The following is a 55,282-nucleotide window of genomic DNA, read 5'->3' on the forward strand; positions in this document are numbered from 1 at the left end:
TGCCTTGGAACCAAACATTTACCGGTACCGCCCAATCGACCGTCGCTTAAAGCAAAGAGGTCCGCTTCCCTGAATCTGGGAACGGGCCTCTATTGATTTTCAAGACGGTCTGTTATTGGGTGCTTACAAAGTAAACACCTGCAATCAAAAAACCGACCAAAACCCAGCGCGTGGTTTTGGTCGGTTTTATGTTGGATCGCCTTGGCCTGCAGTTCACGAATCGCACAAGCTGAAATTTAGTCGACTTCGTCATAGCCTTCCAGCTGATCCAAGTTGATGTATAAAGTGTGTTTGACGCTTTGGACCTGCCCATCGCTTAAGCAATATTGCTCCAAATAATAAGGATGGTCCGTTTGGCCGATGTGCATCGGCAGCGGAAAGCCTGCTTTCTCAAGGCGTTCCAGGCCTTTCATATAAGTGGTTTCCACTGGCAGCATGCTTAACACATCCTTAGCCGCTTCGCTGACAGTGCCAACTGTTCCACTAGGCAAAGGCAGCTTCTCTAAGCCGGCTGGGGCTTTGGCGTCTTGCGGCAAGACGCTGCCGATCCAGTATTGAAATGCCCCATAAGGTGAGAAAATCAGCAAATACGTGCGGTTAGGCGCATCGGTTTGGGCGTCTAAGGCCTTGAAATAACCAGCATCTTCAAAAGCTTGCCAGCAGTTGTTAAACGTCCCCATTTGGTCGCTGTCTTCTGGCATATACACATGCCCGACGAAACTTTGCGCCGGTTGATCGATCAATTCAGTCATCTGTTTGTCCTTTCATCATGCAATTGAAAAGCCAGGCTAGGCCTGGCTTTTCGGGTATCGGGTCTACACCCGGTGGGAGAGTTGCAAGTACCGGTTGTACCACAAGTCGATGTATGCTTGAGAAAACGGGCCCTTGCCATGGTTGATCCAGTCAACTAAGACCTTCACGTTATCTTTAAGGATCCGGTCAGTGGTGGCCGGGTACTGCCATTTGCGGCGATGCGCCTCATACTCGTCGACATCTAACAGGCGCTTTTCCCCATCAGGGAACACCTTGACATCAAGGTCGTAATCGATGTATTTCACCGCTTCAAGATCCATGGTGAAGGGCGTGGCCAAGTTGCAATAGTACGACACACCGCCTTCTCTGATCATCGCAATGACGTTAAACCAATAATGCTTGTGAAAATAGATAATCGCCGGCTCGCGAGTCAACCACCGCCGGCCATCGCTTTCGGTCACTAAAGTGTGATCGTTACAACCGATCAATGCATCTTCGCTGGTTTTGAGGACCATCGTGTCTCGCCACGTGCGGTGCAGGCTACCATCGTGTTTGTAGCTCTGGATGGCGACAGAATCGCCTTCTTTGGGTATCCGCATATAAAACCAGCTTCCTATTGATCTGTACTCGCCCATTATACCAAAAGTCATCAGTCAGGCCAACTCGCGATTAACTGGCGGCGATCACCCGCAATTGATCACTCCTCAAACTCAGCCAACACCGCATCGATGGCATCCAGCTGGTAGCCTTTGCGATATAGGGCTTGCTTGACGCGATTGCGCCGTTCATAGCCTGAATATTGCCGCTTTTGGCGCCATTGTTTGGCGGCTTCTTGGCGCAGGCGGTCATTTTCTTGTTCGACGTCGGGAACAAGTGCAAGGCTTTCGACGACGGTATCGGCCACTGCAGGATCAAAGCCTTTTTGCATGACACTTTGTTTGATTTTCTGGATCAAGGTGAAGTATGGCTTGCGTTGATTCTGATTCGCCGCTTTCTTACCGGCACGCATCGCCGCGTCAAGCCATGCTTGGGCATCAACTTCAGCCAACGCCGCATCGATCAAGGCTTGGTTGACGCCTTTTTGGCGCAGTTTGGCTGCCACGACTGCTGGGCCTTTGTCAGACAAGGCCAAGTCATCGGCGACGAAACTCTGTGCGTATTGGGCATCATTGAGATAATGCAGGCGCTGCATCTGCGCAACAGCCGCTTGCACCACCGCTTCGGGAAACTGTTCACCGCGCAGCTTCTGCGCCACTTCATATTCAGTGTGTTGGGCGCGCGCCAGGTAATTCAAGGCCATGGTGTTGGCTGCGGCTTGCACCTCGGCGGCTTTGAGCGCGGCGACTTGTTGGGCATCCAGCGCCATGTCTTTGGTCAAGCGGAACTTAACGAGGGTGCTTTCGCTGATGGGAAAGGCATATTTTCCATCAAGAAACAAATTGAATCTTCCGGCGCGCTGTTGCGCCGTGATTTTCGTAATGATCGGCATCTGATGTTGTGCTATGCGCCGCAAAAGCTGCCGCCTAAAAGGCGTGAAGGCGCATATTTTTCCTTTCGTTGGTTTACGGCGTGTTGGTAGTGGCGCCGGCGAATATTCCAGCTTGTGTCTATTTCACAAAACAGCGCTGAGTCGCGAATTCACGACTGTGACGCTTTGCTCAGGCGGATTTTATCTCCGGCTATTCGTTTAAGTCCAAAGCTTTGGTGTGGTATACTAATTGCAATAAGCACAAGGGAGATCCGGGGATGTTTGAAGCTTACTTCTTTGACAAGCGAACCACCATGAATTACCGCGTGTATCGCGTTTTAAAAGCATTAGAAGCCAGCACGTTCACCGTCAACCGGCTCAGCCAAGAAGCACAATTGAGCTACTCACAGGCTTACAATGCGTTTCAAGATATTATGGCAGATCTGCAAGTCTTGCAACATACCCAAGTCGAAATCGCCGATGAAGACGCTTACCGCAAGTTGTCGCAAAACGTGACCGTCGATCAATACCGCTACCACTTGTTAACGCAAAGCATGTCATTTGCCTTCTTTGACTACTTATTCAAAGCTTGCGATCCGGATGTTCACACTTTCTGCAGCGAACATGACATCAGTATCTCTACTCTACGCCGGCGCGTGGATGCGTTCAAGAATTACCTGCAAACCAAAGGGGTCAGCTTAAACACCAGTTCTTGGGCCTTGGAAGGCAGCGAATTGCGGATCCGCATGGTGATCTTGAATTTCTTCATTCTCGGCTACCGCGGCGCCGGTTGGCCGCTGGATGACACCAACTATCAAGCCACCTTGTCTGAATACGGCCGCATCGCCAAGAAATATCCAGATCAATGGTTCACCATTCAACATCAATCCAAACAAGATCTCTTGGCGATTTGTGTGCAGCAGTTACGCATGCACCAAGGTCACTACCTGCCTCAAGAACAAGCCTTCACCCGCTTGACCCAAGCGCCTGGCATGCCGACTTTGCCGCCGGTGGTGCAAGCGCCGACGCCGCGGGATGCGGTGAACGAAAGCGGCTACTTCTATTTCTTGCGGATGCATTATTTGTCCTTAAGCACGGAACTGACGGCCACCGATCACTGGCTAATCACCCATTTTCAACAGCGTAATGACGAGATCACCGCTTTTGCTGACGGGTTATTAAACACCTTGTTGCAAGCCGCGCCAGCAGATGCTGCAGAAAGCGATCCGACTGCGCATGAATTGCTGCGCGCCAACTTGTACCGCATGAGCTATTCTTACTGGTTGTTCGGCGGTGATTTCTCACGGCGCATCGATTTCTATGATGACGATAAGCATGCCAGCACCTTTGGCAGGCTGCCTGCGCTCATCGATCAATATTTCGACCAGCTGCAAGGGCCAGTAGCAGTATTCATGCCTTATCGCACGATCATGAAGCGCGTGATCTATAGCGTCTTGCGCAGCGACTTTCCGGTGTTAGACGCGGATCATCAGCTGGCAGTGGCAGTGTTGATTGAACCAGGCACCTTCGCCTTGCGCGATGTCTTGCATTTCTTGGACGGGATCTCTTTTGTCCGCTTGACCACAGCCCATGAGCAAGCAGCCGTCGACGTCATCTTAACGACGCTCACGAGTCCTGAGTTGATCAATGAATATTATGGGCCAAGCCACCCGCCTGTCATCCAGTGGCAAGCCATGGCGGCAGAAGAAGATTATTACCGCTTGTATGCCCAACTGCTGCACCGTCATCAAGCCAAAATGGCTGCGGCAACCAAAGTTGACCATCCAGCATCATAACAACAAGGCCTGCTTTAACCACCGACGATCAGGTGGTTAAAGCAGGCCTTGTTGTTAATGAATCGGTTTGGCAATGTAGCCGCGGTAGTAACTAACCACTTCATAACCGCACACCGCAGCGATTAATAGGATCGTGACCCACAAGCTGTTGCTTTGCTTGACATACCACAACACCAAGATCAGCGCCACTAAGGCCATCATATAGATCCCTTGCAGCTTCTTATCGGTTTCGATCGAGAATGCGGCTTCAGGCGATTGAAACTTGATCGGCTTGGTTGCACATAAGCGGCCGACTTTATAAGTGACTTTGTCGTCACGCGTCACTTTCAAATCAAGATGCGAGCCTGGCAGCATATCATATTGCTTGCCGTTGACCCATACATTAGCCTTCATCCTGCGCGACGTGGCGTTTTGGTAATAGATCTTCATTGATATTTTCTCCTAATCTGTATTAGACCAAATCATTATACCATGTTTGCCCCACTCACCGTGCGACGTGTTATAGTTAGTACTGACAATTTGACAATGCCTCAGGAGGCCTCATGGAAGAAATCACTATCGGTCAGCGGTTCCCGCTGACGATCAAACGCCAAGATATCAACGGCAACGGAATCGGTTATTATAAGCGCAAGATCACCTTCGTTGTCGGCGCCTTGCCTGGCGAAGTCGTGGTGGCAGAAGTCACCGCAATTCATGAACGTTATTTAGAAGCGATCTGCCACCGCGTCAAGCAGCCATCCTCGCATCGCATCGACCCAGTTGATCCCAATTGGGGGATCGTTGGCGGGGTGGAGTTAGGCCATATGGATTATGGTGCGCAGTTGGTTTTCAAGCGCGACGTGATCAGCCAAGCCTTGGCCAAATACAAGCCCGCCGGCTGGCAACATTACAATGTCCGCGCCACAATCGGCGCCAAGCATCCCTTGCACTACCGCAACAAGGCCAGCTTTCAAGTGCGCATGCTGGATGGTCACGTCAAAGCTGGTTTATATGCGCCAAACTCGCATCGCTTGGTGCCGTTAACCGATTTTGCCACGCAGCGGCCGTTGACCATGCAAGTGATCAATCAACTGTGTACGATCTTAGAACAGGCGCAAGTGCCGATTTATGACGAAGCCGCCAATTCTGGGATCGTCAAAACGCTGGTCGTGCGCGAAACTTCGACTGGTGAGGTGCAAGTCACCTTCGTCACCCACACGCCGAAGTTCGTGCATGAAGCGGCTGTGCTGCGCGCCATTGCCAGCGACTTGCCTTGTGTTGTATCGGTTTCTCAAAACATCAACCCTGGCACCACCAGCATGATTTGGGGACCTGAAACCAAACTGTTAGCCGGCTCGCCTTATGTCACAGAAACCTTGTTGGGCCGCCAATTTCGCCTTTCACCTGAAGCCTTCTTACAACTTAATCCAGAACAAACCACGCGTTTGTACCAATTGGCCATCGACGCCTTGGCTTTGCAGCCGCATGAAACCTTGGTCGATGCTTATGCTGGGGTCGGAACGATCGGCTTAAGCTTGGCGCATTTGGCGCAAAGCGTGCGCGGCATGGAAACCATTCCCGCAGCCGTCGCAGACGCCAACGCCAACGCCGCGTTGAACCATATCAACAACGCCCGGTATGAAGTCGGCAGTGCCGAAACCGTTTTCCCTAAGTGGTTGGCGGAAGGCTTCAAACCCGATGCCGTCATTGTCGATCCGCCGCGCGCCGGCTTAGATCCCGCCTTCATCCAAGCGCTGCATGACGCGCGTCCCAAGCGCTTCGTGTATATCTCATGTAATCCGTCGACTTTGGCACGGGACTTGGTCGCCCTCAGCCGCGATTGGCGCGTTGATTATATCCAATCCATTGACATGTTCCCGCAAACGGCGCGCTGTGAAGCCGTCGTGAAATTCACCCGTAAATAATTGGAGGCAGCTGATGCATTTATATTTTGCCAATGCGTTGTTTTCTCGTGCTGATTACGACTTCAACGCCCGCTTAGTCCACCGCCTGCGCGCAGCGATTCCAACCTTAGACATCTACTTGCCTCAAGAAAATGCTGCGATCAACGACAAACACGCCTACGCGGATTCCACCATGATCGCCCAAGCCGATACCGCTGAAGTCTTGCGCTCGGATCTGATGATCGCCATCCTTGACGGTCCAGTGATCGACGCCGGCGTTGCGAGCGAAATCGGTGTCGCTTATGCCAAACACATCCCAGTGTTTGGGCTTTACACCGACAGCCGCCAACAAGGCGCAACCAACCCGCAAAAGCTCACCGCGCTGCAAACTGTGGCGGAGAATCAATTTCATTACCTCAATTTATATACTACCGGCTTGATCAAGCTTAACGGCGCCATTTACACCACCGAAGAAGCCTTGATCCAAGCGGTACAAAACCGCGTCGCTCAAGCGAAACAATGACGCAAAAGGCTGAGACATAAAGCGCTTTTAGCCAAACGCACAAGCGCCCAGATACCACGATTCTGCACTTTGAATCGCGGTATCTGGGCGTTTGTGTGACTTGGCGTTGCTTGATGTCTCGCGACTATGGGAATTATGTCTCATCCCCTTTTTTGCACATTATTTCTGGCGCGAATCATATGCGCGCTTGGACTTATAGCCGGCTTCAAACACCGTCACCATGGTCGCAATGTGTTTGCGCTTGGTGGCTTCTGAGGCGACGCCAAAGATAAAGCGTGCCCATTCCCGCTGATAGCCTGGGGTCAAATCGTTAAAGAATGCCTGCATGGCCGGTTGATCAACCAACAATTCGCTAACTGCCGGAATGTCTTTGGCATATTCTGCCAGCGGACGCATAGCCATCCCCTCCACCTCCTTTTGGCCCAGTATAACAAAAGCGCCTGGCGTAAACACCAGACGCTTGTGTCTATTTTATTGTTCACCGGCGTCTTCTAGCAATTGACGCAGCGGGATCAAACTTTGTGCAGAATACTTTGTCACGAATGCATCAACTGCAGCCGGGTCTTGGGTTTGCTTATCCAGTACCAATTGTTCCACCGGCAGCGGCCGCAAGTCGGAGATCTTCACATCGATCACTACCGGTCCGTCAGCCTTCAATGCCGCGGCAAAAGCATGCTTCAATTCTGCCAGGTTATGCACTTCAAAGCCTTGCGCGCCTAAAGCCGTGGCGGCGTCGCCATAATTGGCATCGATCAAGTCCACCCCTGAATGCGGCTGCTTGGTGTCGTCTTGTTCCGCTTCGATGAAGCCCAAGCTTTCATTGGTCAAGATGACATTGATGATCGGCATGTGGTATTTCACCTGAGTCAGAATGTCTTGCATCACCATGGCATAACCGCCGTCACCAGAAATCGACCATACCTGCCGGCTTGGATAAGCGGACTTGGCCCCGATCGCTGCTGGCAAGGCGTAACCCATTGTCGCATACCAGCCAGACGTGGTGAACTTCTGCTCTTGATCGGCCAACAAGTAGCGCATGCCGTTGATCGTCACATTCCCCACATCCACTTGGAAAATGGCGTTTGGCAAGGCAGCATCATTGATCGCCTTAAACACCGGCTCAACCCGCATTGGCGTCGAGTTGTCTTCGGCAAAACTGTTGATCCAATCCACCCAATTGGCTTTGTTGGCTAACGCAGCGCGATACCAAGGCGTTTCTGGCAGCTGATTGCCGCGCTGCAGCATCGCGTTGATCGTCTTTTTGGCATCGGCTAAAATCGCCACGTCCACATGATGGCGCCGGCCGAACTTGCTGGAGTCGATGTCGACTTGGATATATTTAGCCCCTGGCGCGATGAAATACGGCTGGAATGGGAAATCCGAGCCTAAGAACAATACCGCATCTGCTGCTCGCGCTGTTTCAACGCCAGGCTTTGATGCCACCCGCCCGGCTGAGCCCATGTTGCCTTTATAAGAATCCGGCACGATGCCTTTGGCCAAAGCCGTGACCACGATCGGCGCATGCAATTGTTCAGACAGCGCAATGACTTCATCTCGCGCCCCGCGTGCCCCTTGGCCAACGTACAAAATCGGATGCTTAGCCGCTTGCATAATGGCAATGGCCTTGTCCACCAATGCCAAGTCAGGTTCTGGCAGCAATGGCTTCTGATAAAGATCCGCGCTGGAAACATAATTATCTTCGATTTCCTGCCAGCCGAGGTCTTTAGGAATCGTGATCACCGCCACGCCTTTGTGCGCATATGCTTGACGGATCGCTTCGTCAACCACTGCCGGTAATTGCTCGGCAGTCATGGCCGTGCGGTTATATACTGAAACATCGGCGAACATCGGATTCTCGTTCATTTCTTGGAAATACGCGGTGTTCATTGCCGCAGTCGGCACTTGCCCCACCAAAGCCAATACCGGCACATGATCGTATTGGGCGTCATACAAGCCGTTAAGCAAATGCACTGCGCCAGGTCCAGCAGAACCGAACGTCACCCCGATGCGGCCGGTTGTTTTGGCTTCACCCACTGCCGCCAGCGCCCCGACTTCTTCATGGCGGACTTGAATATAATTCAACGTATCGCGCCGATTATACAGCGCGTTCATCGTCGAATCAAAGCTGCCCCCAGGCAACCCATAAATATTCTTCACGCCCCAACTTTCGATGACCTTCAACATTGCGTCTGCTGCATTGATCTTTGTCATGCTGTCGCCTCCATAACTTACTTAATATAAGTATCAACAACATTATTATAGCCTTTTACTTACAAAAAACAAGCGCTCAGCGATAAAAATTTTACCGCTTACATTGAGTTTACCACGCAATGCCCTAAACCGTTAGCCAAACCAAAAAGCTGCCCAACCAGCAGGGCCCACCGCCGCCAGACATTTCTGCAGCGTGAAGTCACAAAAACGGCGCTGCACCAGATGTGCAGCACCGTTTGAGTGCGCTTAACGCTTATTTAGCAGCTTGTAATTCTTTGATCCGCTCGTTAACGGCAAGCAGCTTAGCTTGGGCGTCTTGGAGCTTGGCTTTTTGTTCGTCAACAACGGCTTGTGGGGCCTTGGCTAAGAAGCCTTGGTTGCCTAATTTCTTCTCAAAGCGCGTGATTTCTTGATCGAGCTTCTTGCCGTCTTTATTCAGCTTGGCAATTTCTTCATCCAAGTCGATCAACTCAGCCAGCGGCACATAAATCGTCGCCCCATTGATCACCGCTGAAGCGGCTAAAGCAGGTGCGTCAAGTTCAGTGGCCACTTCATAATGCTTGGCATGCACGAAGCGATCGATGAATTCGAAGTTATCGGTGAACACCGGCTTCAAATCAGCATCTTGCAGCTTCACTTGAATGTCGATTGGGCTGGATAACGGTGCATTCACATCAGTGCGGATCCCGCGCACGGCCCGGATCAATTCAATGATCGCCTGCATCTGAGTGATTGCAGCATCGTTATCGTAGGCGGTGTCAACGGTTGGATAACTGGCCGTGACGATCGACTCGCCAATATGCGGCATCGTCAACCAGATCTTCTCAGTGACAAAAGGCATGATCGGATGCAACAAGCGCAACACGTTGTCTAAAACGAAGCGCAAGTTGACGCGCTTGGCTGCCTTGGCTGCTTCGTCGTCACCATACAGCACTTCCTTGGACATTTCGATGTACCAGTCAGCCAATTCGTTCCAGATGAAGTTGTACAAATCACGTTCAGCTTCCCCGAATTCGAACTTATCAAACTTCGCTGTCACACTGGCAATGGTTTGGTTCAACCGAGCAAAGATCCACTGATCAGACAAATCAAAAGTCTTTGGATCCGGCTTGGCATCGGCTTTGGTGTCGGCTAAATTCATCAACACAAACCGTGACATGTTCCAGATCTTATTGATGAAGTTCCAAGAAGCCCCAATCGCCTTCCAAGAAAAGCGCGTATCTTGACCAGGCGTTGAGCCATTGACCAAGAACCACCGCAGCGCATCGGCACCATACTTTTCAATGACATCCATGGGATCGATCCCATTGCCAAGGGACTTGGACATTTTGCGGCCTTGTTCGTCACGGATCAAGCCGTGGATCAAGGTATTCTTAAACGGCCGCTGGCCAGTGAATTCCAGGCCTTGGAAAATCATCCGCGCAACCCAGAATGGAATGATGTCATAACCGGTAACCAGCGTGTCAGTTGGATAATAGCGCTTGTAATCGGCAGCATCAGTGTCAGGCCAGCCCATGGTGGAGAATGGCCACAAAGCACTGGAGAACCAAGTGTCTAAGACATCAGGATCTTGTTCCCAGTTCTGTGCGTCTTCAGGCGCTTCCATGCCAACATACATTTCGCCGGTAGTCTTGTTATACCAAGCAGGGATGCGATGGCCCCACCACAGCTGACGGGAAATGACCCAGTCATGGATATTATTCATCCAGTTTAAGAACGTGTGCTCGAAGCGCTCTGGCACGAAGTTGACCTTGTTGTCAGTTGCTTGGTTTTTGATCGAAGCTTCAGCTAATGGCTTCATCTTCACGAACCATTGCGTGGACAAACGGGCTTCAACTTGGACGCCGGTACGTTCAGAGTGGCCAACTGAGTGGACGATCGGGTCGATTTTGATCAAGTCCCCGCTGGCTTGCAGATCCTTGACTAAGTTGTCGCGGCATTCAAAGCGATCTTGGCCTTGATACTTGCCGGCATTCTCATTCATGGTACCGTCGTCGTTCATGCAGTTGATGCGCGCCAAATTGTGGCGGTTGCCGACTTGGAAGTCGTTAGGGTCATGCGCTGGCGTGATCTTAACGGCCCCAGTCCCAAATTTAGGATCAGCGTGTTCATCAGCGATGATCGGGATCTCGCGCCCAACGCCTGGCACGATGACGGTTTTGCCAATGACGTCTTGATAACGCGGGTCATGGGCGTTAACCGCAACCGCAGTATCACCAAACATGGTTTCTGGCCGCGTGGTGGCAATTTCAATGCCGCCTGGGGTCCCGTCAGCGTATTTATAGATTAAGTGATAGAACGCACCTTTGTCATCTTCGTGAATGACTTCGATATCAGATAACGCCGTGCGCGCTTGCGGATCCCAGTTGACAATATATTCGCCACGATAGATCAAGCCCTTGTTGTATAAATCAACGAAGACTTTGCGCACCGCTTTGGATAAGCCGTCATCTAAGGTAAAGCGTTCCCGAGAATAGTCCAAAGACAAGCCCATCTTGCCCCATTGGGTCTTGATGGTAGACGCAAATTCGTCTTTCCATTCCCAGACTTTCTCCACAAACTTCTCGCGGCCTAAGTCATAGCGCGTGATGCCTTCTTTGCGCAGCTTGGCTTCGACTTTAGCTTGAGTGGCGATCCCAGCGTGATCCATCCCTGGCAGCCACAAGGTATCAAAGCCTTGCATCCGCTTTTGACGAATGATCATATCTTGCAGCGTCGTGTCCCAGGCGTGGCCTAAATGCAGCTTGCCAGTGACATTCGGCGGCGGGATAACGATACTATACGGTTTGGCGGATTTGTCGCCAGAAGGCTTGAATACGCCTTGTTCCAGCCACTTATCATAGCGGCCGGCTTCGACTTCTTTCGGGTCGAATTTAGGGGCTAATTCTTCTGTCATAGTTGATCTCCTTAATCGATTTGCTCGGTCAAACAAAAAAAACTCGCCCTAAATAATTAGGACGAGTTGACTCGCGGTACCACCTAAATTGAGGCATTGCCTCCACTTAAATGCAGATAACGGACTGGATCCGGCCGCCTCTACTGATTTCAAGGTGACAGCTCGCAAGCTACACGCATAAGTTGATCACCGGCTCACACCTGCCGCCGGCTCGCTGAAGATCGTCCTTATACGCCTCTTGTTCAACGCGTTACCCGCATTATAGCCGACGCTTCGCGATTCGTCAACGTCAGCGGCGCTCTTTTTGATGGGCCACATATAAGAGGCTTTGCAGCTCTGAGGTCAAGTCGATGTAGCGGATCGTTGTGGTTGGCTTGCAAGCCACCGGCATCGGCGCAAAAGTCATGATCGCATTGATCCCTGCGTCTTCCAACACCGGTACTACCGCCTTTTGTGACGCACTTGGGACAGCCACAATAGCAGTGCGCACCCCGTGAGGCAAATGCTTGGTTAAATCGGCAAAAGGATACACCGGCACGCCTGCGACCATCGTATCGACCTTGGCAGGATCTTGATCAAAGGCCATGACAATGTTGAGATCCGGGTTGCGCCGGAAATTATTCTGTACCAATGCCGCGCCTAAACCGCCAACGCCGACTAGAATGATATCTTCAGGCGATTCCACTTGCAGCAATTGTCCGAATTCCTCAACCAGCGTGGCCACGCTGTAGCCGTAACCGCTTTTGCCGAGTTCTCCGAAGCTTGAGAAATCTCTTCTGATCGTTGCCGACGGAATATGGATCATTTCACCGAGTTTATCAGAGCGGACTCGTCTGATCCCTTGTTCTTGCATCTGCTGCGCTGCCCGGTAATAAAGCGGGATGCGTCTGATCGTCGCTTTAGAAACCTTCGTTCTTGCGTCGAGCATGTTCGCCACCTCCAAGTGCGTTCACTGATTCACATAACCAGTTTAGCACTGGTTTTGTGAATATTCAAACATAAAATCGCTTACACCTCAACGCTGACGCGATGCGTAAAAATTGGTAAGGGACCTTATCGTGTTCACAATTGAAACGTTGCGCAATAACAGCACAGCCGTCTATGATTGGGCGCTGTTGCCAGCCCTTAAATCGACCATATTCCGTGCCTTGCTTGGTCATGTGCCGAATCCGTCAATCGCCAAATCAGATCATGTTTGCTTAGCGGTCAATCAGTGCTTGACAGGCCTCGTCATGATCCAGTTTGGTACTTGTTGAATTTATTTGTGTATCAAATCACACCAAATTGTCGAAGCAACCCCAAGCGCAAATACTGGTACCGAGCTGCTCTTATTAGCGCAAGTCAGAATCGGCTGTTGCACTGTCAAACAGGCATTCTCCAGTAGCTGCGGCACGAGATCTGACAATCACGACGTAAATGCGTGGCGTTTTCTTTCCTCTACCAGCATCGAAATCAAGAAAAATCAAACATAATGCTTGCTTATTCGCACACTGTTTAGTATGATTTGTAACGGTTTTGCCATAATAATTTTTATCAGTGAGGATCGCAGAATCGTTCCTCCTGATTATATCAATGGTGGAGGAAAATCTGGATGGGACAATCAACAATTAAACAACTGGGCACGCTGCTGGCAGCCGCCGGTATGGTGCTGGCTTTAGCTGCGTGTGGCACCGATAACGCCAAAGACAGTACCAGCGCGTCAACCACAAGCGCCAAGGCAGCATCAAAAAAAGCGCAAGCCCAGGCGGAATCAAAACGTCAGGCCAAGCAACAGGCTAAAGCAGCCGCCAGTTCTAAAGCTGCGGCAAGTTCTAAGGCCGCTGCTAGTTCCAAGGCGGCTGCCAGTTCCCAAGCCGCTGCTAGTTCCAGTGCTGCGGCAAGCTCACGTGCCGCAGCACTCAAGCCATTGACCACAGCTGCCGCGGTGGCGATCTTTAACGCTCACGCTAAGGAATTAATGGATGGTGAAGCGATCGCTTATGCCACGGCCAAAGAAGCGCAAAATGCCACCGGCAAGCCTGGTGAGCGTGGTTGGCTGGTACTTTACGTCATTGGCGCAGAAGATGGCGATGGCAATCGCGCTGTTGATAAATATGCCCAGCCCAAGCAACAAGGCAACAGCATCAACTTGAGCTTCTTCGCCAGTTCTGGCGGCTCTCGTTTCTCTGTAGACTTCAATCCACTGCCGAACAATCAGGTGCAGGTGGTGACTGCGATGGGCGATGCGTTCACCCCACCTGACCAATGGGAGCATGACAGCTATACCTATTCGCGATAGCATCTGCTTGTTTGGTGCGTGGCGATGCAGCATACATTTAATATCAGATATCATACATCCAGGCCGCTAATTTTCTGAATGTCGCACCTTGCAGTTCTGCCAAGGTGGCATTTCCTCCAAAAATAAATAAGCGTTGTCACTGCAATAACAGTGCCAACGCTTATTTAGATTACCCAAAGCGGTATTGCGTTCCCAGCGCACTCTTATCATAGCACTACTTCGCGTTTGCATCGGGTACATTCTCGATCGTCCACGTTACCTTGCTGCTATACGCCTGCTTTGGCGCTAATTGGCTCAGCTCATCTGTTGGTATACGTAAACGTGCACTTTCAAGACTACTGGATAAGGTCAAAGCCGTGGTGCTTGAATTGCTGATAACCGTTATCGCCGGATCGCCTGCAATGATGGCGAGCTGCTTGGCGCCTTGCATAAATGACAACGTCGGTCGCAGCTCGTAGCTGCCGCTGACCCAAGTACTCATGCTAACCTGCAAGCGCTGTCCTGCTGGAATCAGGCCACTGAGGGAGACGATATCATCGGATTTGATGTTGGTACTGTCGGCGCCCAGTGTATAATCGAATGTCCAGTTGCCATTGACGGAAAGACTTGCTGGATCAGCCACAGTGCCGCCGCCTTCGTGCTTATCGGCGAGCTTGTCCACGTTAGTCTTATCGACAACGTTTAACAAGCTGTCAAATGTCTTGCTGTCCAAGTCTTGCAAAGTGGAAGCAGGTAAAGCAGCGACATCAAGTGCTGGATCTTTAAAAATATTCGCCGCTTTAGAATATTCGTTTTTCGCTGCCACTTGAACTAAGGTTGCCAACGTCTCTGGCGAAAGTTGCGGAAGTACTTGGTTCAATGCCGCAACAGTGAGCTCGTAATTATCTGTCACAAACGCAGCCGTAATGACAGAATTTGCGACCTCTTCAGGTAAGACCGTTGATCCACCGTTGCCGAGTAATTTCATCAACACAGTCAGCGTCGTACTATCTTGGGAATCGATTTCTGTATTTGCGTCAAGATTTAAAACACCGTCATTACTAGCACTTTTCAGAAATCCGCTGTTATTCCAATCCATCTTGTTCAGTGAGTTAGACGCTAAGTTCACGTTCTTTGTCTGACTGCCAATATGCTGCAGCAAGACTGAATCCAGTCCAGTTAGGCCTTCAAACGAGAGATCCCACGTTTCTACGGAGTTGGATGACAATGTCGTGAGTTGAAAAACGTTATACGACCAACCAGAGCCGCCAATCCCAGCACCAAAGTTGTTTGAACCCAAGTCCAACTCGGTCAAGTGCGCCATATCGCACGTCCGAAACATTGCCAACATCTTGACTCGAGCCGAAGCATCGCTGACCCGGGAAACCAAACCAGTAATATCAATGGTTTTAGCGCTAGTGGCACTCATCAACACCGCCATCAGCTTATTGTAGATTGGTACTTGGGTTGCTGTATAACTGGCCGGACGACCATAGCCCATGGGAATTTCTGTGGTCAATATTGCATTAGCGGAATAATTTCCACCATTGTTGAGGGCAACATCTTGATACAAAATCATATCTTTAGTTTCGACATAATTACTGTCGTTGGTTACTAGTGATCCAATCCACCCAGCAACGGTGCTGTTAGTGCTGCTTTGATAGTCCCCACCTTTGGCCACGCGATTGGCCAAGGATACCGTTTGCCAAGTGCTAATGTCTTTGACTGTCACAGCATCCGCACTGACTGTGGGGGTATGCCCCGACGCATCTAGTGAGTTATCCAGCATCACCTGCACCACGTCTTTGGGTAAACCAATATCCCCTACCAGCGTCAAATCATCTGCACCGGCGGCAACGGTTGGTGTGTTTTGCGCAAACCAAAAGCCCCCACTCAACACGAGCAGCAACGAGGTGATGATAATCAGTATTCGTTGGCGCAGTGCCGTCATGAGAGCCTCCTTTTGGTTAATCTTGTTTCGTTGACTTGCTTTGCAATTCCGACACTTGGGCTTGTAAGGCCGCAACTTGGGCTTGGCGAAGACGGCGATGTCTGATCAACAGAATCGCCACGATTATCAATAAGATAATGATTGCGATGCCAATGCCGATCAAGAGCTTGTAGATCATCGGCATCCCGCCTTTATCCTGTTTGGCTTGAGCGCTTAACGCCCGCGCTTTGGCCGCGGTGATCGTCACCGTCTTGGTGGTCGCAGTGGTGTATTGATAGTGTTCACCACCAGAAACATAGCGGCCATCTGCTGCCTTGCCCCAATATAACACAGTGTGCACACGATAGTCGCCTGCCGCCACGTGATCGCCGAGCAATGTGGTTTGATGCAGCAATGAATTTGGTGCAAGTTGCGCATCTTTAGCTGTTAAGGTGACCGTTTTGCCTTTTGGCTTCTTGATCGTCGTTACGGCCCGCACATGATTGGCAAAAGCCGCCGTTTGGTTATGCAGCGTTACCGACACGCGGTTGGCGTGTTCGATACGCCCTGCTTTGATACTTCCGGCAGTCAGCTTCGGGGTCAAGAGCTTGGCGGAATTACGCGCCAAAACCGCCACTGTGTACGCGTACTCGTTGACAATGCCCATTCTACCACTGGTGCGGTTCTGCGCTTGACCACTGGGCTTGAACACCAAACTGCCAGCTAACACCCCTTGAAAAGGCGCCGTCGGCATGGTCAGCTTGGCCGCATAAGTCGCGCTGCCGTGAGCTGGCACGGTGATCGTGTCAGCCCCTGTGATCAAACTAGACAGCCTGGTGGTCATGCTGGAATCAGTCGGGTTGGACTTGCCAGTGTAATCCACGATCCCGGCATCAGAACTGGTGGCCGTCGCAGGCTTTACGGCAACTTTCATGGCCTGATCAGTACTGTTGGTGAGCTTGACTTGCAGCGTGTCCGTTTGCCCAGCACCCAGCAGTAAGTCAAAATATGTCACCGACTTATCGCGCTGATGCGCAGCCGGTAACGGTTGGACACCAAGCGATGCAGTTGTGGCCGCATGGGTCAGATGAATTGGACTACAAATGAGCAAAAAGAGCAGCGCCATCAGGAGCTGCCCCGCTCGCCAAGTGAATCGACGATGTGTTGTTTGCATGTGAAAAGTTAACTCCTACTTAGTTGTGGCACCGGTCGTAGTAGTACCCGCATCAGTGCCTGGGACGTTATTGATGCTCCAAGTGAGCGTGTTCGTATAAGTGCCGGCTTTCAACGATACCGCTTTGTCAGCAGGAATAGACAGGTCATAGCTCAAGTCATAGTCCTTAGTCCCTTCACCACCAGAAACGATTGGTTGGGCATCATTCTTGCCTGCACCAAACGTTGCGGTTTGGCTCTTTTCGTCTGTCGACTTAACAGTCAACTTCGCAGCATTTTCCATGACGGTTGTTTCAGTGCCATTGGCCCAACCACCCGCACTGACAGACAAAGTCCAAGTTCCGGCATCCCCTAAGAAATCAGAAACAGTGGTCGTGCCAGTCGTTTTATCGTCGCTATATCCATCAGTGTAGACAGCTTTCACAGTGGTATCTGTGAATTTCACATCATCAGGCTTCGTGAAAGTTAAATCCCCGCCTTCGACGTGCAAGGTCGCATTATTTGAAACATCGGGTCCTACTTTGCCGGTAGTAGCGGGAGTAACAGGATTCGTACCATCCGCGTGCACATTCAAGGCAGTCGTGGTCGCTGCGGCCAAGCCGAGCATCGCAACAGATAATAATAAGGCGCGTAATTTCTTCAAAAGGTAATCTCCATTCTTTTATAAGTATCTATCGGCTAAATCTTCGTTACCCTGAATATACCGGTGTAATATACATTATGCAAGTCATTTGCAGAAAAAAATTCTCTCATAAAACTCAAAAAATCCCCATAATATGGGGATTTTGAATGGCTCGGTTGTGTTTATGCAAGATGCCAGAATTATATACATTGAGCACAATTAATATGCACAAAACTGTATACTAACTTTTTTATAGTAATTCTGAAATTACTGTTTGTTCTGGGTTCATGAACTCATCGGAACTGCGGATATCGGTAATGGTCACGCCGCTCATCGCACGTTCGAGCAAGCCGTCAACATCAAGCTTTGATTCATAATACCGGGTTTTCTCCAAGTTGGGCTTGGTCTTCGGACGCGGCGGTGCGAAAATCGTGCAGCAGTCTTCAAATGGCATGATGGACAAATCATAGGTGTTGATGTCTTCTGCAATCTTGATGATCTCATTCTTATCCATTGTCGCCACTGGCCGAATGATCGGCATGGTGGTCACGTCATTGATCGCCACCATCGACTCCAAGGTCTGGCTGGCCACTTGACCAACGGATTCGCCATTAAAGATCGCCAAAGCGTTTTGCTTGTGGGCGATTTGTTCGGCTAAACGCAGCATGAAGCGCCGCTGGATGGTCATTAAATACCCTTCTGGCACGCCGGCTTTGACGGTTTCTTGGATCTCGGTGAACGGCACTTGAATGAAGCGGATACTGCCGACATAAGGTGTCAGTTGGGCGGTGAGCTGCTTGGCTTTGGCCAAAGCATTATCAGAAGTGTAAGGCGGGCTGAAGAAATGAACCATTTCGATATCCACGCCGCGCTTCAAGGCCAAGTAGCCGGCCACTGGCGAATCGATCCCGCCAGACAGCATCAACACCGCTTTACCTGCGGTGCCGACTGGCAAGCCGCCGGCGCCTTGAACCGTCGTCGTTGATAAATAGATAGCTTCGCGGCGCACTTCGACGCGCAAAGTGATATCCGGGTGCTTCATTTGTACCTTCAGATCTGGCCGCGCATCGGTTAAGAAGTCGCCGATATTGAGGTTCATGCCATTGGTATCCAGTTCAAAAGTATGGTCGCTGCGCTTGGTGGCGACTTTGTAACTGGCCCCTTGTGGCGCAGTTTCGGCCATCAGTTCCAGCACTTTGGCGTGGACTTGCGCCATATCTTTGGCGACAGCCACAGATGGCGAGAAGCTTTGGATGCCGAAGACTTGGGATAAGCGCTGCATCACCCCAGTTGAGTCTTCGCCATTTAATTCAATGTGCAAACGGTCACGCTTGGGGCGGATCGTTAAGTTTGGGTATTCGTGTAAAGCTTTGGTAATGTTGCCGTTCAAGCGGCCGATGAAGGCGCTGCGGTTTTTGCCCTTGGTAGACAATTCGCCATAGCGCACCATGATCATGTCGTATTGCATTAATTTCTCCTTAATTCTCTGCTGGCATCAACTTGGCAAACTTCTGATAAATATCGTCGAAAGCCGCGTTGAATGCATCTGCTTCTGCAAGCGTGTTGTATTCATCTAAACTGACGCGAATGGCAGAAGTGGCCAAATGCGGGTCGGCATGCATCGCCTGTAAGGTACTGGATTCAGTCCCTTTCTTCGACGAGCAAGCACTAGTGGTCGAAATGTAGATCTCATGTTGTTCAAACGCATGGACGATGGTTTCCCCACGCACGCCGCGAATGGCAAAGCATAAGATATGCGGGGCAAAGTCTGGCGTCAATTGTGAATACATATGCACGTTGGCCCGCTTTTGCACATGTTCGGCGATGCGCGAGCGGATCGCGGCTTGGCGTTGGACTTTCTTAGGTTCATCCGTCAATAAGATCCGCAAGGCCTTGGCCATGGCGGCAATGGCCGGCGTGTTTTCAGTGCCAGAGCGCAAGTTGTGTTCTTGGCCGCCGCCAGTCAGCAGCGGTGCGATATGCTTGCCGCTTTTGGCATAAATGAAGCCGGTGCCGCGCGGGGCGTGGAACTTGTGGCCAGAGAAGGTAATGAAGTCGATGCGCGGATTGCGCAATGACTTCATTAACCCTTTGCCAATGGCTTGCACCGCATCCACGTGGTAATGGACGTTGGGATAGTCCACCAAGATATCAGCCACCGCATCGATAGGCTGCATGGCGCCGATTTCGTTGTTCACTGCCATAATCGACACCAAGATCGTGTCTGAGCGCAAGGCCGCTTTCAAATCGGCGGGATCAATGAAACCGCGATGATCCACCGGCAAATAAGTCACTTCATAACCTAGTGCTTCCAGTTGTTTCATTGAGTTGATGATCGCCGGATGTTCCACTGCAGTGGTGATCAAGTGCTTGCCAAAAGGCCGCTTCTCAATGGCGGTGCCTTTAACGACCCAATTGTCGCCTTCTGTGCCGCCTGAAGTGAAGAAGATCTCTTCAGGGTGGGCTTGGATCAAGTCTGCGATTTGCTTGCGCGCACCTTCCAGCATCGCAAAGGCGTGATCGCCGAGCTGATGCAAGGAACTGGGGTTGCCATAGAAGTCTTCGGCCACCTTGCGATACGTGTCCAGCACCGCCGGCAACGGCTTGGTGGTTGCAGAATTATCAAAATAGATCATGCCTAACATTTCCTTCCGATTAGTAAGCTCACTGCGCATCATTATACCAAAAGTCCTCACCAAATACCACAATGCAAAAGGCTCTCAAATCGGCTGATCACGATTTAAGAGCCTTCAAGTAAATTAGAACAATGACGCGGACTTCGATTGCAGATAGTCGCTTTCCACTTTCTGATAGGCGCCTGGTTCGACTTGCTCCAATGCCGCGGCGATCACATCGGCGGCTTGGGAATAATTGTAGTGTTGATACAAGTCTTTGGCTTGCGTCGCGGCCTTGTCAACTTCCGGATGCGACGTCTTGTAGCGATTGGCGTATTGCAGCAGCTGCTCGCACATCCCTGCTGAATCAACAACGGTGCGGCTTTGATCTTTGAGCTGATCGATGTCTTCGCCGAGTTTGATCAATTGCTTGGCAATGGCGTCCATATCGATCTTGATTTGGTTGAGGTCTTTGTTCAGTTGCGTCAATTCCTTAGCCACAACATTGAAGAAATCCAGATACGGCCGCGGCAAGCCAGGCAATTGATGGCGGGAAACTTCATATTTGATATCACGCAAGGCGTTCTCAAATTCGTCTGCGGAAGCCACCGCTTGTTTCTCACGTTCTTGCAGCGTCGATACGCTGGCATTGATCTGAGCGTGTTGTTCTTCAATATCATGCAAGTCGCTGCGCATTTGGACATATTGGGCTTGCACTTGCGAGAAGATCGCCGTGTTGTCTTGCAAGTCGTGTTGCGTCTTGGTGTAGGCTTCGGCGATCGTATCAAGCTGGCCGCGCAATTGCTCGACTTGTGCTTCTTCGCCATGCGTTAAGGTGTAGCTTTGATTGAGGTGATCCAACTCCAAGATCAAGGTGTGATTTTGCTTTTGGGCATGGGCGATGAATTGGCGCAAGTCACCGTTTTGTTTAAGGACAACGGTTTTGGCGTTGAGTTCCTTCTCCATTGTCGCATACAAACCGTCAATGGCTTCGGCGGTTTGGGCCACGTTATCGGCCAAGTCATCAACTTCAAGCGCTTCGATTTGGGCCTGGGCGGTTTGGACTTGGGCTTGCACCGCTGCGATCCCCGCCGGCACATCTTGGGTGAAAATGAAGCGTTGCGCAGAAAGTTCATGATAGCCGTCGTTAAGCTCTTGCAGCTGCGCCGGGAATTCATTGATCACGGTATTAACCAATTTCGGCAAACGCGCCACTTGATCTTGCAAGGTGCCAATGGTGATGGCTAACTGCTCCAAAGCGGTGATGGCTGCGGCATGGTCGCCAGAATCTGAAACCGTCGCGGCTTGATGCAAGCCTTCAGCGATGGTTTCAAGCTCCTCTTCCAGCTTAGGCATCGCCTTGTCATAGGCATAGCTCTTAGCCAGAATGGTCTTGCGGGCTTCTTGATAATCGCTGCGCAAGGTTTTGAGCTTGGTGCGCGTGTCGGCTTCGCTGGCTTGCAAGGCCAGAAGCGCTTTATGTATTTTGGCCAGCTTGGCGTCGGCTTCGACGATGGCTTGTTGGATCTTGGCTTGCGCATGCTTGACCTGAACGAATTGCAATTGTTTGTTTGCCAACTCCACGTCTAACAAAGCCGTCTGCAAGTTCGCCAAGTCCGCTTCAACCATGCGCTGGTATTCGCGCTGCCACTTGGTGAATTGCTTAAGCGAATCACCAGCCAAGCCAAGGTTGGCGATGCTCTTCAGCAACCCCTTAAGCTCGCCATTATCGAGCTTCTCTACTTCTTGATCAAGCTGGCCGATCTTGGTGATGTTATAGCGCTGTATCCCCCATACGCCACCAGCCACAAGCACGATGATCACGATCGCTACGATTATCCAAGTCATTCTTACACCTTCCGCTGCCACGCGCCGAATTTCCTCGCCGCGAGATTCCCGCATTGCATTTTGCCCGTCGATTTACTATACTTCGGTAAGCCGGTGCATGCGGTTTCTGTCCTTATCCCATAGTATCTCAAAAACAACCAGAACTTAAAAGCGAATATCGACAAAATTGCCCATCTGACGCAGATTTGTAAAAAAAAGAGGTAATCACATGACTCAATCCACCTTAGATCCACTGATCGTGGCCCAAATTGACGCTTTGCTTGAAGGCGAAACCAATCCGATCACGGTGTTAAGCAATGCGTCGGCGGTGATCAACGCCACGATGAGCGACTTGAATTGGTGTGGCTTCTATTTATATAGCCAAACCACCCAGACGCTGGACCTCGGTCCTTTCCAAGGCCAAGTCGCTTGTATGCATATCAAACCAGGCAGCGGTGTCGTGGGTACCGCCTATGCACAGCAGACTTCTTTGATCGTGCCTAACGTTCACGAATTCGCCGGCCATATTGCGTGTGATGCCGCATCAAATTCCGAAGTCGTGCTGCCGTTGATGATTGACGGCCAGTGCGTGGGGATCTTGGATATCGACTCGCCGAGTTTGGATCGCTTCTCGGCACAAGACCAAGCGACTTTGCAAGCCTGCGCCGAAGCAATTGCGAAACATCTTGACGCGCAAGCCTTGGCTACGGTATACTAGCCTGCGAGTAATTTAATGCAGCAGTGAACGGCATGGTCGGCTCCAGTTGCGCAACTGACATGGTCAGAGAGCGTAGTAACCGCGGCTGCTAAGGCGAAGTGCCTAGCGCAACTGTCCGTGTGTTGAGTTCACATTCATTATCTTACTCCAAACTAAATTTTTGGAGGAATTTCAATATGTCTCGTTATACTGGTCCTCGCTGGAAGCAATCTCGCCGTCTCGGCTTGAGCCTTTCCGGCACTGGTAAAGAATTAGCTCGTCGCCCTTATGCCCCTGGTGACCACGGCGCCAACAACCGTCGTAAGGTTTCCGAATACGGCCAACAACTTCGCGAAAAGCAGAAGCTTCGTTGGATGTATGGCATGAACGAACGCCAATTCCGTAACTTGTTCGTCCGCGCCGGCAAGATCACTGAAGGCACCCATGGTGAAAACTTCATGATCATGCTCGAAAGCCGCTTGGACAACCTGGTATTCCGCTTAGGTCTGGCTACCACCCGTCCTCAAGCTCGCCAGCTCGTTAACCATGGTCACATCTTGGTTGACGGCAAGCGCGTTGACATTCCTTCCTATGAAGTTCAACCTGGCCAAACCATCAGCCTGCGCGAACGCTCCCAAAACTTGGCTATCGTTAACGAAGCCCTCGAAGCAACGGTTTCCCGTCCTGCTTACGTGACTTTCGACGATAACAAGAAGGAAGGCACCTACGTTCGTTTGCCACAACGTGACGAACTCGAACCAGAAGTCGACGAAGCCCTTGTCGTTGAATACTACAACCAAGTGCTGTAATACTCGATTACAAAATCTTCAACGCAATATGGAAAAAGCATTTGGCCTTTTGGTCAAATGCTTTTTTTGATGCAATAAATCACGCAGTTACCAAATTGCGGTAACGGTGGGTGCTCATCACTCCTGCGCGTCCGTAAAAAACGTTAATGTGATCGCAAACTCTCGAGCCGCCGTTTGAATGTTCATTCTGCCGCCTAATTGGGTCATCAGCGCCGACACGATATTCAAGCCTAACCCGGCGCTGCCATCACTGCGGGAAGCATCGCCTGTATAAAATCGGCTTTCTAACTGCGCCGCATCTGCTAATTCCTGACTTGTCCGATTAGATAATTTAAGGACGATGTGTTGGGCATCGGGTTGAGCGAGCACGATCTCTGCTTGGGTCTGAGCGTATTTTAACCAATTGCCAATGAGATTTTGGAGAATTCGCCGAATTGCCGTTTCATCGGTAATCAATGAGATGTTTGACGCAATGTTTGGCGTCACTTGGATCCCACGCTGATTCAATTCATCAAACGCTGAAAACAGCTCGTCTTGTACGACTTGAGAGAGATCAAGCTGCGTCAAAGTGAGTTGCGCGTGTTTTTCAAGCATCACATCATAATTCATCAAAGTGCGCAAGTAGTAGTTAACAGCATTCAAGTTGAGGCTGATGCGCGCCAAGCGGGGATCATCTGAAGCAGCTGATTGCTGCATCACTTGCACATAACCTGAGGCCACAGTGAGCGGCGTCTTGATGTCATGCGTCAAGTTGGTCAGCATCTGTTTGACCTCAGCATCTTGGTGCTGCTGCTGACGTTGCAGCTCACGCGTCAGCTTAAGATTGCTATTGATTGCCCGCACCAGCCGCCGGATCGGTGCCCATGCTGTTGCCGACGTCACCATTGCATTCGTATTCACAGTGTTGATCTGCTCAAGCTCTCGCGTGACCCGCACGATCTCGGCCACCAATACGCTGACGGCAGCCAGGGTCAACAACCACAAAGCCAAGAAGAATATTGTCACAATGCCCTCCTACTGCAGCCGAATGCCGATGCCCCACACTGAGACGATGTATGGCATATCGTTGTGAGAGGCGTTCAGTTTGGTGCGCAAATGACTGAGATGGACGTTTAACGTATTCTCAGCGTCAAGATAAGGTTCCTGCCAGACCCGCTCGTAAATGGCCGCCTTAGAAAAAACCTGGTGCGGGTGTTGCATCAGCATCGCGAGGATCGCAAATTCTTTCTTGGGCAGATCAATTGGCAAACTGGCGAACGTCACTTCATGGGTAGCCTGATTGAGTACCAGTTGGCCTTGCCGCAACTCACCATCCCCGCCCAGCGACTCGTGTTCCCGAAGCTGAACCCCCACTCTTGCTTTTAGTTCCTCAATATCAAATGGCTTGGTTAAATAATCATTTGCCCCTGCCGAAAGCAGCTGCACCACGCTGGCTTTATCCTGAATAGCGGTGAGGACAATGACGGGCACTTGCGAGTGCTGCCGCAAAGTTTTTAATACGCTTTGTCCGGTCACCCCAGGCAGCATCAAATCAAGAATAACCAGATCAAAATTGTACTGGCGTAAGGCGTTGAGCCCAGCCACGCCATCTAAAGCTGCGACCACTGTGTGCGGCGCAAGCACATCTTTAAGTAGTACTTGAATGTCTGAATTGTCTTCGATCACCAGCAAATTTGCCATTTTCTCACCTTCAAAGCTAACTGTATCGAATAATGAGAGCGGCTTCAAGCTAAAGTTCCTTGCGTTGCAACAGGCAACTGGAAGCCGCGATGCTGACGATCAATAGTCCCAAACTGACCAATAGATAGCGCGCCTGCAACGTGGCGGACAAAGCCCCGGTGGTAAGGCTGACGGTCATGTTATAGAAATCCAAGTAACGCAGCCAGTGCCAATGCAACAGGCTGTACACTATCGAAATCAGCAATGGCCAGATGCCCACAAATATTGTTTGAACCACAATGGTGTTAAAACTTAACATCAGCGTGATGCTAATGCTGAAAACCACACTCACGAAGAATGCATTCAGCAATATTGAATAGACGAGGTCATGCACCAGTGAACCGCCCATTGCCCGGCCCAATATCATTCCAGTCACTGCCGCAGTGCCAAAAAACAAGGCAAAAAGGACCAGAATATCAGCCAGCAAGATCAGGTATTTGCCTAGGATGAACTGCAGTCTGGAAATACCAGAAACCAATGTGTTCTTATAGGTGCGCTGGCTAAACTCACGACTGAAAACAATGACTAATACCACAATGAATAACCACAGCAGCAAAGACCCGGCGACATTAGCCGCATGAATCCCATCTAAGACGGTCCAGCGTTTTGCAATCAGCTGATTCAGCAGTTTCGAATCAGGATTGACAGTCACCCCGCCGACCACCTTCTGCTGCGTATTAAATACTGCGTAAACGATCGTCAGCAGTGTGATGATCGCCATCCCGATACTGTGACCCTGCCGATACAGATCCGCTCTGATTTGATTGATCATTCTGCCGCCCCCTGCTCTTGAATGAGCTGCGTGTAATATTGCTCAAGGGTCGCTTCCTTGCGTGTGATGCTGATCACGCTGACCCCGGCTTTTACTAAGAGTTCGTTCACTTGCTCAGAAGGCAGGGTCAGATCCTGCAACACGAGATGGCTGTCATCGCGCACCTGCAGCTGCTTCAAGCCAGCTTCATCCAATACTTCGGCAGCATGGGCCGCATCTGAGACGGTGATCTCTAACCCGCCGCGGGTTTTGTCGTCCAGTTCAGCTTTGGTCAATACTTGAATAATTTGGCCGCGATGCAGAAAGGCAAATTTGGTGGCGACTTGATAAAGCTCCGTCAGGATGTGACTCGAAATCAGAATTGTCGTATTAAATTCGCTTTGCAGCCGCTTGACTAGCGACCGAAACTGCACGATGCCCATTGGATCAAGGCCGTTGGTTGGCTCATCGAGAATCACGAAATCCGGCTGGGCCAACACGGCAATTGCCAAGCCCAGGCGCTGGCGCAAGCCCAAAGACAGGTGCTTGGCTTTTGTCTTCGCCTTCTCTTCCAACCCAACCAAGCGAATCGTTTGGGTGATCAGCTCATTATCGCTGAGACCATGCTGAATCGCGACCACTTTCAGGTTTTGAGTAACCGTTAGATTTTCAAACGCCGTTGGTGTCTCGATCACCGCACCGATTCGACTAAGCGCATGGTGATAATGGCCAGCATGTTCGCCCAACAACGTGATTTGGCCTTGATCCATTGGCGACAAACCGACGACAAGCCGCATGATGGTGGTTTTACCGGCCCCATTTGCGCCAATCAGCGCAAAAATATCCCCCGCGTCAACGGTGAGATCAACATCTTTTAAAGCCTGAAACCGGCCAAAACGCTTGCTGACACCTTGCAATTGCAAAACTGGTTGTGCCATCTCCATCAACTCCTTATATCTTTAAGATATCAGCACAACCTTAACTACCGTCTTAACCAACTATTAATTCATCCTTAATTCAGCCAACGCTCAACCATGGATGCTTGTCCTGGCTGGTTCTTTATTGATAAGATGGACGGTTTTCAAAGTATTGCACCACAAGCTGTCATGCTCGATTGTGAGTAAATACATGAGGCACTAGGTGAGAAAAACGTCACCCCGCCTTGTTGGACTATGACTAATTCCTGCTTCAGGGGATGGATGCAACACCAACGCCGCGCCACGCAAAAAAAAGGGCGGCTCAGCAGTAAAATATGCTGAGTCGCGCCTAAGCATGCTTCTCGACGCGACGAATACACGATCGGGCCAATATTTCCCATCGTGGATTCGCATCGCGGCAGGCAATGAATCTATGATCTTGCTGCCTGCCATTCGTTATTTGATTAAGTACCCGCCGAATGCTAGGCATTCACCTGTGATCTGTGGGTACACCCTTTTCTTTTGCCCGTGGACTAGGTGACCGGGCTTCATCGCGCGCTCTGGGTGAACAGGTCAAGGTCGCAAGCAGCACTTGCTTCCACCAGATCGGCCTGTTGGGGGGGTTCGGCGAACAGACAATCTTGGCCTTCGCTGTCTCCTCTCCCCTATGCGGTTGAGCAAGCATAATATACCGTGAGCCCAAACTGAATGCAAGCGTTTTTCTAACGTTTTACAATAAATTTACAATTCCGGAAATTAGTAAACGGGTCGGTCTGAGCCTTGGGTTGCCGGGTCAGCGATCCCGATACTGTCATTTGCCGCAAAACTCGGTTCCGCAACAATCTTGAGGACGACATCAGCGATACTCTGACGCGAACCTGACACGCCGACATATTGCTCACCCTTATGTGTAACGGTATATTTCACCTCATCACGGTCATTCAGCCAAGGCAGCCGCAGCGTTGTGTAGGTCAGACCAGACTGGGCCAGGAGTTGGTCGGAATGCAGCGCAGTCTGCAAACCACTTCCAACTGATTCCTTGTTCCACGCCCCAAATTTGCCTGGGACTTCGTCATAAATCCCCAGGACATTGGTATAAACGACCCGTTTCACGCCGGCCAGTTTCATGCCGGCAATCACGTTCTTGGTCTGGCGATTGTCTGCGCCATGATCTACCACCCCGACAAAAACCAGGTCTTGATCCTTCATCGCCCCTGCCACATCATCTGCGCTGTCTAAACTGCCTTCAATCAGGGTCACGCGCGGATTGTCAGCCAAAGCCGCCAACCGGGCCTGTTTGCGCAGGAATAAAGTGAGATGAACGTCGTTAAACCGTTCCTCATTCAAAATGCGTTGTGCCACAATACGTGAGATCTGCCCATTAGCGGCCATGATTACAACATTCTTTGTCATTATTTTTTTCTCCTTTGATTAGCTGATGTTCTGAATCCATTCGGTAAGCTGGCGGTCGGCTCGATCGACCTTGTTGCCAGCAACGATCAATGGTGTGGTGAAGTGCGTCGTCTGGCCGCCGATGAAGTGCCGGATCTGGTCGATACTTTCGCCAGCGCCATAGCCGCCTTGTGACATGAACGAGGCTATGGTCTTGTCAGCCAAGCGCGGGCCATACGCCGTTAAGAACGCGGTCATCGGATGGGCCAGCATCATTGCCCAGATGGGATAGCCCAAGTAGATCGTCGTGTATTGCGTGAGGTCTGGCACCTGCATGTTGAGCTCAGGCCAGCTTTGCGATTCTCGCTCTTGGTTGGCTCGCGCTAGCGTCTTGAAGTAGTCACCCGCATACGGCTGCTTGACAACGATTTCTAGCATATCGGCCCCTGTTTCTTGGGCGATCTTCTGCGCAAGCAGTTCGGTGCTGCCTGAGCGGGAAAAATAGATGATCAGTGCCTTAGCCGATGGCGTGAGCTTGCGGGTTGGCGCAGCACTGCTGTTGGTATCTTTCCCATCAGATTGTGTCCCGCGTCCGTGTCCCCACTCAGCGTCGGACTTGGCGAGCTGCGGCACCGCTTCATTAAATGATTGATTCAAATTATCGCTCCTCCAATCTTTTCCTGTCCTCTTAACATGACCACAGGATAAACCTTAAAGCGGACTCCAATGCAAGCCCTTCTGAGAATAACTTTTGGTCTTGCCTTGAACCCAGCTCCAAGGTTTACAATCGCCTTAGAAGATCGAATAGGAGGTGGCGACACGATGAATAAGGAACGTTTAATTTCTTTTGAAGACGCAATCCTGGCCATTATCATGACAATCTTGGTTTTGGAACTCAAGAAACCGGCTGAAGTCTCACTTCAAGGGCTTTGGGCGCTGCATACAAACTTCTTTGCCTATGCGCTCTCATTCTTCTGGCTAGGCGTCATGTGGGTCTCTCATCACAACAACTGGCAAAATGTAAAACAAATCAACATGGGTACTGTCATGCTAACGCTGGTCCTGCTTTTCTTTGCGTCACTGTTTCCATACACGACCAGTTTGGTATCAGATAATTTCAACAACATCACGGCGCAGACGTTCTATGGTGCCATCATCATTGTCATCTCGCTGCTCAACGTCGCCACTTCGGTTAATCTGGGCAAGCTTAATCCCAAGGCTCACTTCCATCTTCTATATACGACGCCGAACTATATTGTCTATCTGGATCTTGGGCTTAAGCTAGTCGGTCTCGTGCTAGCAATCACCGTCTATCCGCCTGCCATGATGATGACGATCTTTCTTGCCAGCGCAATGCTGATGATCGGTTTTACTCAAGTCTAAGGAGAAAAATATGAATATTAAACAAGCTGCGGATCTTTTTAATTTAACGACTGACACCCTACGGTACTACGAGCGCATCGGCGTCGTGCCACCGGTGACTCGCAACGCCAGCGGTTATCGTGACTATCAAACCAGTGATCTAAACTGGATCTACCTAGTCAAATGTCTGCGCGATGCCGGCGTTTCAGTGGAGTCGCTGATCGATTTTGCTACGCTATCACAAGGTGACCGCAATCAGTCCGACCAAACTGCCCAGAAGGCTATTCTGCAAGAACAGCTCGACCGCCTCGAAGAGAAACTGCAACAACTCCAGAAAACCAAGTCCCTGCTTCAGTATAAGATCGACACCTATGATGACCACATCGCCAAATACGTCACGAACTCGACGAAACAGGAAGTTGAGCCGCTTTGGAAACAATTTGAAAAATAGCCTTGCCTTGAAGTCAACTCCAGGGTTTACACTCTCCATGTTGAACAAGAAAGGAAGCACAAAAATTGAAAACTGTTAAATTAAACAATAGCATTGAAGTTCCAATCCTAGGTTTTGGGACCTTCCAGATCACCGACCCAACTGAAGCGGAAAACGCGGTACGCAACGCCATTCAGGCTGGCTATCGGCACATCGACACCGCTCAAAGCTACTTAAACGAAGAAGCCGTTGGCCGCGGCATTGCCACCTCTGGCATCGCCCGCCAAGAGCTGTTTGTCACCACGAAAATCTGGATCGAAAATACCAGCTACGATGGTGTCATGACTTCATTCGAACGGTCCCTGAAGCGCCTCGGGTTAGACTATGTTGACCTTCTGTTGATCCACCAGCCGTACAACGATGTCTATGGCGCTTGGCGGGCAATGGAGGAGTTACAGCAGACTGGCAAGGTACGCGCCATCGGCATCTCAAACTTTGCGGTCGATCGCGCGGTCGATCTATCCCTCTTCAACGATGTCACCCCGCAAATCAACCAAATCGAGGTCAATCCTTTCCAGCAGCAAACCGAGAGCATCGCTGCCTTGCGCCAGGAAGGCATCGCCATCGAGGCCTGGGCCCCGTTTGCAGAAGGCAAAAACGACATTTTCCACAATCCCGTCCTCACTGCAATCGGCGCAAAATATCAAAAGTCTGTGGCCCAAGTGATCCTGCAGTGGTTGGTTGAACAAGACATCATCGTCTTGGCCAAATCCACTAAGCCTGAGCGCATGCAGCAAAACCTCAACATCTTCGACTTCGAACTAACTGACGACGACAAGAAGCAAATCGCCACACTAAACGAAGGGGCAAGCCAGTTCTTCTCCCACAGTGATCCCGCGATGATCAAAGCGCTGGCAAGTCGGAAACTCAACGCCTGATCTATTATCTTCACCGTAGTCGCAGCAGTCCACCACAAGCCCCTGCCCGATTGTTTAAGAAGCTGAGCTCGATATTACCAAATTTATCCGTTACGGCATTGCACTGCCCAGTTTCGTCCCCTCTTGCACACCATCAACAATTGCGCCCTTTTGGCTTGATCCATCACAACATCGATTGCCAACGATGATAAAATTCAAACTTTGCTTCTCCACTGCCTGCAAGCTGAAAAGATTTGGTTGCAATCTTCATCAAAACCGGGCAAACTATGGGTTGGCGCTTGTCGCTAGTTGCTTTTTGGAGGAGAGTTTACTTTGTTAACTAAATTTAAGTTCCGCAGTGTCGTCTCGGGTTTCGTGGCGATGCTCGGTGTGACCATCGGCTTGGCCTACACCACGCCGCAACCGGCCCAAGCCGCTGCGCCAAAGCCTAATACATATGCGTGGTTTGCCGCTCAGAATTATCACAATCAACAAATCATCACCGTTAACGGCAATCGCAGCGACTTTTCAGCCAAAGAGTTGAAGAACACTGGGGCTTGGGCAACTTATAGCAATCTTGACCGTTACAACCGCGCGACTATGGCGCAGGCCAATTTGAACTATAAGCTGATGCCTAAAGCAGCCCGCCAGCCTTTGTATGTGACGCCGACTGGTTGGCATAATAAGAAGCTCAACAGTGGCTACTTGTTTAACCGCAGCCACTTGATCGGCTTTCAACTCACCGGTCAAAACAACAACATGAAGAACCTGATCACCGCCACCGCCTCGTTGAACGCACCAAGTATGGAGCGCTACGAGAATCAAGTTGCCGCTTATCTGCGCACGCACCATAAGAATTACGTTCGCTATCGGGTGCAACCGATTTTCCGCGGCAAAGAATTATTGGCGCGCGGCGTGCACATGGAAGCCCAAAGCCTTGGCAGCAACGCCATTCGCTTCAATGTGTACATCTTCAACGTGCAAAAAGGGGTTACGCTAAACTACACCACTGGCAACAGTGTGGTATCTAAAGCCGCCTTGGCGCCAGTTAAGAAGCCCGCCAAGAAACCGGTGGCCAAAGCACCAGCTAAGAAACCTGCCAAGAAGCCAGTCGCCAAAGCACCAGCTAAGAAGCCTGCGAAAAAGCCAGTCGCCAAAGCACCAGCTAAGAAACCTGCGAAAAAACCAGTCGCCAAAGCACCAGCTAAGAAACCTGCCAAGAAGCCAGTCGCCAAGAAACCGGTGAAAAAACCGGTGGCTAAGAAACCAACCAAGAGCGTTTCTGACAAAACCACAGTTTACATCGTCAATGGCGGTCACGTTTATCACTTGAACCGCAACTGCGCATCGCTCAAGCGCAGCAAGCATGTGTACAAGATGACCTTAAAGCAAGCCAAGGCCAAAGGACACAATCAGAAATGCAAATTGGAACATTAATTTAACCACGCGTCACTGCGGCGGCTCGTTGTTAGAAGTCGATCTCACTATTGGAGGTCGGCTTTTTTTGCGGCGTATGGTTGATGATTTTGATAGACAACATCAGGATTCAGCCTTCCGTCCGGCGCTAACCTCACCAATTACTGCTAAACTGAAAGCAACTGATTCCACTCGATTCGATTTTGGAGGACACCATGACCCAAACCATTTTTATTGTCGAAGATGAACCCACCATTGCCAACACGATCGCAGAATACTTGGCCAAATGGCGCTATGACGTCCACACCGTGCATGATTTCGCCCAAGTTGACCGCGAAATTGCTGCGTGTTCGCCTGACTTGGTACTGATGGATATTCGCCTGCCGTTCTTCAATGGGTTCCACTGGCTGGAAGTGCTGCGGCGCACATCGAAGGTGCCGGTGATTTTCTTGACGAGTGTCAGCGACGACATGAATCTGGTGATGGCCATGAACATGGGCGCCGACGATTATCTCACCAAACCCATCGAACTGCCGGTACTGCTCGCCAAGCTGCAAGGCCTCTTGCGGCGCACCTATGAGTACCAGCAAGCCGATGGTGTGTACCACGCTGGGCCCTTTGAGCTGGCAGCATTAGACAACCGCGTGACTCGCCTGGCGCAAGCTGGGGCACCTGCGCAAAGTGTGGATCTGTCGCCAACTGAAACGCGGATCATGCGCTTGCTGTTTGAAACCCCTGGCGCAGTGGTGGCACGGGAGACAATTATCCACAAACTCTGGGAGAACGACGCCTTCATCGATCAGAACACTCTGGCCGTCACCATGAACCGCTTGCGGCAAAAAGCCGCGGCGATCGGCTTAGACACTGTGATCCAAACCGTCCGCGGCGCCGGCTATCGATTGGCGGTGCATCCTGATGCGTAATTTAGCCGCCTATTTGCGCGCTCGCCGGCTGCTTTGGCTGGTTCTTGTGACCTTATTGATCATCGCTTGCGGCTTGACTTACTTAGAAAACCTGCCTCCGGTGGCGCTGCTTGACGGCGTGGTGATCAGCGCCGCAGTCCTGGTGCCAATACTGGCAGTAGATGCTTGGCATTGGTGTGCGCAGCTGGCGCTATTGCAAGCAACTTATGCCGATGCCCCCCTGGACCACTTGCCGGCACCCCAAGATGCGCAAATCGAGCGCTACCAGCAGCTGCTTGCCGCCCAATTTCAAACAAAAGGGCAAGCCCAAGCTGATGCCGCTGGCCAAATGCAAACGTTAAGTGATCATTTTGCCTTGTGGAGCCACCAGATGAAAACCCCACTAGCTGCGCTGGATCTGCTGCTGCAAGTGCCACCGGTTAAAGTCGCCGCGGCGCGCGGCGAGGTCAAGCGCATCGAGCGCTATGTGCAAATGATGCTGACGTATCTGAAATTCAACGACGTCAACCGCGACTTGGTATTGCGCGAAACTGCCTTGACCCCGCTGGTCAACCAAGTCGTGCGCGACTTAGCGGATTTATTCATCGAGAAGAACCTCGCCGTGCAAGTCGATGCCTTGCCCACCATCGTGACCGACAGCCAGTGGTTCAAGTTTATTCTGGAACAGCTGCTGACCAACGCCGCCAAATACACTGAAACCGGCGGCGTTCATGTGTATGCGCAAGGCGACGCCGTGGTCGTCGCCGACAGCGGCATCGGGATCGCCGCGAGCGATTTGCCGCGGCTGTTTGAGCCAGGCTTTTCCGGCTACAATGGGCGCATGAATCAGAAGGCCAGCGGTTTAGGTCTTTCAATGAGCCAAACGATCGCGACACAACTAGGCCTTAAGCTAAGCGTTTCATCACAAATCGGCCAAGGCACCAAGGTGTTCATCCATCTGACTCAGCAAAGCTGGCCCAGCGAGTAAGCCTTACACAATTGTAAGGAAACCGCCAAGCTTCGTAAGTATTTTTCCAAAGCGGTGGGCCTTATGCTTAAATCATCAACTGCTCACAGGAGGACCACATGCCAATTCTAGAACTTAACAACGTCGCCAAAACGTACCACACGCGTTTCAACGCCAACGCGGTGCAAGCGTTGACGGACATTTCGCTGTCAGTTGAAGCCGGCGAATATGTTGCCATCATGGGCGAATCCGGCTCAGGCAAAAGTACCTTGCTTAACTTGATCGCTGCGCTGGACAAGCCAACTGCCGGCAATATCAACCTCAATGGTACCGAACTCAGCACGATCTCGGAAAGCCGCTCGGCGAAGTTTCGCCGCGAACACCTGGGTTTTGTTTTCCAAGACTTCAACTTGCTGGACACCTTCAACGTCAAAGACAACATCCTGCTGCCGCTGGTTTTGAGCAAAACGCCGGTACCCGCCATGAACCAGCGCGTGAACGCCTTGGCGCCGCAACTTGGCTTAGCCGACAAGCTGACTAAGTTTCCTTATGAGCTTTCCGGCGGCCAACAGCAGCGTGTCGCCGCCGCACGCGCTTTGATCACCCAACCGGCGCTGCTGTTAGCAGATGAACCGACTGGCGCACTTGATTCACACACTGCAGATGAGCTGCTTAAGTTGTTTTCAAAGCGGAATCGCTCTGGCCAAACCATCTTGATGGTGACCCACTCTGCCGTTGCCGCCAGCCACGCCCAGCGCGTCGTCTTCATCCGCGACGGCCGCTTGTTCCACCAGTTGTATCGCGGCGACTTAAGCCAAGATGACATGCTGATCAAAATCAGCGATACCATGACGGCAATGCTGGCGCAACAAGCCCCAAAGCGCAACCAGGAGGCGGATTAATGTTCTACTTTCGCTTAGCGGCAACCAACTTGCGCGCGCATAAGCGCATTTTTGTGCCATTCTTATTGGCCATGACCTTGCTGACGATCATGAATGTGATCATGCTGTCGGTGCATGCTGACGCCAAGGCGATTTTTGCCAATAATGGCGACGGCACACAAGCGGCAGCGACTGAAATGTTCAAGTACGGCGCCATTGTCATGGTGCTGCTTGGGGTGATCTTGGCCTGGTATGCCAACGGGTTCTTGCTCAAGCAGCGCACCAAACAGCTGGCTTTATATAATGTGATCGGCTTTGGCAAGCGCGAGCTGCGCTTGATGGTCACCGCCGAGCTGGTCATTTGCGCCGCCATCAGCATCCCCTTGGGTGTGCTGTTTGGAATCGCATTTGCTCGGCTGAGCTATCTCGTCTTAGGCAAAATGCTCGGCATTCCAGGGCAAGTCACCTTTGGTCTGGACGGGCTGCCGCTGCTTGAAGCTGCTGGCATCATCGCCTTGATCTATTTGTTGTTGATCTTGCTGGATGCCAACTGGCTGCGCAAACATCAGCCGCTGGAAATGCTGCAGGCAGTCAGTGCCGGCGAGCGCGAGCCCAAAACCCGCTGGCTGTTGCTGGTGATCGGCGTCGTCACCTTGGCTGGCGGATACGCGGCGGCCATTGGCATCACTGATCCGCTAGGCGCATTGCAGTGGTTCTTCATTGCAGTGGTTTTGGTGATCATTGGTACCTATGCCCTGTTTATCGCCGGATCCGTGTTCATCTATAAGCTGCTGCGCAAGAATCAGCACTACTACTATCAGCCTGCCCACTTCATCAACGTCGCCAACATGATCCACCGCATGCGGCAGAATGGCGCCGGGCTGGCTTCCATCACGATTCTGGCTACGATGACGCTGGTCACCATCGCCACGACCATCACCTTGTACTTAGGCGTTCCCCAAATCGTCAGTGCCACCGACCCTGCCGATTTGACCTACCTGCGAGAAACGTTGGCTGAATCGCCAAAAAGCAAACTCACCCCTGCGCAAAACCAACAACAAGTGGCCGACTTGGCCGCCAAGCATCACGTGACCATCACCAAGCGCACTGTCGCTACCATCAGCGCCAGCTTGCCGCTGCGCTTTATTGGCAAGCAAGTGCGCCTGGCCTCAGACCAAGACTACTCCGGCTTATTCGGCCCCAAAAAAGGACTCATGAGCAGCGACTTAATGACGCTTGCCCACTACAATCAAATGACTGGCCAACACCTGCAGCTGGCAAACGGTGAGGTTTTCTTTGGCAACAGCCGCCAATTAAAGCCAACCACCTTACAATTTGGCAATGGCGCCGCGCTGCGCGTTCGCGGTCAGGCCAAGATGGCCTATTCCGCCAACGTGTCAGCAATGGGCAATGCCTTATTGGTTTTCAAAGATCAAGCCGCCATGCAGCAAGCCGTGAACGCCTTAGGAGCTAAAGTGGCGCATTATGCAGCCGCCACTTTAGCCCGCCCGCAAACAACCATTTATCTTGAGCTCAAAGGCAGCGACCGCAACCAAATCGCCTTGACCAAAGCCGTCGATCGCGCCAAAATCGGTACCTTCAACGTCCGCGGCGCGGCTTCTAGTCGCAACACGGTGTTACATTGGATGAGTGCTTTCTTGTTCATGGGCATTCTGCTAGGCATCATGTTCATCCTGGCCACTGCCTTGATCCTTTACTACAAACAAGTTTCCGAAGGCCTCGCTGACGCCAAGCGCTACCAAATCCTTCAGCAAGTGGGCTTATCACAGCGCGAAGTGCGTGCCACGATCAACTCCCAACTGCTCACCTTGTTCTACATTCCGCTGCTTGTGGCAGGTGTGCACACCGCCATTGCGGCGCCGTTTATCCAACGGGTGCTGACCTTATTCCAAATTTACAACTGGGGTCAGTTCGCCGGGATCGTTGCCGGTACCCTTGCGGTATTTGCAGTGTTATATGTCGCCATTTACAAAGCCACCGCGCAAGTTTATTACAAAATCGTCAAATAACCACAAAAACTGGCCAGCCCCGCTTCCGTGATGAAAGCAGGCTGGCCAGTTTTGTTTGTGCGATCATCTTGGGCCACATTGATTACGGCTTGATCTCTTGCTGAGACATTCGCTGCTTGATCAGATCCAAACCGATCACCATCGCCGCGATCATTGGCGTCAAGCGCTGATACGTTGGCGCAGCTGGCTGATACTTGCTGCGCGCTTTGGTCGTCTTGTGCAGGATCGACGCCAGTGGCGCAATCGCAGCGTTCAGCTCCTGGTTGGTAAGTGGTTGCTGATTGCCGCCAACCACTGCTGCCGCAACCTGTAAGGCATTGATGCGGTTAAGCAGCAGCGTTGCTTGTGCCGTGCCTGGCGCAAACTTTGGCTGCATCTTTTGACAATTATTAATGGTTGCCGCATACACCTTTAGAGCCTCAGCCCTTTGTGCTTCTGTTGTCATCATCCTGCTCACTCCTTTATTGGGCCAGCGGCTTGGCAAAATGCTGACCGAAAAACCAAACGATTAACGCAAGCACGACCAGCACTGCCAACCAAGGCAAACCGCCATGGACTGTATAATCGTTAATGACCCGCGTCAACAATTTGGGCCCCCAAGTGGTGTTGCGCACCGCCAAGATGCTGCCGCCAATCAACAGTGCTACCACCCCACCCAGCAGCGACATCGCCACTTGGGCACGCTCAGGACCATAGCGCAGCTGATAACTCAGCGTCACCCCAAGAATCAAGAAAATAATCAACGCCAGTGACCCCCCCATCGCAAACACCGTACTCAAGGCGATGGCCCAGTGCGCATAGGCGCGATAGGCTACCGCCAGTGCAGTGATCACGATAGTCGTGGCACTGATCACGGCTAACAACAACGCGAACTTCTGCGTCACGTATTGTCCAGCGGTGATTGGCAGGGTCAAGATAAATTGCAAACCATGATTTTCTTGATCCGCACTAACGGTGGCTAACATCACCAGCGACATCGTCAAGCTGGCGACCCCCATCCCCAGGACGATCCCCGTTTGCCGAAAAACCAGCAGCGCCCCAATGGCTAATACCACGGTGATCAAAGCCGCCAGCCATTGCGATTTCAACAGCAAGTAATCCTTAAGCCATAAGCCTTTCATGATTGTTCCTCCTCCGTCAACAACACCAGCAGATCATCAAGCGTCGCCGGTTCGATCACGAGTTGCGGGTAGTTCTCTTGGTAATATTCTCGTTGATCGGTTAAGGCTTGATAACCAAATGGCCGAGGTTTCACCGCCAACAAATGATCTGTTTTGACCTGGTCATACTGTGGCGCAGTCAACTTCAGCACGCCATAATTCGTTTGGATCTCATCGACAGTTGCTGCCAACTTGATGTGCCCTGCATCAAGCAACACAATGCGATCACAAAGCGTTTCCAGATCCGTGGAAATGTGCGAACTTAACAAAATCGCCCGGCCGCTTCTGGCATCCAAATAATCTTGCATCATTGCCAACACCTCTTGGCGCACCAGCACATCCAACCCGCTAGTCGGCTCGTCCAGCAGTAAGAAATCCGCTTCATGACTCATGGCGACCAACAACTTTGCTTTAGCCTTCATCCCAGTGGAAAAGCCTTTTAATGACTTGTTTAGCGGTAAGTGCTGCTTTGTGCAACTGGTTAAGAACTCAGCTTGGCTAAAATTTGGATAGCTGGCCTGCATAATTCGTCCAATATCCTGCAAAGTGAAACTCTCGGCAAAGAAACTCTCCGGAAAAGTTGTCCCGATTCGCGCTTTGTCCTTAGGCGCAAGTGTTGCGACCGGCTGATCAAAAAGAGTGACCGCACCACTATCTGGCACCAGCAAATTTAGGATAGCTTTGAACGTTGTCGACTTTCCTGCGCCATTGCGGCCAATCAAGCCGACGACTTCATCTTCTGCTACGGAAAATGATACGTCCAAATCAAAATTCGGATAATGCATCTGCAACCGTTTAACATCTAGCATTAGTCTGCCTCATCTAATAACAACGCCACCAGCTCACGGATCTGAGCATCAGCCAACCCAAATTGACGCGCTTTGTTGATTGCGGCGTCGAAAGCGGCCTCTAATTCTAGGCGTTGTTGTTCTTTCTCAATATTTGGATCAATTTGGGCCACGAAGCTGCCTTTGCCTTGGACCGTTGTGATCAAGCCGGCTTGCTCCAACTGGTCATAGGCTTTCTTCACCGTTAACGCAGAGATCTGCAGGTCGCGCGCCAAGCGCCGCACCGATGGCAGTGCTTCTCCTGCTGGTAATTGATGATCAGCGATTTGTTGACGAAACTGCGCAACGATCTGTTCATAAATCGGGATCATGGTATTGTGTTGAATAATAATTGGCATAGGAGGCCTCCTTGCGATAAACAGTATATAACAGTGCATATCAGTGTCAACACTTTTTCTCGCTGACGCAAAAAATTCACGCGAGAAAGATTGCTTCCTGGCGCAGCGTATCTCTGCCTCACCTTTGCCCGCGCAACCACGATATTCGCCAACGCTTCACTGCAAGGCTTATACTAAAGTCAACACGTGGAAAACGAGGTTTGAAGCATGGCAACTGCATTGATTCTATTATTGGCAGGCTTAGGTGGCGGCTTGGTGTCATCAATGGCGGGGATGGCGTCGTTGATCACCTATCCGGTCTTGATTGCGCTTGGGGTGCCGCCGGTTTCGGCTAACGTCACCAATTCAGCGGCGATGATTTTTACCGGCGTCGGGGCCGGCTTGTCTTCTGCCAAAGAATTGCGGGCCAATCGCCATTTGATGCTGATCGTCACCAGCTACACGGTTATCGGCAGCATTCTCGGCGCGTTGATCTTGGCGATCGCGCCGGCAGCCAGCTTCGCTAAAGTCGTGCCGTTTCTCATTGCGCTGGCAGGCGGTTTGATGTTGTACTCTGCTTGGCATCGGCCAGGCGACGCGGAGATATCTGAGGCTGTGACTGGCTGGCGCGTAGTCGTGCGCAACTTGATGATCGGCTTAGTCGGTGTCTATCTTGGGTATTTTGGCGCCGCAGCGGGGATCGTGATGCTGGCGATCCTGTCGGTTTCCTTGCCGCTGACTTTTGGTGTGGCGAATGCGCTGAAGAACTTCACCACTTTTGCCGCCAATATTGTGTCGCTGGTGATTTATGCCTTCACCACGCATGTGTACTGGCTGATGGTGGTGCCGTTGGGGCTGGGGATGTTCATCGGCGGCATGATCGGCCCGATGGTGGTGCGGCATGTGCCGCAACGCGCGATTCGCATTATTATCGGTATCGCAGCGTTTGGGCTGGCAGGATATTTCTTCTATACGGCATATTGCTAAACAAGGCGTGGACGATGAAGTCCACGCCTTTTGCTATGTGTCATCTGGCAAATCGATCAAACCCGCAACGCCGCAATCCGCCTGGAATATGATGCATTAATTAAATATTGAGCATATTATGGAGGCGTACACATTGACAAATACTGTATTGATTACCGGTGCCAATCGCGGCATCGGTTTTGAAGTGGCCCGCCAGCTTGGGCGCAAAGGCTGGCTGATCTTATTAGGCGCCCGCAGCGAGCAGCGCGGCCAAGCCGCCGTGGCGCGTTTGGCGCAAGAACATATCCAAGCGCAGTGGCTGCACATTGATCTGGATGAGCTGGCGACGGTGCACACCGCAGCAAAGTTTGTGGCCCACCACCATCCAGAACTGAGCTTGCTGATCAACAATGCCGGCATTGCCGGCGACATGGCGGCTGACCCAATGGCGACCAACACCGAAGATCTGCAAGCGACTTTAAACGTGAATGTCGTTGGCACATTTGAGATGATCAAAGCCTTCACCCCGCTTTTGCAACGCAATCACGGCCGGATCGCCAACATGACCATTCCCGTTAACCCCAGCCGCTTCTGGCATCCTTTCAGCTACATCATCAGCAAGTCTGCGATGAATCAAATGGTGAAAATGTTTGGCCAGCACTTCGCCAGTCAGCACATCCCCGTTGACATTTTCTCGATCATGCCTGGTGGCGTGTCAACGGATCTGAACCACCATCTGCAAAGTCCTTTCGTGCGGCCTGTTGAAGAAGGCGCAGCAGCCGTGGTCAAGATCGCCACTGATGGCCGGCATCATCAAGGCAAAGTCGTCACCGATTATGGTTTGGGAAATTCGCTGAAGCGCCTGGTTTTAAGCCGCAAACAATCCTGAACGGCGGACTTCGTCAACATGATCTTGGCCCGTCATATTGAGACATTTTCTCGGCTTCCTTGCTTGACAAGGTAGTGTCACAGCGCTATCCTTGCAATACAAGATAGTGGAAGGTGAATGCATGCGCAGACTACCCTCGCAATTGCTCAAAGGCGCGCTGGAAGGCGCATTGTTGCAAATCATTGCCAAGCATGAGACCTATGCTTATGAGCTTCATCAAGCGCTGGTCGACGCCGGTTTTGGCGAAGTCGCAGACGGCACGATTTATCCGTTGTTGCTCAAGCTGGAACGCACCAAGCAAATCGCCGGTGAAAAGCGCGCCTCCCCTAACGGCGGCCCGCCGCGTAAATATTATCACCTGCTGCCAGCCGGAGCAGCAGCACTAGCGGAATTTGATGCAGATTGGGCCCAATTGGCCAAGGCGATGCGCCGATTGAAGGAGGACAACTGATGGGTGAGCCCTTGTTACCAGAAAACCAAGCGTATTACGAGCGGCTGGCCGCGTATGTCACCGATGCGCTGGACGTTGACGGCAACGCCGCAGAAGCGACCATGGCCGAAATTCACGCCGATTTACTGCAAGCGCAACAAGATGGCATCAGCGCCGTAGATTACTTCGGCCAAGATCCGCAAACCATCGGCAAACAATTAGTCGCAAACCTGCCGCATCATACTTGGCAAGATTGGTTGCGCTTTGCGCTGCTCGCTTATGCGGCGGCCTTTAGCTTGTTGACTTGGCGCTATGTTTGGGATGGCGTGGCCAAGGTACCCTTGGGGACTGCGGCGCTGTTAGGCGCGGTGTTGCCAGTGGCGATCTTGATCGGGTTGGCGATTTATCGCCGCGGTACGTTTAAACGCAAGCGATTTCGCGACTCTGGCATCGTGGTGATGGTGGTGTGTCAAATCGTGTTGTTGCCGCTAAGCGACCTTTGCCCAAAAATTGGGCGCGTCGCCTTGCCCAGCCTCTTGATCGGCGGCGTCGGCTTTGGTATGGCGCTGATCCTGGTGGGACTTGGGATTTGGCTGGGGATGCATTCTTGGCTTGTCGCAACGTTGTTTAGCGCCTTTGCCACCTTGTTTGCCGTACCGGCAGTCGATGCGCTCATCACCTTGCCAGGCTGGTGGGGGCGGCTGTTGATTCCGGGAATGTTTGGTGCCCTGCTGCTGGTCATCTATTTGGGCGACATGCTGATGCCGGCCAAATGGCAAGCCAAAGCCCAACCGTAATTGTGCGATACCAACGCCAAACAAGCTCATGTCCTTGACTACCCACAAACACGCGCCCACCACTTGGTGAGCGCGTGTTTTATTGGGCGTTACGTGTATAGCGGCGCTTTAATCACGAGCCAGCACGGCTTGCAGTGCAGCCAAGAATGCTTGCGCCGCCGGTGAAAGCTGGCTGGTTTTGGGCCAAATCAAACTGGCATGCCCTTGCAGTTTCGGCGCCAGCGGCACGAAGCGCAAATCAGTGCCTTGCGAATTGACGATCCCGTCCAGGCAAAGTGCGACGCCGACGCCGGCATTGACCAAGAGCGACGCATTATACAACAGGTTATAGGTGGCGACAATGTGCAACTGATTGGCACTGCTGCCCAACCAATCTGTCAACAGATCCATGCTGCCGGCTTGGCGGCTGGCAATAATGGCTTGGCCGCGCAACTGCGCAGCGGTTACTGCCGACTGGTTGGCCAGTGGCGAATCTTGCTTCACCAAAGCGCCCCAGCGCGTGGTCCCTGGCAAGGTGATAAAGTGATAATCGCTTTTGTCTGTTGGTTCCATCACCACGCCGAAATCAAATAACCCTGCTTGGCTGCGGGTATGCACGTCTTCAGCATCAGTACTGTAAATGGCGACTTGGACTTGCGGCGCAGTCTGGCGCAAGTGGGCAATAGCTGCCGCAACACTTGCCATCATCGGCGCTTCGGCACTGCCGATCAGCACCTTACCGCTAACTTCATGGCTGCGCTGCACATTGGCGACAGTTTTATCTGCCAAAGCCACCAGCTGCCGCGCTTGTTGGGCAAAATAGTCCCCAGCTGGCGTCAGTTCGATCGTACGCTTGCCGCGAACAAACAGCGTCACGCCCAGTTCAGCTTCAAGCTCACTGAGCTGTCGCGAAATCGTTGGCTGTGACACATGCAGCTTTTCAGCGGCGCGAGAAATATTGCGCTCCTGTACCATCATCAGAAAATATCGTAATACGCGCAGTTCCATGATACCGTCTCCATACTTTTTAGGTATAGTTTACCATGCAGTATAGGTATTAGACAGATTGGCGTGCCGCCTTTAAGATAAGTCTTGTGATCACATGGAGGTGCCCAATCATGAATACTGTTTTACCGCAACTGATCAACGCCGGCGCCGTGAGCTGGACCGGGAGTTTGCCTAAACAAGTCGATGCCATTGTGGCTCAAACCAGCGCCCAATTGATCGCCTTTAACCAAACGGCTGACGACGCCCAACGCCGCTTGCTGCTGACCCGGTTGATGAACGCGCCGCTGGCAGAAAGTTCAGTGATCAACCCGCCTTTTCAAACGGACTTTGGCCAACACACCTTCATTGGGTCGGATGTTTTTATCAACCGCGATTGCTTCTTCGTGGATCTGGGCGGGATATATCTGGAGGACCATGTGCTGCTTGGTCCGCGGGTGATGCTGATCTCCGTTGGGCACAACGAAGACCCGGCGCACCGCCGCGACTTGGTGCTTAAGTCAGTGCACATTAAGCAAGGCGCTTGGCTCGGCGCTAATGTTACCGTCAATCCCGGCGTGACCATCGGCACACATGCCATTGTCGGCTCAGGTGCCGTCGTGACCAAAGACGTACCGGCCAACACCGTCGTCGCCGGCGTCCCGGCGCATGTCATTCGTCCCATTCGTCAAAACAAGGAGAAAATAAATGATCGAAAATAAAGTTGTCGTGATCACCGGCGCTTCCAGCGGCATCGGCGCCGAAACCGCCAAACTGTTAGCCAGCCACGGCGCCAAAGTCGTGCTTGGCGCCCGGCGCGAGGAGAAGCTGCGCGCCTTAACTGATGCCATCACCAATGCCGGCGGCCAAGCGGTTTATCAAGTCACCGATGTCACCAAGCCTGAAGATAATCAAGCGCTGGTGGAATTGGCCAAAGCGGCTTTTGGCGGAATCGACGTGATGTTTCTTAACGCCGGCTTAATGCCTAACGCCCCGCTGTCTGCGCTGAAAGTTTCGGAATGGAATCGTACTGTCGACGTTAACCTCAAAGGTGTCTTGAACGGCATTGCCGCCGCTTTGCCGACCTTCAAGGCGCAAAAGTCCGGCCACTTCATCGCCACCAGCTCTGTGGCCGGCCTGAAAGCTTACCCTGGCGGCGCAGTTTACGGCGCCACCAAGTGGGCGGTGCGTGATTTGATGGAAGTGCTGCGCATGGAAGCCGCCCAAGAAGGCAGCCATATTCGCACCGCCACCATTTATCCGGCGGCGATCAAAACCGAGCTGCTCAACACCATCACCGACCCGCAGTCGGCCAAAGCAATGCAGCAAACTTACGACACGTATGAAATCACCGCCGACCGCATCGCCAAAGTCGTGGAATTTGCCATCGACATGCCAGAAGACACCAATGTCAATGAATTTACCGTGGGCCCAACCGATCAGCCGTGGTAAACTGCCTGTTTAAGCGACCTCACCTGGTCGCTTTTTTTGCACCAGCTGGGATCCGGGCTTGGAAAATCCGCCAAACTTTGGTACCCTTAGTACGTTGCCGGCAACATATAAGGAGAAGAAACCATGCTGATTTTTGATGAATTCCCAGTGGGCGCCGCCACGTTAACCGTCGTCGCGGCGCACCGAGCCAAAACCGAAGCCGGTTTGCGCAAGCTTGGCGTCTACCCTGGCCAAGAGATGCTTCTAATGGCGCTGCTCAAAGACGATGCCAAGGCCAAGCCGCAAAGCGAGTTGGCAGAATTGCTCGACGTTAATCACGCGACCATCGCCAAGTCGGTGCGCCGCATGACCGCTACCGGTAATGTCGAAACCCGCCGCTCTCAAGCAGACGGTCGCGTCACGTTGGTTGCCCTCACCCCTGCCGGCTTGACCTTGGCCAAACAGGTTCAAACTGTGTGCCGAGCCGTCGAACGCCAAGCCAGCGCCGCCTTGACCCCAGATGAACAAGCCCAATACATTCAACTCGCCGCGAAAATGACCGCGGCGCTAAAAAATTAGCCGCCGAGCACAATTGCTCAGCGGCTATTTTGATCCAGCTAGAAAGTTTTGCCCAGCGCGACAGCTTTTTGTTGTGCTTCTGCCACGATCGCTTCGGCTTGGTCTGGAAAATGATCCATGCCTTCAACTGCCAAATCAACGACTGGCTTGGTGCCGAGGTATTCCAGTGCGGCATGCACATATTGCGTGGCCGGATCTTGGCCGGCATACTTGCCGCCGGCGGCTTGAATGTGCAAGACTTGCTTGCCTGGCAGCAAGGCAACATGGCCAGTGGCGGTGTAGCGGAATGTTTGGCCAACAACGGTGATGGCATCGATCCAAGACTTCAACTTGGTGGGGATCCCCAGATTCCACATCGGGTTGGCAATGATCACTTTATCGGCAGCTTTGAACTGATCCAAGGCCTCACCAAACACCGCCAGCTTCGCGGTAGCTTCCGGCGTTGGCGTCACATCAGGCGCAAAGGCGGCCAACATTGAACCATCCAGTTCTGGGAAGTCTTCTTCATATAGGTTGCGCTGAACCAACGTGTCGGCGGGATGCGCGGCTTGATAACTTTCCAAGAACGTTGCCAATACCTTCATGCTCCGCGACCGCTCTGGTCCGAAGGGATGTGCTTTGATCACTAATACTTGGCTCATGTCGAAATCTCCTTTTCAATACCAACAATTAGGTTGCCGGCTACGCATTATAAGATACCACATTAAAAGGTAGCCGGCAACCTTTATTGGTAAATAATTGAGGCCGCGGCTTGGCGGCCTCAATATTTTGGTTACTTCAGATGGAAAATACGTTCAGCGTTGCCATGCGCGATCAACTCCCGCGCTTGATTTGACAAGCTGGCGCTGGCCAAGAACGCTTGGGTGTTCTTGGCTTGCTTGTATGGATAGTCAATGGCAAACAGCACATGTTCTGGGCCCATTTCGTCTAACACAAACTTCAGCTGCGGCTGCGCCAAGATGCCGCTGGGGGTGACATACACATTGTGGCGATAATAATCTGAGAACAGGTGCTTTAAGTCGGCATGGCCGCTGAGTTCATCATCCAGCCGCTCGATAAACTGCGGAATCAATTCACCCCAATGCCCTGAAACCAGCTTTAAATTCGGCAGCTTATCGAAGATTCCAGAAACGATCATCCGCATCACTTGCACACCCACATCCATATGCCAGCCGTAACCGGCAGATGACAAGATCCCAGTGGTCACATCAGACCATTGCTCGCTGGCAAAATAATGCTGGGTGATGGCCGGCGGAATGAATGACGGGTGGAAGTATACCGGGACATCAAGCGCCGCAGCTTGTTCAAAAATCGGCAAGAAGCACGGATCGTCAAAGAATTTGCCAGCATAGTTGCCTTTAAGCAGCACGCCGTTTAGATGCAGTTCGTTGACTGCGCGCTTCAGTTCGGCAGCCGCCGCTTGCGGGTCACCCACTGGCAAGGCTGCCAAACCGGCAAAGCGCGTCGGATTTTGGGCGATCACGCTGGCCAGTTCATCATTGGCCAGCTGACACAGCGGCACCGCTTGCTTAGGCGGTAAGTTCTGCGGCGACGAGTTGCCATAAGACAACACCTGCATATCAATGCCGGATTCATCCATAAAGGCCAAGCGCGCCCCAGTCACGTCTTGCATGATCGCAGGCGTTGGCAGCGTCGTCTTCATATAATGCAACATTTCAGCACTTAACTTCGGCAAGGCACTGGCACCAGTGGCTGCTTGAATCGCGGCAGTCACCTTCGCTGATTCAAAATGTTCTTCAACTGCAATAACTTTCATTGTTTTCCCTCCGCTTACTGTTTAACCTGACCTGCTGCCAACCAAGCTTGGGCTTTGGCATACACCGGCGCCACCGTTTCCGGCCGATCGGTGCCAATACCGTTATTATCGATGGTGCCGCCGGCTTTGATGCGGGTATAAGCCAAGAAGCGATAAGACACGCGCAATGACTTAAGCAAATCCTGATCCAGGTGCAAATCCGTGCCGGCAATCACCGGCGTTAACGTGTCGGCGTCACAAATCGCTGTCATATCACTGATGCGCCATTCACCATGGCGCTTTTCAACACAATACACCAGCGTCATATACGACTGCACGATCACTTCATCTTGGCCTAAATACATCCAGTGTTTGGTCATCGAACTCACTTCCGCAACGGCGTGGTCACCGCTTTGATCAACCAGCGGCGTCCCGTACCGCCCGATCAGCGGCAAGCTGTAGTCAAAGTCCACCGGATGCTGACCGACAAAAGTATCACTGGCCAGACCTGTCGACCAGCTGGTGGTAACAGTCGCCTCTGGCCAATAACTGGCGGCTAAGGCTTGATCTTGATGGCGCCCGCGCGCGGCGCGTTCTTTCAGCACCAATTGGCTAATTGGCTAATTGCTTCGATATCTGACATAAATGTTCTCCTAGGTCGTGAATGCCGCGACTGATATAAACGTTCTGATTACTGATCTTTTTGCTTTTAGTTGTAATTACAAGATTAATAGTAGCGTTTGAATCAGCCATTGTCAATTAAATCATTGCAAGTACATGATCAACGCTGCAAGCCCGCTCCCAGGCGCGTGAACGTTTGGCAAGTACTGCGAAGTGTGCTTGACCAAATACCCCCACCGGTATATAATCAAACTAATGAATATACCCCCAGGGGCATATAAATCAATTGGAGGCAGCCCATGCAAGCTATTGACGCACAAACTCTCGCAACCAAACTTTCTGCTCAAACAGTCATCATCGATGTTCGTGAACCTGATGAATTCGCCGCAGGCCACATTCCTGGCGCCACGAACGTCCCGCTGAGTGAGATCACCAGCCGCTTAAAAGAGATCCCCAATGACGCCTATGTGGTTTGTCAATCAGGCGCCCGTTCAGCCATGGCAACGCAATATCTCGCCAGCCAAGGCATCCGCGTAATCAATGTCACTGGCGGCATGTTGGCTTGGCCGGCAGCTTTGGAGGTGTAATCATGTTTGGTTTTCAACCTATCCGCAGTATCACCCCGGACCAGTTGCCGGCTTTGCTGCATACCCCTCACCATCAATTGATCGATGTGCGCGAGCCTAGCGAATTTCGATCCGGCCACATCAGCGGCGCCAAGAATGTGCCGCTGGCCCGTATCAGTCAATATACCCCACCCAGTAACACCAAGCTGTATGTGATCTGCCACTCAGGCGCCCGCTCCAAGCGCGCCTATAAACAATTGCACAAACGCGGCATCGATGTGACGAATGTCGCTGGCGGTATGCTGGCTTGGTCAGGAAGGACGGTTTCATGATGACAAAATATCTGATCGTTGGCGGCGTGGCTGGCGGCATGTCCGCGGCTACTCGGCTGCGCCGGCTGCAAGAAGACGCTGAAATCATTGTCTTTGAACAAGGCCCGCATGTGTCTTTTGCCAACTGCGGCCTGCCTTATTATCTTGGCGGAGAAATCCAAAACCGAGCAGACCTGCTGGTGCAAACCCCAGCCAAGCTCAAAGCCCGCTTTAACCTTGATGTCCGCGAAAACAGCACCGTGGTGGCAATTGATCCCAAAGCCAAACAAGTCACGGTGCAAGCCGGGCAACGTACTTATCACGAAAACTATGATCGTTTAATCTTAGTCCCTGGTGCCAAGCCGGTGGTGCCGCCGATTCCAGGCGTGGCAGATGCCGACAACGTCTTCACCTTACGCAATATCCCTGATATGGATCGCATTGAAGCCTATCTGAATGCCGCCCACGCCCAAACTGCCGTGGTGATCGGTGCTGGCGCCGTTGGCTTGGAAATGACCGAAAACCTCACCCGACGCGGACTGCACGTTAGTCTCGTTGATGCTTCAAGTCATGTCTTCCCCAGCCTTGATGAGGAAATGGCTGCCCCATTGGCCGCCAGCTTGTGCCGCCATGATGTGGCGGTATATCTTAACGACGCAGTCACTGCAATTGGGCAACACCAAGTTACCTTGCAATCAGGCACCAGCTTGGCTGCCGATTTGATCTTGTTGTCTGTGGGCGTCAAGCCAAACACCGCCTTGGCTATTGGGGCAGGCGTCAAACTTGGCCCTACCGGCGGCATCGCCGTGGATGCGCACTATCAAACGTCGCAGCCGGATATTTACGCAGTCGGCGACGCAATCGAAGTGGTCAATCAAGTCTCGCATCAGCCCGCTTTGATTGCCTTGGCCAGCCCGGCCAATCGCCAAGGCCGCCAAGTTGCCGACATCCTGTCTGGCGTTGAGGCGACCAATCGCGGCAGCATCGGCACCGCGATCGTGCGCGTGTTTGAACAAGCCGCTGCCACCACCGGCCTGAACGAAACCCAAGCCACCCAGCTTGGCCTGGCCTACCAAGTCGCCCACATCACCGCCAAAAGCCACGCCGCTTACTATCCAGATGCCCAGCCGATTTTGTTGAAGGCGATTTTTGCCCCGACTAGCGGCATTTTGTATGGCGCAGCGGCAGTCGGGACTGATGGCGTGGATAAGCGCATCGATGTGTTAGCGACCGCGATCAAAGCCGGCATGACCGTGTTTGATTTGCCGGAGCTGGAGTTGACTTATGCGCCGCCGTTTGGGGTTGCCAAAGATCCGGTGAACATGCTAGGCTATGTGGCAAGCAACGTCGCTTCTGGGGTGTCGGATTCGCTGCAATGGCACGAGCTCAAAGCGGCTTTGGCAGCAGGCAAGCAGCTACTTGATGTGCGCGAGCCGGAAGAATACGCCCAGGGGCATTTTGCCCAGGCGATCAATCTGCCGCTTGACCAATTGCGCAGTCAATTGGATCAGCTTGATCCTAACACCGATTACATTGTCAGTTGTCAAACCGGCCAGCGCAGCTACATCGCTGAACGCTTGTTGCGCGGCCATGGGTTCCATGTCCAAAATCTTGACGGCGCCATTAGTCTTTATCAACAAGTCAGCACCGATTTGATCACCAAATAGGAGATTATTATGACCCTTCATTATACTAAAGCCATGGAGAATCGTCTCAACCGCGCCAACGGCCAGCTGCAAGGCACCATGCGCATGATGCAGAACAACGCCGAATGCCAGGATGTCGTCAGCCAGTTGACCGCCGTGCGCTCCAGTCTTGATAATTTGATTGGGTTGATCGTCGCCGAAAATCTCAAAGATTGCCTGCTGACAGAAGACCAGGCGCATCAAGACGAGCGCATCGCCCAAGCGGTGAAGATGATCATGCGCAAATAACCAAACCAAAAAGCGTCGATTCTTTACGATTGATCTCAATCGTGCAGAATCGACGTTTTTAGTGTGCCAGTGTGTGCACAGCAAAAGCAGCTTAAGCTTGGCTTTGGCTTGCCGAAATCTGGCGCAACACCGCCAGCAGATCCGCCTTGCTCACGCGCCCATCAGCGGCTGCTAATGCCTGCGCCAAGCTTTGTTCTTGGGCATCTAGTGCGGCTTTGACCTTGGGGTACAAGTCCTCACCGGCTTGAGTCAGCGTCAGCTCGTACCGCCGCCCATCGGTAGCGGATTGGACTTTGGTCACTAAGCCCAACTTGACCAGACGCGACAGCTCGCGATTGACGTTACTTTGGTGGCGGCTGTCGGCGCGAACCAGTTGATCTTGGGTGACACCTGGATCGTCATGCAGCTTCAAGATAAAGAAATACTGGCTGCTGTTGACACCAAGTGGCTTCAGCCGCAACTCTAAGCTGCGAATTGCCATATTAGACGCGGTGTGCAGCTGTTTGATGATGGTATTGTCATGCTTATCGGCAATCATCGGCGACTCCTTATTTGTCAACAACGGCAAACTGCTCGCGCAAGTGCTGAGGCTTTTCACCTTCATCAAGCACTGCCGCGGCAAAATTTGCCACCGAAACTTCAGGCTTGCCAGCCGCGCTGGTGATCACTTCACTGGCCCCTAAGCGATAGGCAGTCTTTGGCCCATCAGTAAAGTCAGTGGATGGAGTGACTGCTGTCCAGTTCACATCCGACACCAGCTGCAAGAAGGCAAACTCGTGATTTTGTTCAACCATGCCAACCAGCCAAGGTGCACCGGCAAAGCGCTTGCGCGTGTCTTCAAGCATGGTTTGGCCGTCTGCTTTGTGCAGCGTAGAAGCGCCAATGACAAAACTCAACTGGATCGTTTGATCTTCACGGAAGAAACTGACCAACCGCGCGGCCAAATCGACATGCTCATAGGCTTTGGCGGAAGCAAAAGCATCCACGATCAGATCATCATTAGTCAGGTCTGCTTTGGTTAAAGCCATGGCGTCCTTGGCTAAGATCTTGACTTGGTCGCCGAACAACGCCTCAGCTTTGTGGGCATTGCGGACAATGGCGGTCACTTGATAACCGCGCGTGATGGCTTCTCTGGTAATGGCTCGGCCAACATGACCAGTGGCGCCGATAATGGCAATTTTCATATAACTTCTCCTTCTATTTCAGGTCAAAAACCGCTTCAGCAGTGCCGTGGGCAATGGCTTCACGCTGAACATCAGTCAAGTTCGCTTTTGCTAAGAACTGGCGCACTTGATCGCCGGCTTGCACATAAGGGAAGTCTTCTGACCACATGATGTGATCGGCACCCATTTCCGTCAAGGCCAACTGCATTTGCGGCGCGGTGAACATCCCTGATGGTGACAGATAAACTTGGCGCTTGTAGTACTGCGAGAACTTCAGCGGCAAGTCGGACACGAAGGGCCCAAAGCCGTCGATGCGTTCCAAGAACATCGGCATAAATTCGCCCCAATGCCCTGAGACGACCTTGAAGCGCGGATACTTTTCCATGATTCCTGCGGTGATGATGCGCATCAGCTGAATGCCTTGTTCCATATGCCAACCCCACATCGCGCCGCCCATCATCGTGGCTGTCAAGGCGTTGTAGGCTTTGCTTTCATATAACATGGCCTTTTGGTCGTCGGAGATGATGCCTGGGTGCAAATACAAGGTGGTGTGCAGCCGATCGGCCATGGCAAAAATCGGCTCAAAGCGCGGATCGTCTAGGAACTGGCCATTGACGCTGCCGGAAATAATCCCGCCTTTCATCCCCAGTTTCAACACCGCCTCTTCCAAAATCTGTGCTGCTTGCTCCGGGGTATTGGCAGGCAGCGTTGCCAGCCCGGCAAACCGCGTCGGATATTGGCTGATGTTTTCTGCCAAGGTTTCGTTCTGGGCTTTGGCACCGGCAACGGCGTATTGATCAGGCAACAGCTGTGGCGAATTGCCGGCATCGGAAATGATTTGCATGTCGATGCCGTGTTCATCCATATAAGCGACTTTGCGCTTGAAATCAACTAAATCAGGCCGCAATTGGGCTTGGCGCGGGTTGTTGTTCTTGACTGGCGAGTATTGTTCAAATTCCGCGATATTGCGGTCGGTATCATAATGTTCTTCAACGGTGATTAATTTCATGATTTTCTCCTTTGACAACAAGCTACTTAGTTAAGCCCACTGCCAGCAAACTATAGTCCCAAAGCTCGGCTTGCACTTGAGCATCATATGAGAGCTTCGATGATGCCACCGGCCGATCGCTGCGCCGATCATAATAGCGCACCGGCCCTTGGGCAAATTGGGCATCCAGCATCAAATCAGTGATCATCGTCGCCGAATCATGGGCGGTGGCCAGCAAATCGGCAAAGCGCGCCAACGCTTCTGGCGTGAAGCGTGATTTGTCTTTGGACAAGCCGGTTTCGATCATTAATCCCGGGTTGACGGTGTTAACGGCGATTGTTTGGCCTGCGGCGGACAAATGCTGGCCTAATGCATAAGCAAACAAGATCATGCACAACTTGGAAAACGAATAGCTTTGCGGATCGATATCAGGTTGCACCCCGACATGCGCCAACGCCTCAGCGCCAGGCCAAGCGACGCCTTTAAGGGGGGCGTCATGGCGTTCGCTGCTGACGGTGACGATGCGGCCGTCAGCTGCAAACAATGGCAACAACAACTGCGTTAACAAGAAGTGTCCTAAATAATTGGTTTCAAAAATATTGTTGAAGCCGTCTTTAGTCGTCGTCGGCATCCGCCCGGCGATGCCTGCGTTGCATACCAAGCCATACAGCGGCAGCTGCAGGGCTTTAAAGGCGGCGACAAATTCTCGCACCGATGCCAGCGACGACGTGTCAATGGCCAAACAAATCAAATCAGCCTGCGGATTGGCCTTGAGAATCTCTGCTTTGGCTGCTTGCGCCTTGTCCAAATTGCGGCAGGCCATGATCAGCGTATAGGCATCGCTTCTGGCCGCGATTTGTTTGGTGGTTTCAAAGCCCAGGCCGGAATTGGCCCCGGTAATAATCACTGCTTGTTTCAAGATCGACAACTGCTATATAAAATGTGGAAGAATGTCTAATGACACTAGTAAAGGATTATATTTTTCCTTTCATAGTTGTACATTCATTATTTTATTAGGTCCCGTTAACACCAGTATTCTTACGTCGGTATACACCTAGCAACATTGACTGGCTCTTGAACCTTTAGGACATAGCCTGCCCCTGAGCATATTGAATCAAGTTCTGTACGGCATTCTCGTCGCGTTCAAGTTGAACGCCACAGTTGTAACAATGAAACTCGTGATGTTTGGTACCGTGAAGTTCATTACCTGCCAAGGTCAGTTTATGGTCGCCGGTTTTCACAAACCCACACCGACTGCATCGCTGTGTGCTAGGGTAGAACCGATCGACTATAATCAGCTGACGGCCATACCATTGCGTCTTGTCCTTCATCAGCATCTTGAAGTGGCCAAACAACGAGCGATGTAAGTTCTTCGCCAGTCGCTTGTTCATCTTCATATGCTTAACGTCCAAGTCCTCAATGGCAAGCGTGCCGTTAGTCTTCACCAGCATCGTCGTGAACTTCTGTAAGAGATCACTTTGAATCCGCGTCACTTTCTGATAGGTCCGCTGCAACTTGGTTTTCGTTGCGCGATAGTTGTTAGAGCGAAAGTGCTTGGGATTTGATTGACGTTTGCGGGCGAGCCGTCGCTGGTACAAGGAAACGCGGTTGTACAAACTAACCAGTTGCTCAGTCAATACGCGGACTGCAGACATATCCTCGTTATCGTTGTAGACGAATTTGCCAATGTTGGCATCAATGCCACATACTTGTTGGTTTTCCGGTAACGGCTCAGGTTTGTTCACGTCGATACTGAGGCAAGCGTAATAGCCATCAGCTTCTTTGACAATAGCGGCGAGTTTAACAGTTCCGGGCCAACGTGGCTTCTCAGCCAGCCGGATATCATACCATCGATCACGGTAGCCATGCGGTTTATCCAACCGTAACTTACCATTGACGACGGTTGCCCGATCAGTTTTAAAGCTGCAGCGACTGCGCTTCTTCGACTTAAACCGTGGCTTACGATGATCTGGCATTTCCGGGTTAAAGAAATTTGCCCAAGCCTGGGCCAAGTCATGCACCGCCAATTGCAAGATCCGTGCGGAACGGCTATATTGCCAGTCTGCTTTGTTGGCAACTAACTCATTGCGGACTTTACGCTCGTTAGGCCGTGCCATCTTGTCTGCCAGCACGAGTGACGCGTCATACATTCCATTCCACGTAGCAAGCGCTTGATTGTAACAATAGCGGCGATAATCGCAAGCTCGGTCTAATACACGACTCATTGTCGCGTTCGGATAGCAACGGATCTTGTGCGTTCTTAACATATTTTCACCTCCAAACTACTTATGGATATCATAGCAAATGAAGATGAAACCATTCTGTCAAGACATGATGAAAACCATCATCATCTGTCCATCCACCAGTCAGTGATTTTTCACGAGTTTATCATTTCGCAGCACTTGGTCATTCTGCCTTC

Annotated in this window: 58 protein-coding genes and 1 other annotated feature; of the genes, 25 read left to right on the plus strand and 33 right to left on the minus strand. The window is 51.8% G+C overall.

Annotation, left to right across the window (positions count from 1 at the left end):
- Positions 1-236: 236 nt before the first annotated feature.
- From ACGG90_RS10495 to recX, 3 genes are all read right to left on the minus strand, one after another.
- Positions 237-752 carry a hypothetical protein gene (locus ACGG90_RS10495; protein WP_390409211.1) on the minus strand — a complete coding sequence of 172 codons (516 nt, stop codon included), beginning with the start codon at positions 750-752 and terminating at the stop codon, positions 237-239.
- A gap of 63 nt (positions 753-815) precedes the next feature.
- Positions 816-1,352: a nucleoside tri-diphosphate phosphatase gene (gene ntdP / locus ACGG90_RS10500; protein ID WP_390409212.1), complete on the minus strand. Its 537-nt coding sequence runs from the start codon at positions 1,350-1,352 to the stop codon at positions 816-818.
- A 98-nt stretch (positions 1,353-1,450) separates the two neighbouring features.
- Positions 1,451-2,242, minus strand: a complete 792-nt coding sequence (recX, locus tag ACGG90_RS10505; protein WP_390409327.1) for a recombination regulator RecX — start codon at positions 2,240-2,242, stop codon at positions 1,451-1,453.
- Between the two features lie 257 nt (positions 2,243-2,499).
- Here recX and ACGG90_RS10510 point away from each other — a divergent pair, with 257 nt between their 5' ends.
- The gene (locus ACGG90_RS10510; RefSeq protein WP_390409214.1) at positions 2,500-4,017 is read left to right on the plus strand and encodes a helix-turn-helix domain-containing protein; all 1,518 of its coding nucleotides are present in this window, start codon (positions 2,500-2,502) and stop codon (positions 4,015-4,017) included.
- Positions 4,018-4,071: 54 nt separating this feature from the next.
- Here ACGG90_RS10510 and ACGG90_RS10515 read toward each other — a convergent pair whose 3' ends face one another.
- Positions 4,072-4,446: a hypothetical protein gene (locus ACGG90_RS10515; protein WP_390409215.1), complete on the minus strand. Its 375-nt coding sequence runs from the start codon at positions 4,444-4,446 to the stop codon at positions 4,072-4,074.
- 113 nt (positions 4,447-4,559) lie between these two features.
- Between ACGG90_RS10515 and rlmD the strand changes: the two genes are divergently transcribed.
- Together rlmD and ACGG90_RS10525 are read left to right on the plus strand one after the other, a co-directional pair.
- Positions 4,560-5,921: a 23S rRNA (uracil(1939)-C(5))-methyltransferase RlmD gene (gene rlmD, locus ACGG90_RS10520; protein WP_390409217.1), complete on the plus strand. Its 1,362-nt coding sequence runs from the start codon at positions 4,560-4,562 to the stop codon at positions 5,919-5,921.
- A gap of 13 nt (positions 5,922-5,934) precedes the next feature.
- Positions 5,935-6,423 carry a nucleoside 2-deoxyribosyltransferase gene (locus tag ACGG90_RS10525; protein WP_390409218.1) on the plus strand — a complete coding sequence of 163 codons (489 nt, stop codon included), beginning with the start codon at positions 5,935-5,937 and terminating at the stop codon, positions 6,421-6,423.
- A gap of 159 nt (positions 6,424-6,582) precedes the next feature.
- Here ACGG90_RS10525 and ACGG90_RS10530 read toward each other — a convergent pair whose 3' ends face one another.
- From ACGG90_RS10530 to ACGG90_RS10545, 4 genes are all read right to left on the minus strand, one after another.
- Positions 6,583-6,825: a YdeI/OmpD-associated family protein gene (locus ACGG90_RS10530; protein ID WP_390409219.1), complete on the minus strand. Its 243-nt coding sequence runs from the start codon at positions 6,823-6,825 to the stop codon at positions 6,583-6,585.
- 69 nt (positions 6,826-6,894) lie between these two features.
- Entirely contained in the window at positions 6,895-8,634 is a 1,740-nt protein-coding gene (gene spxB, locus ACGG90_RS10535) for a pyruvate oxidase (protein WP_390409221.1), read from the minus strand.
- Between the two features lie 253 nt (positions 8,635-8,887).
- Positions 8,888-11,530 carry a valine--tRNA ligase gene (locus ACGG90_RS10540; RefSeq protein WP_390409223.1) on the minus strand — a complete coding sequence of 881 codons (2,643 nt, stop codon included), beginning with the start codon at positions 11,528-11,530 and terminating at the stop codon, positions 8,888-8,890.
- A 54-nt stretch (positions 11,531-11,584) separates the two neighbouring features.
- Positions 11,585-11,785 (minus strand) — a binding site (T-box leader).
- A gap of 34 nt (positions 11,786-11,819) precedes the next feature.
- Positions 11,820-12,458 carry a redox-sensing transcriptional repressor Rex gene (locus ACGG90_RS10545; protein ID WP_390409225.1) on the minus strand — a complete coding sequence of 213 codons (639 nt, stop codon included), beginning with the start codon at positions 12,456-12,458 and terminating at the stop codon, positions 11,820-11,822.
- Positions 12,459-13,121: 663 nt separating this feature from the next.
- Between ACGG90_RS10545 and ACGG90_RS10550 the strand changes: the two genes are divergently transcribed.
- Positions 13,122-13,808 (plus strand): hypothetical protein, encoded by a 687-nt coding sequence (locus ACGG90_RS10550; protein ID WP_390409227.1) that lies wholly within the window; start codon positions 13,122-13,124, stop codon positions 13,806-13,808.
- A 214-nt stretch (positions 13,809-14,022) separates the two neighbouring features.
- On the opposite strand, the gene ACGG90_RS10555 is transcribed toward ACGG90_RS10550, so the two are convergent.
- From ACGG90_RS10555 to ezrA, 6 genes are all read right to left on the minus strand, one after another.
- Positions 14,023-15,738 (minus strand): hypothetical protein, encoded by a 1,716-nt coding sequence (locus tag ACGG90_RS10555; protein WP_390409228.1) that lies wholly within the window; start codon positions 15,736-15,738, stop codon positions 14,023-14,025.
- 16 nt (positions 15,739-15,754) lie between these two features.
- On the minus strand, positions 15,755-16,843 hold the full coding sequence (locus ACGG90_RS10560; RefSeq protein ID WP_390409229.1) for a DUF916 domain-containing protein: 1,089 nt from the start codon (positions 16,841-16,843) through the stop codon (positions 15,755-15,757).
- A 63-nt stretch (positions 16,844-16,906) separates the two neighbouring features.
- On the minus strand, positions 16,907-17,533 hold the full coding sequence (locus ACGG90_RS10565) for a hypothetical protein (RefSeq protein WP_390409231.1): 627 nt from the start codon (positions 17,531-17,533) through the stop codon (positions 16,907-16,909).
- A gap of 229 nt (positions 17,534-17,762) precedes the next feature.
- Positions 17,763-18,980: a tRNA uracil 4-sulfurtransferase ThiI gene (gene thiI / locus ACGG90_RS10570; protein WP_390409233.1), complete on the minus strand. Its 1,218-nt coding sequence runs from the start codon at positions 18,978-18,980 to the stop codon at positions 17,763-17,765.
- A gap of 10 nt (positions 18,981-18,990) precedes the next feature.
- Positions 18,991-20,148, minus strand: a complete 1,158-nt coding sequence (locus ACGG90_RS10575; protein WP_390409235.1) for a cysteine desulfurase family protein — start codon at positions 20,146-20,148, stop codon at positions 18,991-18,993.
- A gap of 123 nt (positions 20,149-20,271) precedes the next feature.
- Positions 20,272-21,975 (minus strand): septation ring formation regulator EzrA, encoded by a 1,704-nt coding sequence (gene ezrA, locus ACGG90_RS10580; RefSeq protein ID WP_390409237.1) that lies wholly within the window; start codon positions 21,973-21,975, stop codon positions 20,272-20,274.
- 208 nt (positions 21,976-22,183) lie between these two features.
- Between ezrA and ACGG90_RS10585 the strand changes: the two genes are divergently transcribed.
- Together ACGG90_RS10585 and rpsD are read left to right on the plus strand one after the other, a co-directional pair.
- Positions 22,184-22,672 (plus strand): GAF domain-containing protein, encoded by a 489-nt coding sequence (locus ACGG90_RS10585; protein WP_390409239.1) that lies wholly within the window; start codon positions 22,184-22,186, stop codon positions 22,670-22,672.
- 176 nt (positions 22,673-22,848) lie between these two features.
- Positions 22,849-23,460 (plus strand): 30S ribosomal protein S4, encoded by a 612-nt coding sequence (gene rpsD, locus ACGG90_RS10590; protein WP_390409241.1) that lies wholly within the window; start codon positions 22,849-22,851, stop codon positions 23,458-23,460.
- 117 nt (positions 23,461-23,577) lie between these two features.
- Here the strand turns inward: rpsD and ACGG90_RS10595 are convergent, their stop codons facing one another.
- The 6 genes from ACGG90_RS10595 to ACGG90_RS10620 all read right to left on the minus strand — a co-directional run bounded on the left by ACGG90_RS10595 (position 23,578) and on the right by ACGG90_RS10620 (position 28,896).
- Positions 23,578-24,465 (minus strand): sensor histidine kinase, encoded by an 888-nt coding sequence (locus ACGG90_RS10595; protein ID WP_390409242.1) that lies wholly within the window; start codon positions 24,463-24,465, stop codon positions 23,578-23,580.
- 9 nt (positions 24,466-24,474) lie between these two features.
- Positions 24,475-25,140, minus strand: coding sequence for a response regulator transcription factor (locus ACGG90_RS10600; RefSeq protein WP_390409329.1), 666 nt, complete (start codon positions 25,138-25,140; stop codon positions 24,475-24,477).
- 49 nt (positions 25,141-25,189) lie between these two features.
- Positions 25,190-25,951 (minus strand): ABC transporter permease, encoded by a 762-nt coding sequence (locus ACGG90_RS10605; RefSeq protein WP_390409244.1) that lies wholly within the window; start codon positions 25,949-25,951, stop codon positions 25,190-25,192.
- The gene (locus ACGG90_RS10610) at positions 25,948-26,868 is read right to left on the minus strand and encodes an ABC transporter ATP-binding protein (RefSeq protein WP_390409246.1); all 921 of its coding nucleotides are present in this window, start codon (positions 26,866-26,868) and stop codon (positions 25,948-25,950) included. Before ACGG90_RS10610 ends, ACGG90_RS10605 begins: the two co-directional genes overlap by 4 nt.
- A 735-nt stretch (positions 26,869-27,603) precedes the next feature.
- The gene (locus ACGG90_RS10615) at positions 27,604-28,260 is read right to left on the minus strand and encodes an NAD(P)H-binding protein (protein WP_390409248.1); all 657 of its coding nucleotides are present in this window, start codon (positions 28,258-28,260) and stop codon (positions 27,604-27,606) included.
- A gap of 18 nt (positions 28,261-28,278) precedes the next feature.
- Positions 28,279-28,896 carry a flavodoxin gene (locus ACGG90_RS10620; RefSeq protein WP_390409250.1) on the minus strand — a complete coding sequence of 206 codons (618 nt, stop codon included), beginning with the start codon at positions 28,894-28,896 and terminating at the stop codon, positions 28,279-28,281.
- A 165-nt stretch (positions 28,897-29,061) separates the two neighbouring features.
- Between ACGG90_RS10620 and ACGG90_RS10625 the strand changes: the two genes are divergently transcribed.
- The 8 genes from ACGG90_RS10625 to ACGG90_RS10660 all read left to right on the plus strand — a co-directional run bounded on the left by ACGG90_RS10625 (position 29,062) and on the right by ACGG90_RS10660 (position 37,144).
- Complete coding sequence (locus ACGG90_RS10625; RefSeq protein WP_390409252.1) at positions 29,062-29,622, plus strand: TMEM175 family protein; 561 nt, start codon at positions 29,062-29,064, stop codon at positions 29,620-29,622.
- A 10-nt stretch (positions 29,623-29,632) separates the two neighbouring features.
- Complete coding sequence (locus tag ACGG90_RS10630; protein WP_390409254.1) at positions 29,633-30,052, plus strand: MerR family transcriptional regulator; 420 nt, start codon at positions 29,633-29,635, stop codon at positions 30,050-30,052.
- A 65-nt stretch (positions 30,053-30,117) separates the two neighbouring features.
- Entirely contained in the window at positions 30,118-30,969 is an 852-nt protein-coding gene (locus tag ACGG90_RS10635) for an aldo/keto reductase (protein WP_390409256.1), read from the plus strand.
- A 312-nt stretch (positions 30,970-31,281) separates the two neighbouring features.
- Positions 31,282-32,385: a DNA/RNA non-specific endonuclease gene (locus ACGG90_RS10640; protein ID WP_390409257.1), complete on the plus strand. Its 1,104-nt coding sequence runs from the start codon at positions 31,282-31,284 to the stop codon at positions 32,383-32,385.
- A 194-nt stretch (positions 32,386-32,579) separates the two neighbouring features.
- Positions 32,580-33,287, plus strand: coding sequence for a response regulator transcription factor (locus ACGG90_RS10645; RefSeq protein ID WP_390409259.1), 708 nt, complete (start codon positions 32,580-32,582; stop codon positions 33,285-33,287).
- Complete coding sequence (locus ACGG90_RS10650; RefSeq protein ID WP_390409261.1) at positions 33,280-34,254, plus strand: sensor histidine kinase; 975 nt, start codon at positions 33,280-33,282, stop codon at positions 34,252-34,254. Before ACGG90_RS10645 ends, ACGG90_RS10650 begins: the two co-directional genes overlap by 8 nt.
- Before the next feature lie 98 nt (positions 34,255-34,352).
- Positions 34,353-35,135, plus strand: coding sequence for an ABC transporter ATP-binding protein (locus tag ACGG90_RS10655; RefSeq protein ID WP_390409263.1), 783 nt, complete (start codon positions 34,353-34,355; stop codon positions 35,133-35,135).
- The gene (locus ACGG90_RS10660) at positions 35,135-37,144 is read left to right on the plus strand and encodes an FtsX-like permease family protein (RefSeq protein WP_390409265.1); all 2,010 of its coding nucleotides are present in this window, start codon (positions 35,135-35,137) and stop codon (positions 37,142-37,144) included. The genes ACGG90_RS10655 and ACGG90_RS10660 overlap by 1 nt, the downstream gene beginning before the upstream one ends.
- 82 nt (positions 37,145-37,226) lie before the next feature.
- On the opposite strand, the gene ACGG90_RS10665 is transcribed toward ACGG90_RS10660, so the two are convergent.
- The 4 genes from ACGG90_RS10665 to ACGG90_RS10680 are packed head-to-tail and all read right to left on the minus strand — an operon-like array spanning position 37,227 to position 39,490.
- Positions 37,227-37,592: a hypothetical protein gene (locus tag ACGG90_RS10665; protein WP_390409267.1), complete on the minus strand. Its 366-nt coding sequence runs from the start codon at positions 37,590-37,592 to the stop codon at positions 37,227-37,229.
- A gap of 13 nt (positions 37,593-37,605) precedes the next feature.
- A complete protein-coding gene (locus ACGG90_RS10670; protein ID WP_390409269.1) occupies positions 37,606-38,265 on the minus strand; it encodes an ABC-2 transporter permease in 660 nt (219 codons plus the stop codon).
- A complete protein-coding gene (locus ACGG90_RS10675) occupies positions 38,262-39,113 on the minus strand; it encodes an ABC transporter ATP-binding protein (RefSeq protein WP_390409270.1) in 852 nt (283 codons plus the stop codon). The genes ACGG90_RS10670 and ACGG90_RS10675 overlap by 4 nt, the downstream gene beginning before the upstream one ends.
- On the minus strand, positions 39,113-39,490 hold the full coding sequence (locus tag ACGG90_RS10680; RefSeq protein ID WP_390409272.1) for a GntR family transcriptional regulator: 378 nt from the start codon (positions 39,488-39,490) through the stop codon (positions 39,113-39,115). Before ACGG90_RS10680 ends, ACGG90_RS10675 begins: the two co-directional genes overlap by 1 nt.
- Before the next feature lie 207 nt (positions 39,491-39,697).
- On the opposite strand from ACGG90_RS10680, the gene ACGG90_RS10685 reads away from it, so the two are divergent.
- The 4 genes from ACGG90_RS10685 to ACGG90_RS10700 all read left to right on the plus strand — a co-directional run bounded on the left by ACGG90_RS10685 (position 39,698) and on the right by ACGG90_RS10700 (position 42,551).
- Positions 39,698-40,456: a sulfite exporter TauE/SafE family protein gene (locus tag ACGG90_RS10685; protein WP_390409274.1), complete on the plus strand. Its 759-nt coding sequence runs from the start codon at positions 39,698-39,700 to the stop codon at positions 40,454-40,456.
- A gap of 133 nt (positions 40,457-40,589) precedes the next feature.
- A complete protein-coding gene (locus tag ACGG90_RS10690; RefSeq protein WP_390409276.1) occupies positions 40,590-41,324 on the plus strand; it encodes an SDR family NAD(P)-dependent oxidoreductase in 735 nt (244 codons plus the stop codon).
- A gap of 121 nt (positions 41,325-41,445) precedes the next feature.
- Positions 41,446-41,775, plus strand: a complete 330-nt coding sequence (locus ACGG90_RS10695) for a PadR family transcriptional regulator (RefSeq protein ID WP_390409278.1) — start codon at positions 41,446-41,448, stop codon at positions 41,773-41,775.
- Positions 41,775-42,551 (plus strand): hypothetical protein, encoded by a 777-nt coding sequence (locus ACGG90_RS10700; protein ID WP_390409280.1) that lies wholly within the window; start codon positions 41,775-41,777, stop codon positions 42,549-42,551. Before ACGG90_RS10695 ends, ACGG90_RS10700 begins: the two co-directional genes overlap by 1 nt.
- A 108-nt stretch (positions 42,552-42,659) precedes the next feature.
- On the opposite strand, the gene ACGG90_RS10705 is transcribed toward ACGG90_RS10700, so the two are convergent.
- The gene (locus ACGG90_RS10705; RefSeq protein WP_390409282.1) at positions 42,660-43,538 is read right to left on the minus strand and encodes a LysR family transcriptional regulator; all 879 of its coding nucleotides are present in this window, start codon (positions 43,536-43,538) and stop codon (positions 42,660-42,662) included.
- 110 nt (positions 43,539-43,648) lie between these two features.
- On the opposite strand from ACGG90_RS10705, the gene ACGG90_RS10710 reads away from it, so the two are divergent.
- The 3 genes from ACGG90_RS10710 (at position 43,649) to ACGG90_RS10720 (ending at position 45,524) form a co-directional block, all read left to right on the plus strand.
- On the plus strand, positions 43,649-44,236 hold the full coding sequence (locus ACGG90_RS10710) for a DapH/DapD/GlmU-related protein (RefSeq protein WP_390409284.1): 588 nt from the start codon (positions 43,649-43,651) through the stop codon (positions 44,234-44,236).
- On the plus strand, positions 44,223-44,966 hold the full coding sequence (locus ACGG90_RS10715) for an SDR family oxidoreductase (RefSeq protein WP_390409286.1): 744 nt from the start codon (positions 44,223-44,225) through the stop codon (positions 44,964-44,966). Before ACGG90_RS10710 ends, ACGG90_RS10715 begins: the two co-directional genes overlap by 14 nt.
- 123 nt (positions 44,967-45,089) lie before the next feature.
- Positions 45,090-45,524, plus strand: a complete 435-nt coding sequence (locus tag ACGG90_RS10720) for a MarR family winged helix-turn-helix transcriptional regulator (protein ID WP_390409288.1) — start codon at positions 45,090-45,092, stop codon at positions 45,522-45,524.
- 38 nt (positions 45,525-45,562) lie between these two features.
- On the opposite strand, the gene ACGG90_RS10725 is transcribed toward ACGG90_RS10720, so the two are convergent.
- The 3 genes from ACGG90_RS10725 to ACGG90_RS10735 all read right to left on the minus strand — a co-directional run bounded on the left by ACGG90_RS10725 (position 45,563) and on the right by ACGG90_RS10735 (position 47,885).
- Entirely contained in the window at positions 45,563-46,165 is a 603-nt protein-coding gene (locus ACGG90_RS10725; RefSeq protein ID WP_390409290.1) for an FMN-dependent NADH-azoreductase, read from the minus strand.
- A 131-nt stretch (positions 46,166-46,296) separates the two neighbouring features.
- Positions 46,297-47,301, minus strand: a complete 1,005-nt coding sequence (locus ACGG90_RS10730; protein WP_390409291.1) for an amidohydrolase family protein — start codon at positions 47,299-47,301, stop codon at positions 46,297-46,299.
- Positions 47,302-47,315: 14 nt separating this feature from the next.
- A complete protein-coding gene (locus ACGG90_RS10735; RefSeq protein WP_390409293.1) occupies positions 47,316-47,885 on the minus strand; it encodes a hypothetical protein in 570 nt (189 codons plus the stop codon).
- 315 nt (positions 47,886-48,200) lie between these two features.
- On the opposite strand from ACGG90_RS10735, the gene ACGG90_RS10740 reads away from it, so the two are divergent.
- From ACGG90_RS10740 to ACGG90_RS10755, 4 genes are read left to right on the plus strand one after another with little or no spacing between them, the layout of a single operon-like run.
- Positions 48,201-48,488, plus strand: a complete 288-nt coding sequence (locus tag ACGG90_RS10740) for a rhodanese-like domain-containing protein (protein ID WP_390409295.1) — start codon at positions 48,201-48,203, stop codon at positions 48,486-48,488.
- A 2-nt stretch (positions 48,489-48,490) separates the two neighbouring features.
- Positions 48,491-48,799 carry a rhodanese-like domain-containing protein gene (locus tag ACGG90_RS10745; protein ID WP_390409297.1) on the plus strand — a complete coding sequence of 103 codons (309 nt, stop codon included), beginning with the start codon at positions 48,491-48,493 and terminating at the stop codon, positions 48,797-48,799.
- Positions 48,796-50,445, plus strand: coding sequence for an FAD-dependent oxidoreductase (locus ACGG90_RS10750; RefSeq protein ID WP_390409299.1), 1,650 nt, complete (start codon positions 48,796-48,798; stop codon positions 50,443-50,445). The genes ACGG90_RS10745 and ACGG90_RS10750 overlap by 4 nt, the downstream gene beginning before the upstream one ends.
- 9 nt (positions 50,446-50,454) lie before the next feature.
- A complete protein-coding gene (locus ACGG90_RS10755; protein WP_390409301.1) occupies positions 50,455-50,712 on the plus strand; it encodes a metal-sensitive transcriptional regulator in 258 nt (85 codons plus the stop codon).
- A gap of 91 nt (positions 50,713-50,803) precedes the next feature.
- Here ACGG90_RS10755 and ACGG90_RS10760 read toward each other — a convergent pair whose 3' ends face one another.
- The 5 genes from ACGG90_RS10760 to ACGG90_RS10780 form a co-directional block, all read right to left on the minus strand.
- Positions 50,804-51,250 carry a MarR family winged helix-turn-helix transcriptional regulator gene (locus ACGG90_RS10760; RefSeq protein ID WP_390409303.1) on the minus strand — a complete coding sequence of 149 codons (447 nt, stop codon included), beginning with the start codon at positions 51,248-51,250 and terminating at the stop codon, positions 50,804-50,806.
- A 10-nt stretch (positions 51,251-51,260) separates the two neighbouring features.
- On the minus strand, positions 51,261-51,896 hold the full coding sequence (locus ACGG90_RS10765; RefSeq protein WP_390409305.1) for an NAD(P)-dependent oxidoreductase: 636 nt from the start codon (positions 51,894-51,896) through the stop codon (positions 51,261-51,263).
- A gap of 13 nt (positions 51,897-51,909) precedes the next feature.
- The gene (locus ACGG90_RS10770; RefSeq protein WP_390409307.1) at positions 51,910-52,884 is read right to left on the minus strand and encodes an amidohydrolase family protein; all 975 of its coding nucleotides are present in this window, start codon (positions 52,882-52,884) and stop codon (positions 51,910-51,912) included.
- Positions 52,885-52,906: 22 nt separating this feature from the next.
- Positions 52,907-53,782: an SDR family NAD(P)-dependent oxidoreductase gene (locus ACGG90_RS10775; protein ID WP_390409309.1), complete on the minus strand. Its 876-nt coding sequence runs from the start codon at positions 53,780-53,782 to the stop codon at positions 52,907-52,909.
- Positions 53,783-53,945: 163 nt separating this feature from the next.
- A complete protein-coding gene (locus tag ACGG90_RS10780; protein WP_390409311.1) occupies positions 53,946-55,130 on the minus strand; it encodes an RNA-guided endonuclease InsQ/TnpB family protein in 1,185 nt (394 codons plus the stop codon).
- Between the last annotated feature and the right edge of the window lie 152 nt (positions 55,131-55,282).

It is taken from the genome of Lacticaseibacillus jixiensis, from assembly GCF_042847315.1.
In the GTDB taxonomy this organism is placed as follows: Bacteria; Bacillota; Bacilli; order Lactobacillales; family Lactobacillaceae; genus Lacticaseibacillus; species Lacticaseibacillus jixiensis.

Excerpts from the sequence above, each read along its gene's own strand:
- ACGG90_RS10625 (WP_390409252.1), top strand. The coding sequence starts at position 29,062 with ATGAATAAGGAACGTTTAATTTCTTTTGAAGACGCAATCCTGGCCATT.
- ACGG90_RS10645 (WP_390409259.1), top strand. The coding sequence starts at position 32,580 with ATGACCCAAACCATTTTTATTGTCGAAGATGAACCCACCATTGCCAAC.
- ACGG90_RS10710 (WP_390409284.1), top strand. The coding sequence starts at position 43,649 with ATGAATACTGTTTTACCGCAACTGATCAACGCCGGCGCCGTGAGCTGG.
- ACGG90_RS10700 (WP_390409280.1), top strand. The coding sequence starts at position 41,775 with ATGGGTGAGCCCTTGTTACCAGAAAACCAAGCGTATTACGAGCGGCTG.
- ACGG90_RS10715 (WP_390409286.1), top strand. The coding sequence starts at position 44,223 with ATGATCGAAAATAAAGTTGTCGTGATCACCGGCGCTTCCAGCGGCATC.
- rpsD (WP_390409241.1), top strand. The coding sequence starts at position 22,849 with ATGTCTCGTTATACTGGTCCTCGCTGGAAGCAATCTCGCCGTCTCGGC.
- ezrA (WP_390409237.1), bottom strand. The coding sequence starts at position 21,975 with ATGACTTGGATAATCGTAGCGATCGTGATCATCGTGCTTGTGGCTGGT.
- rlmD (WP_390409217.1), top strand. The coding sequence starts at position 4,560 with ATGGAAGAAATCACTATCGGTCAGCGGTTCCCGCTGACGATCAAACGC.
- ACGG90_RS10750 (WP_390409299.1), top strand. The coding sequence starts at position 48,796 with ATGATGACAAAATATCTGATCGTTGGCGGCGTGGCTGGCGGCATGTCC.
- ACGG90_RS10530 (WP_390409219.1), bottom strand. The coding sequence starts at position 6,825 with ATGGCTATGCGTCCGCTGGCAGAATATGCCAAAGACATTCCGGCAGTT.
- ACGG90_RS10680 (WP_390409272.1), bottom strand. The coding sequence starts at position 39,490 with ATGCCAATTATTATTCAACACAATACCATGATCCCGATTTATGAACAG.
- ACGG90_RS10745 (WP_390409297.1), top strand. The coding sequence starts at position 48,491 with ATGTTTGGTTTTCAACCTATCCGCAGTATCACCCCGGACCAGTTGCCG.
- ACGG90_RS10495 (WP_390409211.1), bottom strand. The coding sequence starts at position 752 with ATGACTGAATTGATCGATCAACCGGCGCAAAGTTTCGTCGGGCATGTG.
- thiI (WP_390409233.1), bottom strand. The coding sequence starts at position 18,980 with ATGCAATACGACATGATCATGGTGCGCTATGGCGAATTGTCTACCAAG.
- ACGG90_RS10575 (WP_390409235.1), bottom strand. The coding sequence starts at position 20,148 with ATGATCTATTTTGATAATTCTGCAACCACCAAGCCGTTGCCGGCGGTG.
- ACGG90_RS10685 (WP_390409274.1), top strand. The coding sequence starts at position 39,698 with ATGGCAACTGCATTGATTCTATTATTGGCAGGCTTAGGTGGCGGCTTG.
- ACGG90_RS10705 (WP_390409282.1), bottom strand. The coding sequence starts at position 43,538 with ATGGAACTGCGCGTATTACGATATTTTCTGATGATGGTACAGGAGCGC.
- ACGG90_RS10780 (WP_390409311.1), bottom strand. The coding sequence starts at position 55,130 with ATGTTAAGAACGCACAAGATCCGTTGCTATCCGAACGCGACAATGAGT.
- ACGG90_RS10545 (WP_390409225.1), bottom strand. The coding sequence starts at position 12,458 with ATGCTCGACGCAAGAACGAAGGTTTCTAAAGCGACGATCAGACGCATC.
- spxB (WP_390409221.1), bottom strand. The coding sequence starts at position 8,634 with ATGACAAAGATCAATGCAGCAGACGCAATGTTGAAGGTCATCGAAAGT.
- ACGG90_RS10670 (WP_390409269.1), bottom strand. The coding sequence starts at position 38,265 with ATGAAAGGCTTATGGCTTAAGGATTACTTGCTGTTGAAATCGCAATGG.
- ACGG90_RS10730 (WP_390409291.1), bottom strand. The coding sequence starts at position 47,301 with ATGAAAGTTATTGCAGTTGAAGAACATTTTGAATCAGCGAAGGTGACT.
- ACGG90_RS10650 (WP_390409261.1), top strand. The coding sequence starts at position 33,280 with ATGCGTAATTTAGCCGCCTATTTGCGCGCTCGCCGGCTGCTTTGGCTG.
- ACGG90_RS10615 (WP_390409248.1), bottom strand. The coding sequence starts at position 28,260 with ATGACAAAGAATGTTGTAATCATGGCCGCTAATGGGCAGATCTCACGT.
- ACGG90_RS10725 (WP_390409290.1), bottom strand. The coding sequence starts at position 46,165 with ATGAGCCAAGTATTAGTGATCAAAGCACATCCCTTCGGACCAGAGCGG.
- ACGG90_RS10765 (WP_390409305.1), bottom strand. The coding sequence starts at position 51,896 with ATGAAAATTGCCATTATCGGCGCCACTGGTCATGTTGGCCGAGCCATT.
- ACGG90_RS10510 (WP_390409214.1), top strand. The coding sequence starts at position 2,500 with ATGTTTGAAGCTTACTTCTTTGACAAGCGAACCACCATGAATTACCGC.
- ACGG90_RS10660 (WP_390409265.1), top strand. The coding sequence starts at position 35,135 with ATGTTCTACTTTCGCTTAGCGGCAACCAACTTGCGCGCGCATAAGCGC.
- ACGG90_RS10720 (WP_390409288.1), top strand. The coding sequence starts at position 45,090 with ATGCTGATTTTTGATGAATTCCCAGTGGGCGCCGCCACGTTAACCGTC.
- ACGG90_RS10665 (WP_390409267.1), bottom strand. The coding sequence starts at position 37,592 with ATGATGACAACAGAAGCACAAAGGGCTGAGGCTCTAAAGGTGTATGCG.
- ACGG90_RS10655 (WP_390409263.1), top strand. The coding sequence starts at position 34,353 with ATGCCAATTCTAGAACTTAACAACGTCGCCAAAACGTACCACACGCGT.
- ACGG90_RS10760 (WP_390409303.1), bottom strand. The coding sequence starts at position 51,250 with ATGATTGCCGATAAGCATGACAATACCATCATCAAACAGCTGCACACC.
- ACGG90_RS10540 (WP_390409223.1), bottom strand. The coding sequence starts at position 11,530 with ATGACAGAAGAATTAGCCCCTAAATTCGACCCGAAAGAAGTCGAAGCC.
- ACGG90_RS10755 (WP_390409301.1), top strand. The coding sequence starts at position 50,455 with ATGACCCTTCATTATACTAAAGCCATGGAGAATCGTCTCAACCGCGCC.
- ACGG90_RS10675 (WP_390409270.1), bottom strand. The coding sequence starts at position 39,113 with ATGCTAGATGTTAAACGGTTGCAGATGCATTATCCGAATTTTGATTTG.
- ACGG90_RS10610 (WP_390409246.1), bottom strand. The coding sequence starts at position 26,868 with ATGGCACAACCAGTTTTGCAATTGCAAGGTGTCAGCAAGCGTTTTGGC.
- ACGG90_RS10560 (WP_390409229.1), bottom strand. The coding sequence starts at position 16,843 with ATGGCGCTGCTCTTTTTGCTCATTTGTAGTCCAATTCATCTGACCCAT.
- ACGG90_RS10600 (WP_390409329.1), bottom strand. The coding sequence starts at position 25,140 with ATGGCAAATTTGCTGGTGATCGAAGACAATTCAGACATTCAAGTACTA.
- ACGG90_RS10605 (WP_390409244.1), bottom strand. The coding sequence starts at position 25,951 with ATGATCAATCAAATCAGAGCGGATCTGTATCGGCAGGGTCACAGTATC.
- ACGG90_RS10770 (WP_390409307.1), bottom strand. The coding sequence starts at position 52,884 with ATGAAATTAATCACCGTTGAAGAACATTATGATACCGACCGCAATATC.
- ACGG90_RS10555 (WP_390409228.1), bottom strand. The coding sequence starts at position 15,738 with ATGACGGCACTGCGCCAACGAATACTGATTATCATCACCTCGTTGCTG.
- ACGG90_RS10515 (WP_390409215.1), bottom strand. The coding sequence starts at position 4,446 with ATGAAGATCTATTACCAAAACGCCACGTCGCGCAGGATGAAGGCTAAT.
- ACGG90_RS10585 (WP_390409239.1), top strand. The coding sequence starts at position 22,184 with ATGACTCAATCCACCTTAGATCCACTGATCGTGGCCCAAATTGACGCT.
- ntdP (WP_390409212.1), bottom strand. The coding sequence starts at position 1,352 with ATGCGGATACCCAAAGAAGGCGATTCTGTCGCCATCCAGAGCTACAAA.
- ACGG90_RS10740 (WP_390409295.1), top strand. The coding sequence starts at position 48,201 with ATGCAAGCTATTGACGCACAAACTCTCGCAACCAAACTTTCTGCTCAA.
- recX (WP_390409327.1), bottom strand. The coding sequence starts at position 2,242 with ATGCCGATCATTACGAAAATCACGGCGCAACAGCGCGCCGGAAGATTC.
- ACGG90_RS10525 (WP_390409218.1), top strand. The coding sequence starts at position 5,935 with ATGCATTTATATTTTGCCAATGCGTTGTTTTCTCGTGCTGATTACGAC.
- ACGG90_RS10630 (WP_390409254.1), top strand. The coding sequence starts at position 29,633 with ATGAATATTAAACAAGCTGCGGATCTTTTTAATTTAACGACTGACACC.
- ACGG90_RS10695 (WP_390409278.1), top strand. The coding sequence starts at position 41,446 with ATGCGCAGACTACCCTCGCAATTGCTCAAAGGCGCGCTGGAAGGCGCA.
- ACGG90_RS10550 (WP_390409227.1), top strand. The coding sequence starts at position 13,122 with ATGGGACAATCAACAATTAAACAACTGGGCACGCTGCTGGCAGCCGCC.